Raw genomic sequence first — 56,560 nt, forward strand, 5'->3', positions numbered from 1 at the left:
GTCTACGTCACCCACGACCAGGTCGAGGCCATGACCATGGGCGACCGGGTCGCGGTCCTCAAGGACGGCGTCCTGCAGCAGGTCGACACCCCGCTGAACCTCTACGACCGGCCCCGCAACAAGTTCGTCGCCGGCTTCATCGGGTCGCCTGCGATGAACCTGATCACCGCCCAGATCGTCGACGGCGGCGCCAAGATCGGCGACTATGTCGTCCCGATCGCCCGCGACCTGCTCGCCAAGGCCGGCGACGACAAGACCCTCACCCTCGGCGTCCGTCCCGAAGCGCTGCACATCTCCGACCAGGGGCTGCCGGTCAAGGTCTCGGTGATCGAGGAACTCGGCTCCGACGCGTTCCTGTACGGGTCGGCGGACCACGCCGAGAACCAGCAGATCATCGCCCGCATCGGCACTCGTCTGCACAACGACAAGGGCACCGAGGTCTACCTCGCACCCGACCCCGACAAGCTGCACCTGTTCTCCACCTCCACCGAGGAGCGCTTGACCGCCTGAGCAGGAGTTGGGGCCTCGGCCCGTTGGACTACCACAACTACGGAGACCCGTGGAAAGAACAGCGCCACAGCGGCGATTGAGCTGGCAGACCGGAACTGTCGTCGAAGCGGTCCAGGAAACGACGGAGGCCCGGACGATCAAGATCGCCGTACCCGAGTGGACCACGCATCGTGCCGGGCAGCACGTAGATGTGCGGCTCACCGCGCCCGACGGGTACCAGGCCGAACGCAGCTACTCGATCGCGTCGGCGCCTGAGGACGAGTACGTCGCGCTGACCGTCGAGCGGATCGAGAACGGCGAGGTCTCGCCGTACCTCGTCGACGAGGTACGGGTGGGGGACGAGCTCGAACTCCGCGGCCCGGTCGGCGGGTACTTCGTCTGGGGTGACAAGCTCGGCGGCCCGTTGTTCCTGGTGGCAGGCGGATCGGGGCTCGTCCCGCTCCGGGCGATGCTGCGGCACCACCGGGCTGCCGGCAGCCGGGTGCCGGTGCGGGTGCTGTGCTCGGCTCGATCGCTGGACCTGCTGATCTATCGCGACGAGTTGATGGAGATCGCCGCGTACGACCTGTTCGACATCTCGGTCACGCTGACCCGGGAGCCGGCCGGCGGCTGGCGCGGGTACCGGCGGCGGGTCGACGGCGAGCTGCTGACGGAGACCGGCTGGCCGGCCACGGACCGGCCCTTGACCTACATCTGCGGACCGACCGGCTTCGTCGAGACGGCAGCTGACCTTTTAGTTGCCTTGGGCCATGATCCGCTCCGGATCCGGACCGAACGCTTCGGCGGAACGGGGGTGACGCGCGTCGACTCCGGGGGACTGACCTGAGACAGTCGCGGGCCGCGTGGACCAGGTCGCCCCGTGGATGACCCGGTGCTTACCAGCCAGTGGCTAGCCGTGTGGCCGGTCCGCGGCCGGGATGCGGTTCACCCAGGGAATACGGGCAGTCGGCGACGTAAACTCCGCAGCGTGTTGCACGATCGGCAGGATGAGAATCGGCTGCTCAACAGCCTTCTCGATGCTGTTCGCGCTGGTCGTAGCCGCAGCCTGGTCGTGTGCGGGGAGCCCGGCGTGGGCAAGACCGCATTGCTCGACCATTTCGTGCGGCAGCTGTCCGACTGCCGGGTGGCATCGGTGTCCGGCCTCGAGGCCGAGCAGGAGCTGGCCTTCGCGGGCCTGCACCAGATCTGCCGGCCATTCCTGGACGGACTCGAGGTTCTGCCGGAACCACAGCGCAACGCGCTGTCGACCGCCTTCGGGCTGCGGACCGGACCGCCTCCCGACCCGTTCCTGATCGGACTCGGCACCTTGAGCCTGCTGGCCGAGGCGGCGACCAGACAGCCGTTGGTCTGCATCGTCGACGACGCTCAGTGGTTCGACACCGCGTCGCTGCAGGCCCTGACGTTCGTTGCCCGGCGGATGGTGGCCGAGCGGATCGCGATGGTGTTCGCGGCGCGTGACTGCGACGGGGCCAAGGATTTCGCGGGTATCCCGCAGTTGGCGCTCGGAGGGCTGGACGACGATGACGCGCGCGAGCTGCTGCGTACGGTGTTGCCTGGTCCAGCGGACGAGCGGGTACTCGACCAGATCGTCGCCGAGTCACGGGGAATTCCGCTCGCACTGCTCGAGGCGCCGCGGACGCTGGATCCGGCCCAGCTGGCCGGCGGGTTCGGCCTGCCGGCGTCGGAGCTCGTGCCGCGGTCGGTCGAGGAGACGTACATTCGCGCCCTGGACGAACTCCCCGCGGACTCCCGGCGGCTCTTGGTGATCGCTGCGGCGGAGCCATTGGGTGACGCGCTGCTGACGTGGCGTGCCGCGGAGTCGCTCGGCATCGGTCTGCCGGCCGCCGGACCGGCGGAGGCGTCCGGCCTGGTACGGATGGGGACGCGGATCCGGTTCCGGCATCCGCTGGTCCGGTCGGCTGTCTACCGTTCGGCCGCACCGGAGGAGGTCCGCCAGGCACATGCGGCCCTTGCGGCAGTCACCGATCCGGGTGCCGACCCCGAGCGACGCGCCTGGCACCGGTCGCAGTCGGTGATCGGGCCGGACGAGGATGTCGCCGGCGAACTCGAGGAATCGGCGGCCAGGGCTCAGCGCCGCGGCGGTCTGATCGCCGCAGCCGCCTTCCTGTCGCGAGCGGTTGAGCTGACCGGCGGGTCGTCGCGCCGTACCCGACGGGCGATCGCGGCGGCCCGGGCCTTCCACCAGGCCGGTCGTTCCGAGGACGCGTTGCGGCTGCTGCTGGTCGCGGAGACAGGCCGCCTCGACGAGCGGACGCGGGCGGAGGTCGATGTGCTCCGGGCGCAGATCGCCTTCACCGCCAATCGCGGCGTCGAGGCGCCACCGCTGCTGCTGCGGGCAGCGCGCCAGCTGGAGACGATCGACCCGGCGAAGGCTCGTGAGACGTACCTCGATGCGATGTTCGCGGCGATGTTCGCCGACGGCGGGTCGGCGAAGAGCCTCGCCGAGGTTGCAGAGGCAGCCCGGAACGCGGTCCGGCCGACCGCTCCGGGTGCCACGGACCTGCTGCTCGACGGGCTGGCGGTGCGCTTCACGGACGGCTATGCGGCCGCGGTTCCGCTGCTGACGGAGGCACTGGCGGCGTTCCAGGACGTGACGCTCACGGCTGAGTCCATGCGCTGGTTCTGGCTCGCGCACATCGTGGCGGGCAATCTCTGGAACGAGCAGACGCTCGACAACCAGCGTCACCTGGACCTGGCGCGGGCGCTCGGAGCGATGGCGACTCTCCCGCTCGCGCTCAGCGTCCGGATGGGCGCGCACGTCATGACCGGCGAGCTCGACCGAGCCGCCGGACTGCAGACCGAGCTCGACGCAGTGAACGAGGTGACCAGGCTGCCCATGGCTCCGTACGGCGCTTTGCTGCTGGCAGCGTGGCAAGGACAGGAGCAGCGCGCCCGGGCGTTGATCGTCCGGGCGGTGAGCGAGGCGCATCGTCGTGGCGAGAGTTTCGGTCTGATCCTGACCGGAACGGCCGCCGCTGTGCTGAACAACAGCCTCGGGCAGTACCAGGAGGCATACGAGGAGGCGACGAAGGCCGCGCAACGGCCGCCGGTCATGGGCGTGGAGCCGTGGGCCGTCCTGGCCGAGCTGGCGGAGGCGGCGGTGCGACTCGGCCGTCATGCCGAAGCCGAAGCGGCCTGCGAACGGCTGGCCGAGACGACCCAGGCCACGCGTACCGCCTGGGGGCTTGGGATCGAAGCCCGCTGCCGCGCGTTGCTGGCTGTCGACGACGATGCGGAAGCGCAGTACCGGACGGCCATCGAGCACCTCTCGCAGACGCGGATCCACGGCGAGCTCGCCCGCAGTCACCTGCTGTTCGGCGAGTGGCTCCGCCGGGCGAACCGCGTGACGGAGGCGCGGGAGCAGCTGCGGACGGCGTACGAACAGTTCAACCGGATGGGGATGCAGGCGTTCGCGGAGCGATCCGCCGGCGAGCTGAGGGCAGCGGGTGGTCCGGTGCCGATCGCCGCGGGCACCTCGACTCCGGACCTGCTGACGGCGCAGGAGGCGCAGGTCGCCCGGCTGGTCGCGGACGGTTTGTCCAACGCTGAGATCGCCGCTCGGCTGTTCCTCAGCCCGCGGACCGTCGAGTGGCACTTGGGCAAGGTGTTCGCGAAGCTCCAGCTGACGTCACGCCGGCAACTACGGCACGAGCAGCTGCCGGGCTCCAGCTGATCCCGGGACCTACCAGTGCCCGATACCGGGGATCTGACAGAAGCGGTCACCGGGGCTTGCGGCGGACAGTCGCTGCTGTGACCAGTGCAGAGGAAACCCAGGAGTTCGACGTTGTTGTAATCGGTGCCGGTCCGATCGGCCAGACACTGGCCGACCGTGCGCGAGCCGGTGGCCTGACGGTGGCGGTGGTGGAGCGCGAGCTCGTCGGCGGCGAATGCTCGTACTGGGCCTGCATCCCGAGCAAGGCGATGTTGCGTCCGGTGGTCGCGATCGCGGAGGCGACCGAGGTCGACGGCGCGCGCGAGGCAGTGACGGGATCGATCGACGCCAAGGGTGTCTTCGGTCGCCGCGACCGGTACGTCACTGGCTGGGACGACTCCGGTCAGGCGGACTGGGTCGGCAGCATCGGCGCGACACTGATTCGCGGGCACGGCCGGCTCGACGGCCCACGCCGCGTCGCGGTGACGACGGCCGACGACCGGGTGCTCATTCTGACGGCACGGCAGGCGGTGGCCATCTGCACCGGAAGTATCGCCGCGGCACCGGACCTGCCGGGAATCGCCGAGGCGCGGCCGTGGACAAACCGGCATGCGACCGACAGCAGCGTCGTCCCGGGCCGGCTGGTGGTCGTCGGCGGTGGCCCGGTAGGCGTCGAGATGGCGACGGCATGGAACGGCCTGGGAGCCGAGGTCACCTTGATCGCGCGCGAGCACCGGCTGCTGACCCAGATGGAGCCGTTCGCAGGCGAGCTGGTGGCCGAGGGGCTGACCGTCGCCGGTGTGACGGTGCGTACGGCGTCGATCGTCGAGTCGCTGCGCCGCCCGGCCGACGCCGGACCGGTGACGGTCGCGCTCGACAACGGTGACAAGGTCGAGGCCGACGAGGTGCTCTTCGCGATCGGGCGTATCCCGCTGACCGGCGACATCGGTCTGGAAACGGTCGGGCTGCCGTCCGGCACGTGGCTCGAGGTGGACGACACCTGCCGGGTCCGCGGTGTCGACGACGGTTGGTTGTACGCGCTCGGTGACGTGAACCACCGCGCGCTGCTGACTCACCAAGGCAAGTACCAGGCCCGGATCGCAGGCCAGGCCATCGTCGACCAGGCTGTCGACCGGCCGCTCGACCTGGCGAGTTGGGGGCCGCACGTGACCAGCGCGGACGCGGCCGCCGTACCGCAGGTCGTGTTCACGACGCCCGAGGCGGCGTCGGTCGGGCGGACCGCGGCCCGTGCGGAGGTGGACGGCTTCCGGACTCGCGTGGTCGACGTCGAGATCGGTGACGTCGTGATCGGCGCCAAGCTGTACGCCGACGGGTACCGTGGCCGCGCCCGCATGGTCGTGGACGAGGACACCCGGACGCTGCTCGGCGTCACGTTCGTCGGTCCTGGCGTCACCGAGCTCCTGCACTCTGCGACGGTGGCGGTCGCGGCCCAGGTCTCGATCGACCGGTTGTGGCATGCGGTCCCGTCGTTCCCGACCATCAGCGAGGTGTGGTTGCGCCTCCTCGAAGCGTACCGAGGCTGAGGGAGCGTGCGCGCATGATCGATTGGGGACAGGTGACGCCGGCGGAGGTCGAGCGGGCGATGGACGAGTACGACCGGCTGGGTGCCGAGCCGTTCTTCGCCGCGCACGGCTTCGCGCCGACGACGACGTACGAGCTGGTCCGTGACGGGCGGACGTATCCGCCGAAAGCGATCCTGGGCACGGCATTCGAGCTTGCGACCGGACGCCGGCTCACGTCGGCCGAATTCGAAGGCGGCAAGGCAGGAGCGGTGAAGGTGCTCGGCCAGCTGGGATTTGCCGTGCAGCGCAAGGGGAAGCGATAACGGAGCCGCTGAGCAACAGCAGGCAGTCGACACTGCGGGATCGCGCGTCGACGGGTGGTACGAGCGGTAGCAGGCGAAGGCCCCGGCGTTTGGCCGGGGCCTCGGTTTCAGGCGGTCGGGTGTTCCTGCAGATAGCGGACCAGCCCGGCGACGTCTTCCGGAACGAGCCGGCCGATCGCCCCGCTGGAGTAGACGCTGACGACGACCTTGCCGTCGGGATCGAGGACGAATCCGGTGGACTGCAGATACTGCGGGTCGGGATTCACGAACGCCCCGGTGAGGTCGGCGACCGCCGCTGCGTCGGCCCCGAAGCCGACCGGGAAGGCGAGCTTGTGCCTGGCGATCAGCTCGGCAGTGGTCGCCTCGTCATCGACCGACAGCGCCGCCACGCGCACCCCGACCTCGTCCAGCGAGCTCGTCGCACGCTGGAAGGCTCGCAGTTGCGTGTTGCAGTACGGGCACCAGGACCCTCGGTAGAACAGCATCACGCCGAATCCGCCGTCGAACAGTGCCGGGACGGTGACCTTCTCACCGCCGGGCACAGCGAAGGTCAGATCCGGGAACCGATCTCCGGGATGAAGCAGAGGCATCAGCAGGACTCCTGTCGAGTGGGTGGTTGCTCGCCGTACTCCCTCAGTCTTCGAACCACGGCACCGCAGCGCTTCCGGCAGGTGCCCAGTCTCTACCCCGGCCCACCACCGGCCGTTCGAACCGGATGACCACCCTCTGGTGGCTCGCCCTTGACATCCTTACTGAGTGGACTCATTATTGAGTCTACTCAGATTAACTCGCGTCATCGGAACGAGAAGGAAAGGCGTCATGCGAGCGTTCGTCGTCAGTCGGTACAAGGGGCCGTTGCAGGAGGCGGACGTTCCCGAGCCTGTGGTCGGCGAGCATGACGTGCTTGTCCAGGTCCGGGCTGCCGGGGTCAACATGCTCGACGAGAAGATCCGGGCCGGTGAGTTCCGGCAGATCCTCCCGTACAAGCTGCCGCAGATCCTCGGCAACGACGTCGCCGGAACGGTGGTCGGTGTCGGCGCGAAGGTGCGGGGGTTCAGGCTCGGCGACGAGGTGTACGGCCGGCCCGACAAGAACCGCATCGGAACGTTCGCGGAGCGTATCGCGGTCGCCGAGGCCGACCTGGCGCCGAAGCCGGTGTCGGTCAGCTTCGAGGAAGCGGCCTCGGTGCCACTCGTGGCCCTGACCGCGTGGCAGGCGCTCGTCGAGCGCGGCAACCTTCGGCCGGGGCAACGGATCCTCATCCATGCCGGCGCGGGCGGAGTCGGCTCGGTCGCAATCCAGCTCGCGAAGTACCTCGGCGCCATGGTCGCCACCACGGTCAGTGCCGGCAACGCCGACTTTGTGCGCGAGCTCGGGGCGGACGTCGTCGTCGACTACCGCAGCCAGGACTTCGAACAGCTCCTCGCCGGATACGACCTGGTCCTGGACAGCCTCGGCGGCAAGAACCTCGAGAAGTCGCTCCGCGTCCTCCGCCCCGGCGGGAAGGTGATCGGTATCGCCGGGCCTCCCGACGCGGCGTTCGCCCGCGAGCTCGGCGCGAACCCGCTGCTACGGCTGGCGATGACCGCCCTGAGCAGCCGTATCCGCCGCCAGGCCCGGCGCCTCGGCGTGACGTACGAGTTCCTCTTCATGCATGCCAGCGGCGATCAGCTTCGCCAGATCACCGCGCTGGTCGACGACGGCGTACTGCGGCCTGTCGTCGGACGGGTCTTCGACTTCGACCAGACCGTTCAGGCGGTGCAGTCGCTGGAAGTCGGCGGCATCCGCGGCAAGGCCGTCATCACCGGGCCGTGACACACCCATCTCATCAGTCATCAACCAGAAAACAGGAGAACACCATAACACCAGCAGGCACTTACACGACAGCTCCATCACGGCGTACAAAGACGCCCCCGGCCGCACCGTCGATGCCGGCGGCGTCACCTACGCGTACCGCGAACTCGGGCCGAAGGGCGGGATCCCTGTCGTCTTCTTCGTCCACCTGGCCGCGACCCTCGACAACTGGGACCCCCGGATCATCGACGCCATCGCGAAGGGCCGCCACGTCATCGCCTTCGACAACCGTGGAGTCGGGGCGTCGACGGGCCGCGTGCCGGACAGCGTCGAGGCGATGGCTGACGACGCCTACACCTTCATCACGGCGCTGGGGTTCGACAAGGTCGACATCTTCTCCTTCTCGCTCGGCGGCATGATCGCCCAGGCCCTCGTGGTGAAGCACCCCGAGCTCGTCCGCAAGCTCGTCCTCACCGGCACCGGCCCGCGGGGCGGCAAAGACATGGACAAGGTCGACCGCATCACCTACTACGACATCCTGCGCGCCACCCTGACCCGGTCCGATCCCAAGGAGTTCCTGTTCTTCAACCGCAACGCCACCGGCAAGCCGGCCGCGCGCGCATTCGTCAACCGGCTCGAGGAGCGCACCGTCGACCGCGACGCGCCGATCAGCGTAAGGGCGTTCCAGACCCAGCTGAAGGCGATCAAGAAGTGGGGCCGTTCCGCCCCCGAGGACCTCTCGAAGATCACCCAACCCACCCTGATCGCTAACGGCGACAACGACCGCATGGTGCCGTCGATCCTGTCCGAGGACCTGCACCGACGCATCAAGAACAGCCGGCTGATCATCTACCCCGACTCCGGGCACGGCGGCATCTTCCAGTACACGAGACGTTCGCGCCTGCCGCGGCCGAGTTCCTCGCGCCCTGACCATCCGAACAGCCCAAGCACGCGAGGCGCGCGCTCCGCGGGACAAGGGTCCCGCTCGTCACCGTGGAAGAATGAGGGCCGGCACATTCGAGCCCGCACAGCCGGAGCCCGTACAGCAGACAAGGACGGCAGCCATGCCACTCGACTCCCGACCGGTCGGACGGCGCGAACGGAACAAGCAGGAGAAGCTCGAACGCATCACTGCCGCTGCCCGGGACCTGTTCGCCGAGCGCGGCGTCGACGAGGTCACCACCCAGGAGATCGCCGACAAGGCCGACATCGGAACGGGCACCCTGTTCCTCTACGCGAAGACCAAGGGCGAGCTCCTCCTGCTCGTGCAGAACTCCACGTACGCCGATGCCCTCGCGCAAGGCAGGTCGGCGGCCGAGAGCATCCCCGACGTGCTCGACGCCGTCATGGCGATCATCCGGCCGGTCGTGGAATGCAACCGCAAACAGGTCGACAACGGGCGGACCTATCTGCGCGAGATTGTCTTCGGCGACCCCGAAGAGCCCTACCACCGCGACGCGCTCGCCCTGACCGTGCAGACCGAGAAGGCGATCGCCGACGTGCTGCAGCGGGACGGGCGCACCAGCGCCGGCGACGCGGCGACGCTCGCGCACGTCGTCTCCGCGATCATGTTCGTCAGCATGGCGGCGACGATCAACATCGACAACCCGGTCGGCGACATCGTGCAGGAGATCAGAGACCAGGTCCGGGTCCTGCTGCCGAGATGATTCCGAGGGGGCCGGGTCCGACGGGCGTCTCGACGGCGGTGGTCAGGCGGGTTGGGGAAGGCGGCCGGTGCTGATGAGCCAGTCGGCGACCTGGACCAGTGGGAGATCCACGGTTGCCGCGCACGATCGGAGCAAGGCGTTCGCGACGTGGCCGGGGATCTGGTACCGGCTCATCAGGATTCCTTCGGCGATTCCGAGGAGGAGTGCCGGGTGGGTCCAGTCCCCGAATGGCTCGGAGAGTCCGTCGTCTTCAGCATCCATGCGAGACGTCCTTCAAGGCCCTTCTCGGCTGGGCGGGCTGATGCAGGTCTGCCTTCGTGGTGCGGCTGCGGGTGACTCGCCTGTTCCGGCTTCGACGGTCACCCGGCGGTTGTTCCACTGTAGGTCATGTATCAGTTCGGTTCAGGTGCGGTATCTGCCACCAGCTTCGCGGCGACCTCTCGGAGCTTGATGTTCTCGCTCTGGGAGATCCGGACCAGGAAGGCGAACGCGCGCTCCGGATCCACCTGGTAGCGCTCCATGACGATGCCGACCGCTCGGCCGATTTCTTCTCGCGGGTCCAGGACAATCGCCGGGCTGGTTGCGTGTCGGCTCCAGCCCAGCGCGACCGCGGCCAGGTTCGCGAACATCAGACCCAGGAGCCGGTCATCCTGGCCGATGCTGTGCGGCTGGTTGGCGTACAGATTCAGCGCTCCGCGCACGTGCGGGTCGGCCCGGAACTGGAAAGCCACCTGTGCTCGCAGGCCGAGATCCGCGGCCTTGGGGCCGAACACCGGCCAGCGCGGGTCGTCGCGGAGGTCGTTGACCTGCACGATCGGTTCCTCGATCGCGGCGTCCAGGCAGGGGCCCTGGTGCAGCTCGTACTGCAGCACATCGGCGCGTGCCGCGATCGCATCCGTGGGGGCCAGCGTCTGGATCTCGCCGGTTCTGGTGGTCAGCGAAACGCTCGCGTGATCGATCGAGGGAATGGTGTCGGCCGCGCTCCAGGTGATCATCCGCACCGCGTCGACCCCATCGAGCGGGAACCGCAGCGATGCAGCCACCTTCTCCATCGCTTCGAACAGCTGCGATATCTCCACAACCAGTGCCCTCTCGTCATTGGGCCTGACAAGCACCCAGGAAACCTTCAGCCCGCGCACTCGAATCTATCCCGTCCCGCGGGCCTATCGGTTAGCGTTCGTCCAGGGGAAAGTGTGGTGGGATGGAGCGGCGCTGGACGAGCTCTGCGGTTGCCCGCCGGCTGACTGGACTGCTCGCGGCCGGTCTGCTGGTCGCTGCCGTGACCGGGCTCATCAAGCTCGGCGAGCCCCACGTCCCGACACTCAGCCTGCTGGTGCTCTATCTGCTCGCGGTACTGCCCATCGCGATCGTCTGGGGTACGCCACTCGCTGTCGTCACGGCCGTGCTCAGCGTGTGGGCGTACGCGTACTTCTTCATCAGCCCGCTGCACTCCCTCGTGCTTGCCGACGCCCAGGACGCGATCGGCTTGGGTGTGTTTCTCGTGACGGCGGTGGTCGTGGGCGAGCTTGCGGCTCGGCTACGGCGGGCGGCGCTGGAGGCCCAACGGCTGTCGAACGAACAATCCGGGCTCCGGCGGGTCGCAACTCAGGTGGCTCAAGGGGTGGCGCCGAGTGTCCTGTTCACAGCCGTGACCGAGGAGGTGGGGCGACTCTGCGACGCCGATCTCGCGCGGATGGAGCGGTACGAACCGGACGGGACGGTCACCGGAGTCGCGGCCTGGAGCCGGGTGCCCGCCCATCTGGCCGTCGGCGAGCGGTTCGATCTCGACGGCCTGAGCATCGCCCGTGAGGTACGACGCCACGCCGGACCGATCCGGTTGGACAGCTTCGCCGGTGCATCGGGCGCGATCGCGCAGGAGGCGCAGGCCCTCGGAATCCGTTCCTCGATCGGCTGCCCGATCACCGTGGGCGGCCGGCTCTGGGGTGTCGTCGCCGCCTCCAAGACCAACGACATACCCTTCCCGGCCGCGACCGAGGCACAGATCGCGGGCTTCACCGAGCTCGTCGCCACCGCGATCGAGAACGCGGAGGCCCGGGCCGAACTGATGGCATCCCGCGCCCGCGTGGTGGTCACCGCCGACCGGACGCGCCGCCAGATCGAGCGCAATCTGCATGACGGCGCACAGCAGCGGCTCGTCTCACTCGCGCTCCGACTGCAGACGGCCCAGACGAAAGTGCCGCCCGAGCTGCCCGAGCTGAACGCGGAGCTGGACCAGGTACACAGCGGACTGACCGATGCCCTGGACGAGCTCCGCGAGACGGCGCGCGGAATCCATCCGGCGGTCCTCGCCGAGGGCGGCCTCAGCCCGGCACTGAAGTCGCTGGGCCGCCGGTCGACGATCCCCATCCGCCTGACACTCCGCGCGGAGCCGCGGCTGTCGGAGCGGCTCGAGGCGAGCGCCTACTACGTCGTGTCCGAGGCTCTGACCAACGCGGCGAAACACTCGCACGCCTCGCTGGTCGCGGTCACCACCGACATCACCGGCGACGCGCTCCGCGTCGAGATCCGCGACAACGGGCAAGGCGGCGCGGACTTCAGCCGGGGCACCGGGCTGCTCGGCCTCCGCGACCGGGTGGAAGCACTGGGCGGCCGGCTGAATCTTGACAGTCGCCGCGGCGCTGGTACCACCTTGACCGCTGAGTTCCCGCTGACCGGCAGCTGACGTCCGCCGGAGCCAACGCTCGATCGCACAGTTCGATTGCGCAGGTCGATTGCACAGCTCGATTGCACAGAGAGTCGCGTTAGCTGGAATGCGCCGGGGCCCCCGCCGCGTGATTCTGGAGCCATGGGGTTGCGCTGCTTCATCGTCGACGACAGCACTGACTTCCTGGACGCCGCCCGGTCCCGCCTCGAAAGTGACGGGGTCACCGTGGTCGGAGTCGCCTCGACGATCGACGAGGCGTTGGCGCGACTGGCCGACGCCGAGGCCGACGTCGTACTCGTCGATGTGAACCTCGGCAGCGAGAGCGGCCTCGACCTGGCCCGGCGGATCCAGACCGAGACGACGGTGGACCCCGCGCAGGTCGTTCTGATCTCCACCCACGCGGCGGAGGACCTGATCGATCTGGTCGAGAGCGTGCCGGCCGCGGCTCTGCTGTCCAAGACAGCGTTGTCGGGTGTGGCTCTTCGCCGGATCCTCGACGGCAGGTAGGTCTACCGTGAGGAGATGACGATCGACTCGGCCGTCGATGGCGGTGCGACACGCACCCGCGTCCTGCTGGCCGAGGACGACGTACTGCTGCGCCAGGGGCTGGCCAGCCTCCTCGAGCAGTCGGGGTTCGAGGTCGTCGGACAGACCGGCGACAGTGTGTGGATCCTCCCGCTGGTGCGGGACCTTTCGCCCGACCTGGTCGTGGTGGACATCCGGATGCCGCCGACGCACAGCACCGAAGGGCTGGACGCGGCCCGGGAGATCCGGCGCGAGTTCCCGACCACCGGGATCCTCGTCCTGTCGGCCCACGCCGAGGTCGAGCACGCCATGGAGCTGCTCGCGTCCGGCCAGCGGATCGGCTACCTCCTGAAGAGCCGGGTGACGGATGTGGGCGACTTCATCGAGACGATGGAGCGGATCCTCAGAGGTGGCTCGGTGATGGACCCTGCCCTGGTCCAGGAACTGGTCGACGCCCGCCGGGCCGACGACCCGCTCGCCGAGCTCAGTCCACGAGAGCACGAAGTACTCGCACTGATGGCCGAGGGTCGCTCCAACTCGGGCATCGCACGCCGGCTGTGGGTGACCGAAGCGACTGTGGAGAAGCATGTCCGGCATGTCTTCGCCAAGCTGCGCCTCCCCGAGACCAGCGACGACCATCGCCGGGTGCTGGCTGTGGTCCGCTATCTCGACGCCCACTGAGTACCCGTCAGCCAGCCGCCAGGATTCCGGTTAGCGGGTAGCCCGTCTGGACGCTGGCCATGCTGACGCCCGCCCTCCGATAGCGGATCGTATTGATGAGATCAGCGGCCTGGGGAACGACCAGAGGGACCGATCGCGATGTTCACGACAAGGCCCCGGCCCGGAGCCGACTGGTGGCGGACCGCCGTCATCTACCAGGTCTACCTGCGCAGCTTCCACGACTCCGACGGCGACGGTGTCGGTGATCTGGCCGGCGTCCGCGCGAAGCTCCCGTACCTGGGGGCCCTGGGAGTGGACGGCATCTGGCTCAACCCGTTCTACCCCTCACCGCAGCACGACCACGGGTACGACGTCTCCGACTACTTCTCGGTCGATCCCCGCTACGGCACCCTCGACGGTTTCGACCATCTGGTTCAGGACGCGCACCAGCATGACATCAAGGTCCTCATCGATCTTGTCCCGAACCACTGCTCGATCGAGCATCCCTGGTTCGCGGCGGCGCTGGCCGCAGGCCCGGGCAGCCCCGAGCGCGAGCGATTCCACTTCGCCGACGGCCGGGGCGAGGAACCGCCCAACAACTGGCGCTCCGTCTTCGGCGGCCCGGCCTGGCAACAGGTTCCCGACGGCCAGTGGTACCTGCACAGCTTCGCGCCGGAGCAGGCCGACTTCAACTGGCGCCACCCGGACGTGGCGGCGTACTTCGAGCAGGTACTGCGATTCTGGCTCGAGCGCGGCGTCGACGGCGTCCGCATCGACGTGGCGCACGGGTTGCACAAGGCGGCCGGACTGCCGGACCACGGGCAGGCGATCGACGACGAGCTCACCGGCGACCCGCTCAACCCGTACGCGTGGAACCAGCCCGAGGTGCACGACGTCTGGCGCCGTTGGCGGCAGATCGCCGATGGATACTCGGCCTTCACCGGCCGCGAACGTGTGCTGATCGGCGAGGTCGGCGTACTGGATACCCGGCAACTCGCGCTGTACCAGCGGCCGGACGAACTGCATCAGACCTTCTACTTCGAGTTCCTGCGCGCGCACTGGGATGCGCAGATTCTCTCCGACGTCGTCGACCGCGGGCTGGACACGATCCAGGACGCCGGCTCCTCGGTCGCCTGGGTGCTGAACAACCACGACATGCCGAGATCCGTCACCCGCTACGGCGGTGGGGCCCCGGGCGCACACGCCGGGGACCTCGATCTCGGGACCGCACGTGCGCGGGCGAGTGTGCTGCTGATGCTCGCGCTGCCGGGAGCGGCGTACCTCTATCAAGGCGAGGAGCTCGGTCTGCCGGAGGTCACGGATCTGCCGGACAGTGTGCTGACCGATCCGATGTTCCACCGCAGCAACGGGGCACGGCGGGGCCGGGACGGCTGCCGGATTCCCTTGCCCTGGTCGGCCGGCCAGGACGCGTTCGGCTTCTCCTGGTCAGATCCGTGGCTGCCGCAGCCTGACTGGTTCGCCACGCATGCTGTGGACCATCAGCTGAGCCGGGGCGAATCGATGCTGCATCTGTACCGCGAGGCACTTGGCGTACGCCGGCGGCTCCCGGCACTGGCTTCGAACGACTTCGATTGGCTGGCGACCGAACCCGGCGTACTGGCCTTCACCCGCGGCGACGGTTTCTGCTGCGTCGTCAACTGCTCGTCGAGAGTGGTCGCTCCGCCGGTCGACGGCGAACTACTGCTCGCGAGTCACCAGGAAGCGGGCGACAAACTCCCGCCCAACAGCGCGGCGTGGTACCTGCTGTCGCCGTCGACCCCCACCTAGCAGGCGGGCCTGGCGTCTTGAGAACCCCTCCAACACCTCGGCGCCAGGCCTGCCCTTCCAAGGAGTTCCGATGCGACAGATTCGGATAACCAAAGTCACTCGAAGAAAAGACAGACGGTACGACGACGACGCTGCACTCCCGCTCGACCCCAGGGACCCGGACATCGCCCGAGCCAAGCAAGCGTCGTCGAACGCAGCTACCGAGGTCGCGGATCGACGCTTGCGCTGATCGCCTCGAGGTCGAGGGCAAGCGCTGCGGTCCAGCTGAAGTTCTGGGCTCCGTGGGGCGTGCCCGTGAAGGGGTCGATGTATTCGGCGTAGTCGGTGGACTCCGCGAGGGCGAGGAAGTCGGCTCGAAGAGTCTGGGCGAGGTTCGTCTGGTTCAGACCGACGAGGCCACGGTGGATGAGCCAGGCTGTGTTGAACCAGCTCGGACCGCGCCAATAACGGCCGGGGTCGAAGTCGGTGGCGGTGAGGCTGTAGCTGGGTATGAGCCGGGTCTCGCCGAGCCGGAACCGCGGCCCGAGCGCCGTGGCGAGGAGCTCGTCGGCGACCGGCAGCTCCGGCACGATGAGCGGGATCAGGCCGGCAACGGTGTCCGACGGAACGAGATCTCCCGTCTGTACGTCGCGCGAGCGGAATATGCCGTCCCCGAACAACCGCCCGACCAGCGTCTCGGTGAGGGCGGCGGCGTACCGGCGATGCGGGGCGGGGTCGTGACCGAGGACCCCGGCGATCTCGGCCAGCGCGTGCTCGGAGGAGATCAGCAACGCGTTGAAACAAGGATCCTCGACGACGAAGGCTTGCGGTGTCTCGCGGTCGTCGTACCCATGGTCGCGGTACGTCGCCGCGAGCTGGACGTAGCGCCCGTAGTCGAGGTCGGTCGGCCGGTCGGCGCCCGCGGCGTGGTCGGTGTCGCGCCTGGTGAAGGATCCGGCCGGCGCGGGTGTGACCCGCTGGAGTGGCAGGTCCCATGCGGGACTGTTGTCCATGCCGGATTCCCACGGGTGCACGATCGCGACCAGTCCGCCGTCTTCGTGCGTACGGCGATCGCGCAGGTACCCGTGCCACGCCACCAGCCGCGGGTAGATCCGCTCCAAGAACCCCGTCGAGGCGGGATCGGCCTGGTACGTGAGCCACGCCGCGAGGGCGTGGATCGGAGGCTGGACGATCCCCGAGGTCTCGGTCCCGTCAGCCAACCGGGCCTGCCAGAAGTCGGGACCGGGGAAATAGGCGTCCCGCGGCACGCTCGGCGAGAACGCAATGTGCGGAACACGCCCGTCCGGCCACTGCGCCCGCATCAGCGATTCCAGCTCGGTCCGCGCGCGGCCGACCGACACATGGCGTAGCCCGATGGCTATGAACGCCGAGTCCCAACTCCACTGATGCGGATACAACGACCGCGAAGGAACCGTCGAGTGTCCGGTCCAGTTCTCTTCCAGCACACGCGCTGCGCCGTCGCTCATCAGCTTCCTCGGGGTCAGTACCGGCCCAGCGCCAGGCCCTTGGCGAAGGAGCGCTGAGCCACCAGGAACAACAATGCTGTCGGCAACGATACGAGGACCGCGGCCGCCAGTACGACGGTGTAGCTGGCGCCACCGCCCTCGATGGACTGCAGTCCGGTGAGGACGGCATGAAGCAATGGCTGCGTTCGGCACTCGAGTTCAAGGCGTCCGTGGGACGTGGCTTGGTGGTGGCGATCTCTCTAGCAATTTGGACACCTTCCAGGCTGGCTTGAAGGCGGGACTGGATCCGGTACGAGCGGTGTTCGAGGCGTTGGGCCCCGGACTGCCAGAGAAGGCGCCATGGCCGGATGAGTGCCATTGGAAGGTGTCACCGGTTCGCTACATGAGGTGAGTCAGCGCGAAGCGCATGTGGCGTTGCGGCGATGGATGGATGCGAAGGTGGATCGGATCTCTGAGCTCCGTCGACTACTGGAACGCAACGGCGTCGCGCTGAAGCCCGACGAGACGGGGCTGCGGTTCGGTCAATGACTGCTACCACATCAGCGTTTTCCCTTGCAAGTAAGGGCTTCCTTTGATTGCAGGAACATGCAGCGGGGTTGCGCCGGCGGCATTTCGAACGATACAACTCTTTCTGTCTTCGCCGGTGTCGCTCGGGGTGCGCCGGATCCGCCCGACTTTGGAGCGTCGATGTGCCGCGCCCGTAGATCGCTGATGCACGCATGTACCCCCGCGGCAGCTAATCCCGCCCGCTAGGAGTTGAACGCAGTGGAGTCGGGTGGTTGCAGACGGTTCAGGTATGGGCCGGTTTGGTTGCTGATCGGCAACATTTTCACTGAATGGGGCAAGAGATCCGTATTCTCGCTCCGGGGAAATCTCGTTCGACCTGGGGGGATCATGCTTCGCAAGGTGCTTGCTGCCGTGGCCGCGTTGGTGGTTGCGGCGGCAGCGGTGGTGTTCTTCAATCGTGCGGCTGACGCGGCTGCTGCGAGTATCACCATTACCGCCACACAGGCGTCGAACGGGACGACGACCCTGACGTACCGCGCGACGGTGCTGAAGGCCGGGACGATTCGTGAGATCACGATGGCGATTCCGGCTGGGACGACCGGACGCGTGACATCGATCAACGGCACGGTCAGCTCGGCGTCGTCGACGGTCTTGCGGTGGCGGCCGAGCCGGACCACGAACGTGGCCGTCGGCGCCAAGCTTGCGATTCCGATGTACGGGTTGCGGCTGCCGGCCGGGGGTCCGTGGACGCTGGGCTTCAAGACGGTCGGTACGACTGGGGCGACACTGACGTCCGGTGCCGGGGTCTTGCAGCCGCTACGGACGTACACCGCATCGGTGGCGGTCAAGGCGACCAACCCGATTCCCGCTCAGACGACGAACCTGACGTACCAGAGCACTGTCACCAAAGCCGGCGCTCTGGGCGCGGTCCGGATGCAGTTGCCGACCAACTCAACGGGCACCCTGAGCACGATCAACGGGACGCTCAGCCTCGGCGGCGGTTACGCGACTTGGAAGCCGAAGGCCGCCATCAACGTCGCAGCGGGCGCGCGGCTGGCGATCCCGGTGAACGGAGTCCTGCTGTCCAAGTACGGCGGCACGATGACGCTGAGCGTGTCCGCGACAACATCGACCGGAACCGTCCTGAGTTCCGGCAGCGCAAGCATCTCGTTCATTGCGCCACCCGCCCCGATGCCCGTCCTCGAGGCGGCCGGCTTCGCCGCGGCTCCGGCCGGATGCCCGGACAGTTGGCCGACGACGAGCGCCGAGAACGCGAAGGCCGGCACGGGTGAGTGGGTGATCCCCACCAGCATGGACGGCCCGCTGGCGGCGTACCTGACCGAGGTGTCGGCCACCTGCGGCGACACGGTGGACCTCAAGGTCAGCTCCGGCAATCCAGTGAGCGTCGTCGCCTATCGGATGGGCTACTACGGCGGACTCGGGGCACGTGAGATCTGGCGTCAGGACGACGTACCGACTGTGGTCCAGGAGGCTCCGACGACCGGAGGTACGTCGGTCGACGGCAAGCCGTTGCGGATGACGACGGCTGCGAATTGGACGAAGACACTGAGCATCCCCGTGGACAACACCTGGGTGCCGGGCACGTATCTGATCAAGGTCAGCGACGGGACGTATGCCTCGTATGCGCCACTGACGGTCCGCGACGACACCGGTACGAAGCACGACCTGCTGATCCAGCAAGCCAACGCCACGTGGCAGGCGTACAACAGTTACGGCGGCGTGAGCTTCTACACCGGGGTGGACACGGGTTCGGGCCGGCTGACGTTCGACCGCCCGTACAACGAGGGCCAGGGCTCCGGACAGTACCTGTCGCTCGAGCAGGGACTGGTGTTCTGGGCAGAGTCGAAGGGACTGGACGTCACCTATTGGACCGACAACGACCTGGACCAGTACGGCGGCCAACTGTCATCGCGTGCCGGAACGATCTTCCTGCCCGGCCACGACGAGTACTACTCGTTGCGGATGCGTGCCGCACTGAGTCAGGCCATCAGCAAGGGCGTGAATGTCGCCAACCTCGGCGCCAACACGGCGTACCGGCTGATTACCTACACGGACGGCTCCAGGCGTGCGTGGGATATCGATCGCTACACCGATGGCTACAACTCCACGACCTGGCGGTACCAGGGCGATGCCTATGCGTCGCAAGCACTGTTGGGCGCGGACTACATCTGTCCGGTGCTCGGAAACACCATGACCACCGGGAGTAGCTGGATGTTCAGCGGCGTACCGACTGGCACTACGCTGCCCGGCTTCATTGCCGGCGAGGTCGACTACGTCTGGCCGGATCTGTACAAGCAGCCCGGGCTGGCGACAATCGCCAGCGGAACCGGGACGTGTCACTCGAACGGCCGAGGTGTGCCGATGAATGCCACGGCCTACACAGCACCATCAGGCGCTCGGGTCGTGAACGGCTCCACCTTCGCCTACGGCTGCTTCCTGGTACGACGCTGCCCGTCCAACTGGGCCGTTCCGGCTCCGGACGTGAACTCTCAGAAAGCAGTCGCGACGATCGTCGGCAACGTTACGGAATGGGTCTCGCGAGGAGCGATCGACGTACCTGCCGACACCACAGCCGCGGCGATACGGGTCGTCGTACCGAAGCAGACGCTGCACACCAACACCCAACCCTGATAGACGGATCTCAGGTCCCATGCACACGCCCCGGCCGACCTTGCGGCCGGGGCAAGCCCAAGCCTGATCGGCTGTGCCAGCTGCCGCGTCCCGCCCTCTCAGGCGTGAGCGCGCACCGCGATGGCGACGCCGGCCTCGGGCGAGCGCTAGAGGTGCCGGTAGCCTCGGTCCACGCGTTGTCCGGGCCGAGCGCCCGGATCCTGCGAATCCGTCCTCCGCGGCGGTACACCGTGAAGCCGCCGTCACGGTCAATTGCTTGTCCTCGGTGAGGACGAGGAAGTCGACCACGAGAGCGACCAAGGTGCCGTCGGAGGCGACACCCCAGTAGCACGGGTAGGCGCCATCGCCGTAGCCGCTGCTGGCCATGACCGAATCGGTCACATCGCCGAGGAGACTGAAGGCTGTACCCGGAGCTGCTTCCAGCTGTTCGGCCTGCTGGACGAACAACTCGTCGGCCCGCTGTGCCTCGCAGCGACAAGGTCCGCCAGGTCGAGGATTGCCACGTTGGCGTAGTCCACGCCGATGATGTGTGTTCCATTTGTCCGTTGGGCGGCGTGCCAGGTGGCAACGGGAAGGTCTGAGAGCCGCAGGCGCAGCGCCACGTTCGCCTTGTCCACCGTGGCGACCTCAACCGGGTACGTTCCGGCCGGCACTCGCCGGGCGAGCGGTTCGAGGTCGAATCCGTTGTAGCTGAAGTCGCGGGCGGTCAGGACACCTGACTGGCAGGAGATGTCCCCGAGTCGATGCGCGCTGAGGTTCGCCGAGGTGCCGAACGGGGCGACCTCACGACCGGCTGCGAACAGGCTCGGGATGTTCAGCTCGAGGTCGGGGTCGATCGGGTCAAGGGGTCCTTCGGTCCGCGCTGCGGTCAGCAACCGTTGTGCTTCGCTCTCGTCGATCAGTGGTGCTCCCGGCGGATCAACGAACGACATAACCCGATCGATGCGCCACTGCCCGTCGAGAATCACGAGTCGGTATTCGGAGTACCTGCGTTGCGTCCCCTGCTCTGCCACCGAGCGCACGATTGCGTGGTCATCGTGACCGATGACCTGCGTGACGGCCTCGCTCGTAGGACTGTGGGCCGGCCGGCTGGACAGGACTCCCTCTTCGCCTGTCTGCGTGCCGGGCAGACAGTGGGAGTCGACCAGGTGAGCCAGTTCAGCTAGCCACGCCTCCGAGAGGCTCGAGTCGAAGGACAGCTCCGTCGGGGCCCGTACCGCGCGCTCCCACCCGTGATGGAAGTCGGCGATGAAAGCCTCTACACGAGCCTGCGCATCAGGGTTGCTGGATGCTTTCGAGGATCCTGCCTTGGGCTCGTTTGACGGGCTGACGCGGACCGAGCTGGGCCGCGGGGCCTGGATCGATGTGCTGACAGCGGTGACGTTGCGGACGTGCCGTCATGGTCGCGGAACTTCGCCTGCGGTCGCTGCTTGGTGGGCCTGCCATTCTTATCCGTTTCGATGACCTTGGTGGAGATGCTCCCCCAGGCTCCGATGGGCAGCGGTGGTCTCGACATCTCATGCCTCCAACCGGTCTGATGGTTGGCTGCTCAACGCGTCTGGGTCCGGTGAAGCCGAGAAGTTGGCAACGATGCGAAGCGATGTGATGTGACGCACAGTCGCGGTCAGATGAAGGCTCAAATGGCGGACGCGCAGGCGCGAGATCGAAGGCGTGGCAATCGCTGTCGGGGCAAAGAGGTGAGTAAGAGGTGACCTGTAGACAGCAAGAAGCCCAAGCCACTCGCGTGGCCTGGGCTGTTGTGCGCCGCCAGGGACTCGAACCCCGAACCCGCTGATTAAGAGTCAGCTGCTCTGCCAATTGAGCTAGCGGCGCATTTCTTGCTTTCGAACGAAGAGGATCGTAGCAGGGCTGTGGGGGAGAAGCGAAATCGGTTAGCGGGTGAGGATGGTCATGGCGGCGTTGTGGCCGCCGAGGCCGGAGACGGCGCCGCCGCGGCGGGCGCCGGAGCCGCAGATCAGGAGGTTGGCGGCGTCGGTTTCGGTGCCCCAGCGGCCGGCTTCGGAGGCGTCGGTGACCCAGGGCCATTGGAGGTCGCCGTGGAAGATGTGGCCGCCGGGCATGCCGACGGATGCTTCGATGTCGTACGGCGATTTGGCCTCGATGCAGAGGTTGCCGTCGGCGTCGCGGGCGATGCAGTCCTCGAGCGGCTCGGCGAGGTACGACTCGAGGCCGGCCAGGACCCGGCGGGTGGCTTCGGTGCGGACGGCATCGTTGTCTGAGGCAAACAATCGGGCCGGGAAGTGGACGCCGAAGACCGTCAGGGTCTGGTGGCCGGAGGCAATCAGTTCGGGGGACAGGATGGTCGGATCGGTGAGCGAGTGGCAGTAGACCTCGGACGGCGGCACGGCCGGCAGCTCACCCTGCAGTGCGGACTGGTACGCCGACTCGAGCTGGCTGTAGTCCTCATCGATGTGGAACGTGCCGGCGAACGCCCGCGCCGGGTCGTCGCCGGTCTTCAGGGCCGGCAGACGACGCAGCAGGAGGTTGATCTTCAGCTGCGACCCCTCCGGCTTCTCCACGCCGGTATGGCCACGCAGCGCAGCCAGCGTCGACGGTGCGACGTTCGACAGCACCCAGGAGCAGTCCACGGACCGCTCACCGTCGCCGCCGAGCCACGTGACCGAGCCGCGTACGCCGTCCACCTCGATAGCGGTCACTGACGAGTTGGTGACGAGTGCGGCACCTGCGCGCCGGGCCGCGGCGGCCAGTGCGTCGGTGACCGCGCCCATGCCGCCGACAGGCACCCGCCACTCACCAGTGCCGTTGCCGATGAGGTGGTAAAGGAAGCAGCGGTTCTGGATCAGCGACTTGTCGTGCAGTCCGGCGAAGGTGCCGATGACGCCGTCCGTCGCGACGACTCCACGGACGGTGTCGTCGGCGAAACGCCGTTCGATGGCCTCGCCCAGCGGGCGCTCTACCAGCTCGTCCCAGAGCGCACCGTCGACACGGGCACGCATGTCATCCGCGGTCTGGAGCGGTTCGAGCAGTGTGGGTGCGACAGCCTCGGCCAGCGAGCTGACCGATCCGTAGAAGTCCGCCCAGGCCTCGTACTCCGTGTCGCCGCCGGTCAGCGCCCGGAACGACTCACGGGTGACCGCACCCTCCGGTCGTTCCACCATCAGGCCGACGTCGCGGCCAGACCGGCGTACCGGCGTGTACGACGCGACCGAGCGCGAGCGGAGATCCAGACCGAGGCCGAGGTCGGCAACGACCTTGTCGGGCAGCAGGCTGACCAGATACGAGTACCGGGACAGGCGGGCGTCCACACCCGGGAACACGCGCTCGCTGACGGCTGCGCCGCCGGTGTGCGCCTGCTGCTCCAGGACGAGGGTGGACAGCCCGGACTGGGCCAGATACGTGGCGGCGACGAGGCCGTTGTGCCCCCCGCCGACTATGACGACGTCGTAGAAGTCCTTCATCCCACCGGCCAATCGAGCTCGTGATAAGCGGCGTCCCAGAACATCCATTCGTAGCGGCACGTCATCGCGAAGTGCTGATGACAACGGTCCCGCTCCGCGGCTCCCACGTCCAGTCCGTCTGTCACGGCGAGCACCTGCTCGACGACCGCGTCGAACTCCTCCGAGCCGTACGTCTCGATCCACCGGCGGTACAGCGGGTCCGGTGAAGACCGCTTGAGCAGCTCCCGCCCGACGTCGCGGTAGATCCAGTAGCAGGGCAGTACGGCGGCCACGGCCTCGGCGTACGTGCCGGTGGCGCACACAGCCGTCAGATACGACATGTACGCCGTTGTGGTCGGACCGGAGCCGGCTGCGTCGACGTCCTCGGCGGTGATTCCCAGTGACTCCAGCAGCGACGTATGCAGCTCGCGCTCGACCGCGATGGCATTGGCGGCGTGCAGCGCGAACATGCTGACAGCGTCCTCATCCGGGGCGCGCCCCGCGACCAGGCTGAGCGCCCGTGAGTACGCCCGCAGGTAGTGGCTGTCCTGAATGATGAAGTACCGGAACGCGTCGTGGTCGAGGGTCCCGTCGGTCAGGCCGGTGATGAACGGGTGCCGGACTATCTGGTCGTACACGGAGACGGCACCGCGGTCCCACAGCTCGCCGGAAAACGTCATCCCAACTCCTCGCCGTTGACTGCGACCGACCTTATCCACAGACGCGGCGACGGTACGAGACGAACGTCACGTGTGCGCCGTACTCTGAGGCATGAACAGCCAGGGGGAGATGCCGCCGGACACGCCACTGCTGCGGCGGATCCGTGCGTCGGTGATCGGTGACGACCAGGTGATGCCCGGGCCGTACGGTCCGCGACGGGTGACGTACGCCGATTACACCGCCTCCGGCCGCGCGCTGACGTTCCTCGAGGACTTCATCCGCGACGAGGTCCTGCCGCGGTACGCGAACACGCATACCGAGTCGAGCGGGACCGGTCTGCAGACCACCCGCCTGCGCGAGGACGCCCGCCGGATCATCCACACCAGCGTCGGCGGCGACGACGAGACCGCGCTGATCTTCTGCGGCTCGGGCGCGACCGGGGCGATCGACAAGCTGATCGGGATCATGGGGCTGCGGATCCCGGCCGAGCTCGACGACAGGTACCACCTGACCGATCAGATACCGCCGGACCAGCGGCCCGTCGTCTTCATCGGGCCGTACGAACACCATTCGAACGAGCTGCCCTGGCGCGAGTCGATCGCCGATGTGGTGGTGATCAGCCAGGACACCGACGGCCATATCGACATCGACCAGCTGGAGTCGAGGCTGCAGGAGTACGCCGATCGGCCGGTCAAGATCGGATCGTTCTCCGCGGCCAGCAACGTCACTGGCATCGTCAGCAACACGCAGCGCGTCTCGGCGCTCCTCCACCGGTACGGCGCGTTGTCGTTCTGGGATTGCGCCGCCGCCGCGCCGTACGTCGAGATCGACATGTACGGCGGCCGCGACCAGGACCCGCTGTCGTACAAGGACGCGATCTTCCTCAGTCCGCACAAGCTGATCGGCGGGCCGGGCACTCCAGGCGTGCTGGTCGCTCGGCGGGAGCTGCTCCGCAACCGGGTGCCGGATGTGCCGGGTGGCGGGACTGTCGCCTACGTGAACCCGCTCGAGCATCGGTACCTCGACGACCCGATCCACCGCGAGGAGGGCGGCACGCCGGCGATCATCGGGTCGATCCGCGCCGGGCTGGCGTTCCAGCTGAAACAGGCGGTCGGGATCGACGTGATCCGCGCGCACGAGGACGCGTACCTGCGGCGAGCGGTCGAGGCGTGGAAGGCGGAGCCGAACCTGCAGATCCTCGGCAATCTCGACTCCGAGCGGCTGTCGATCGTCTCGTTCGTGGTCAAGGCTCCGTCCGGGCGGTACCTGCATCACAACTTCGTGGTCGCGCTGCTCAACGACCTGTTCGGCATCCAGTCGCGCGGCGGGTGCTCGTGCGCCGGCCCGTACGGTCACACCCTGCTCGGGATCGACATCGACCGCTCGCACCTGTTCGAGGAGGAGATCCTGCACGGCTGCGAGGGGATCAAGCCGGGTTGGGTGCGGGTCAACTTCAATTACTTCATCTCGGAGGCCGTGTTCACGTACGTCGTCGAGGCGGTCAAGCTGGTCGCCCGCGACGGCTGGCGGCTGCTGGGTGACTACCGCTTCGACCCGTCCAATGGCCTGTGGCGGCATCACCGGGGCCCGGTCGAGCCGCCGATGCGGCTGTCGCAGGTCGGGTACGACGCCGACGGCAAGCTCAGGTACCCGCGCCACGATCACACCGCTGCCGAGTCTGCTCTCGACGACTACCTCGCTGAGGCCCGTGACCTGCTCTCCACGTGTCAGCAGGTCAGCGATCCGGAGGGCCAGGTGAACACCGACTTCGATCATCTCCGTTGGTTCGACCTGCCGTCGCGTTGCCTGAGTCGTGACTAGCCGGGTGCTGGGGGTCGATGCCTGCAAGAAGGGCTGGATCGGCATCGCGGGAGATCTGCGGGCGTACTTCGCGGTGACGATCGGCGAACTGGTCGAGCGTCCTGAGGTCGACGGGTCGCTGGCGGTGGTCGGGATCGACATTCCGATCGGGCTGCCCGAGCGCGGGGCACGCGAGGCGGACGTGCTGGCGCGGCGGGTGGTGGGCAGGCGGGCGTCGTCAGTGTTCGCGACGCCTGTGCGGGCGGCGTTGGAAGCCGCGACGCATGCGGAGGCGACGGCGTTGAACGTCGTGGCGACGGGGAAGGGCGTGAGTCAGCAGGCGTTCGCGTTGGCCAAACGGATCCTCGAGGTCGATGCGTGGGCGCCGGGTGCGCACTGTGCGGTGATCGAGGTCCATCCGGAGGTCTGCTTCGCAACGATGGCCGGTCGACCCCTGTTGCACTCGAAGTCCACCTGGGCGGGTGGCGAAGAGCGGCGGCAATTGCTTGCGGGCGTCGGGATGAGTGTGGTCGGGGATATCGGTTTGGCTGGTGAGATGGCGGGCGTCGACGACGTACTCGACGCGGCCGCGGCCGCGTGGTCGGCCGGACGGTACGCCGGCGGGCGAGCCCGCGCCTACCCGAACCCGCCGGAGAGGTTCCCGAACGGCTCGTCAGCTGCCATCTGGGCCTGATCCGAGGTGAAAGTCAGCGACGCTGCTCGTCCAGGCACCCGGGTAGATCGCGGGTGGGGCATTAGTGTCGTTGTGTGAGCACCGAGGACGAGGCGGGCGGCGGGGGCGAGAGCCTGCTGACAGTGCTGGTCGCGCTGTCCGCGAACCTGTTGATCGCGGTCGCGAAGACGGTGGTCGCCGTGATCACCGGGTCGGCCTCGATGACGGCCGAGGCGGCGCACTCGTGGGCCGACACCGGTAACGAGATCTTCCTCCTGGTCGGGGAGCGGCGGGGGCAGAAGCCGGCCGATCAGACCCACCCGCTCGGGTACGGGCGGGCCGGCTACATCTGGTCGATGTTCGCCGCCTTCGGCCTGTTCACGGTCGGAGCCGCGGTCTCGGTCTGGCACGGCATCCAGTCCCTGCAGCACGGCGAGGCGGACGGTACGTCGTACGGCTGGGCGTACGCCGTACTCGGGGTCTCGTTCGTGCTCGAGGGGATCTCGTTCACCCAGGCGATGCGGCAGACGAAGGCCGGTGCGCTGGCGCGGATGCTCCGACCCTGGAGGTACGTGCGGATCACGTCGAACCCGGTACTGCGGGCAGTGTTCGTCGAGGACCTGTCGGCGCTGATCGGCATCCTGATCGCCGCGCTGGCGATCCTTCTGCACCAGCTCACCGGCAACGCGGCGTGGGACGCCGTGGGCTCGATCGTGGTCGGCATCCTGCTCGGCGTGGTCGCGCTGTTCCTGATCAGCCGGAACATGGACTTCCTGACCGGCGAGGCGGTGACGCCGCTCGCGCGGAACAGGGTGCTCCGCGCGCTGCTCGAACACAAGGACATCGAGCGGATCACGTTCCTGCACATGGAGTGGGTCGGGGCCGACCGGATCTTCCTGGTCGCCGCGGTCGACGTCACCGGGAACGAGTCCGAGTCCGAGGTCGCCGTCCGGCTGTACGCGATCGAGGACGCGCTCAACGCCCGCAAGGAGATCCAGCAGGCGATCCTCACGCTCTCACGCCCCGGCGACACCACCAGCCTCCAGCCGAGCGAGCTACCGGACTGGTACGTCGATCCGTCCTAGGGCACGTTCGCGAGGAACCGCGAGCGGTCGACGACGACGCGCTCCAGCTCGCCGTCCGCGATGAGCTGACCGGCCGAGTTCGTGGCGCGGACGCGGAAGAGCAACTGGCGACCATCCACCGACGGGTCGTCCGCGGCGATGTCCACGGTGTCGCCGACGCGGGTGGGCAGCCGGTGGCGGATGCGAACCGCCGTACCGACCGACGTCTGACCGGGTTCCAGCACGCGCAGGGCGAGCTGGGCTGTCGCGTGCTCGAGCCAGGTCAGCAGGCGCGGCGTGGCGAGGACCTCGACGTCCCCACTGCCGACGGCGAGCGCGGTGTCCGCGGGTGTCACTTCATGGCGCACGGCAAGCTGCCCCTTCTCGGCCCGTCGGCGGGTGTACGCTCCCGCCCGTGGAGCCCGTACACGTTGCAGTTTCTGCGTTGGCTGCATTGTTGCCGATCACGAATCCGATCGGGGCGCTGGCCACCTTCGCGGGCCTCACGGAGGGCGTCGACCGCGCCGCGATGAGGCGCCAGGCGGTGATGACCGGCGTCTACGTGCTCGGGATCCTGGCCGTGTTCGCGCTGCTCGGCACGCTGGTCCTCGAAGGGCTCGGCATCGGCCTGCCCGCTCTGCAGATCGCCGGCGGCCTCGTGGTCGCCCACTCCGGCTTCGGGATGATCGTCTCCCGCGAGACGCTGACCGATGACGAGAAGACGCACGGCGTGGCGAAACCCGACGTGTCGTTCTCACCGATGGCGCTGCCGTTGATCGCCGGGCCGGGCGCGATCGGCGTGGTGATCGCGCTGACCGCGCGGCACCCCGGGATCGCCAACCGGGTGAGTGTGATCATCGCCGGCGTCGTCGTGGCCGGTCTCGTCGCCGTGCTGCTGCGGTTCGGTACGCCGTTGGTCGACAAGCTCGGCCCGACGGGACTGGGCGCGCTCACCCGGATCATCGGCTTCCTGACCCTGGCGATCGGCGTCGAGCTCGTGACCCACGGCGTACTGGCCGTGAAGTAATTCGCATTAGCATCGATTCCGGTGCGAGGCTGGTGGCATGACGATCGAGTACGACCGGCTTCAGGACGATGTGGCGCGTGGCTGGAACACCTGGGACACCCGCAGTGTGCTCACCCAGGTCCTGCTCCCGGAAGCGCTCGGTCTCTCCTTCGGATTGAAGGAGTACTACCGCGGTACGTCGCTGCGTACGACGCAGATCGGCCGCCGGACCGAGGGCGCCGAGACCGTGACCCTCGGCCCGCACGCGTACGACGGCAGCTACACCGAGACCACTCTCACCTGGGCCGGCATCACGATCCGCGTCCAGACCGCGCACGCCGGCGACGACCTGGTGGCGCTGGTGACGCCAACGGCCAACCAGCCGAAGAGCGCACTGCTCACGGTCGGTGTCAGTTACCTGTGGAACCGCCCGGGCACGGTCGTCCGCGAGGAAGGCCGGATCCGTGCCACCGCAGCTCGTACGGTCGAGGTCTTCGCGACCACGCCGCACGTCGACGACCCGTACTGCGACATCGACGGCCCGTACTTCGCCTTGGACCTGGCACGAGCCGTCGGCGTCAGCACGGGCCGCCCGCGGACCCTGACCGAGATCGCCGACCTGATCGCGGCCGCAGCCCCAGGCACAGCGAGCGCGGAGCATCAGGAGATCGTCCGCGACTCGATCTCCTGGAACACCATCTACGAGCCGTCCAAGTCGCGGGTGATCACCGGCGTCAGCCGGCTGTGGAACGTCGGCAAGCGCGGCGGCTACGCGCTGTTCTGCTGGGATGCGTTCTTCAACGCCCTGCTCGCGGCGCCGAACAGCAAGGCTGTTGCCTACCTCAACGTCGTGGAGATGCTCCGCGCCGTCACCCCGGAAGGCTTCGTCCCGAACGTCGAACAGGGCACCGGCCGCAAGACGTACGACGGCTCGCAGCCACCGGTCGGGTCGATGACGGTGCTCGAGCTGTACCGACGGTTCGAGGACCGCTGGTTCCTGGAGGAGTGCTTCGACACGCTGCTGTCCTGGAACCGTTGGTGGTGGCGCGTCCGCCGTGACGGCGAGCTGCTCTGCGCGGGCTCGACGTACTTCGACCCGGAGTACCCGTCGCCGCAGGACATCCCGCGGATCCACCAGCACTTCGGTGCGACCTGCGAGAGCGGCTGGGACGGGCATCCGGTCTTCGACGACGTGCCGTTCGACCAGAACAAGAGCCTGCTCGCCGCACATGACGTCGGCCTCAACAGCCTGTACGCCGTCGACTGCGAGTCGCTCGCCGAGATCGCAGACATCCTCGGGGACCCGGATACCGCGGCCGAACTGCGCACGCGGCACGACACGGTCGTCGAAGCCATGGAGACCTTGTGGGACGAGAGCGCCGGCATCTATCGCAGCCGGCGCACCGACACCGGTCAGCTCACGGAGCGGTTGTCGACGATGAGCTTCTACCCGCTGCTGGCCGGTGTCGGAGCTGAGCGACAAGGCCGAATGCTGACGGAACACCTGCTCGCCGATGACGGCTTCGGCGGCGAGTGGATCCTGCCGACCTCGCCGCGGAACGAGAAGATCGAGCTCAAGGACACGTCCTACTGGGAGCTGCGGGCCTGGCCGCCGGTGAACTTCCTCGTGTATCTGGGCTTGCGGCGCGCGGGGGAGAAGACCGCCGCGACCTGGCTGGCGGAGGGCAGCGAACGGCTCGTGCTGAAGGAGTGGCGGGACCACCGGCACATCCACGAGAACTACTCGAGCGTGCACGGCGCCGCCTGCGACAAGCCGAATAGCGAGCCGTTCCAGACCTGGGGCGCGCTGCTCAGCCTGATCGTGTTGATGGAGCGGGGCGAGGTCACGCTGTTCAACGACGAGAGGTGGCTGGGATGAGTCTGCTGAGCGGCGTGGTCGTGCCGTTGGTGACGCCGATGTCGGAGCCCGGTGTGCCGTCCGCCGAGGCTGCGGAAAAGTTCCTCGCGGCAATGGCTTCGGTCGGCGTACGCCGGTTGATGCTGCTCGGGAGCAATGGGGAAGGACCGTTGATCCCGGCCGAGGCGTCCGGTGATTTCACGGCCGGCGTGGTGAAACGCTGGCGGGATCTGGTGCCCGACGGGACGATCCTGGTCAACGTCACAGCACCCGGTACGGCGGAAGCCGAGCGGCGGACTGATGACGCTGCCGCAGCGGGTGCGGATGCGATCGTGTCCAGCCCGCCGACCTTCTTCAAGCACCGCGCCGACGAGGTAGTCGCCCACTTCGCGGCCTTGAGCCGGCACGGTCTGCCGGTCATTGCCTACAACACGCCCCGCTCGACGCTGCTGACCCAGGAGAGTGCGGGCGGCGCGAAGCCTTACCTGACCGGCGTCAAGGACTCGTCCGGCGACCCGGACATGTTGCGGTACCTGCTGTCGCTCGGGATCGAGGTCAGCCAGGGCGACGAGCAGGGCCTGGCCGACGCCGTACGGGCTGGTGCTCACGGCATCACACCAGGTATCGCCAACCTCGCGCCTGGGCTTGCACTGCAGATGGTTGCCCCCGGCGCCGATCTCGATCACCTGCAGGAGCTGTCCACTGCACTGACCAAGATCCACACGGTGCGTCCCGGGGTGCCGACGGTCAAGGCGCTGCTGAATACGCGCGGTCTGTGCCCGCCGCACTGCGCGCCGCCGCTCGCCCCCTGCACAGCCGATGAGGTCCGCCACCTGACGGACCTCATCGCCCCACTGGAACAGCACCTCATCCCGCGAGCTACTTCGTCTTGACCTTCAGCGACGACTTGGCAGATGACTTCGCCGACGGCTTGATCGTGTTGACCGGCGGGAGCTTCCACGACTTGCTCTTGGCCAGATCGGAGAGCGCGGCCGCAGACAAGATCGGGTTCTTCCTGGTGTGGGGCTGGCCCTTCTCCGCCGGCGCGTTGTAGCTGGTGAGGTTGATGTTGCGGCCGTCCGTGCGGAACAGCGTCACGTAGCGGCTGACGATGCCGTACTGCGCCTGGCGGCCGTCGGTGTACTCGGGCGAGACCGGCGGGGTGTAGAGCACCGACCCGTCGGACAGCGTGGTGCAGCCCGAACGGACGGGCACGCACGGGTTGCCCTCACCCCCGCCGGACACCATCACGTCGACGCGGGCAGCCCCCTTGCCGTCGTCAACGACGTACGCCGCACCGGCGAAGTCTCCGCCGCCCCAGGTCTCAGGCTTGCTGAGCTTCAGCCCACGCGCGGCCAGCAGCGACCGCAGCGTGGCGAGCGTCTCCTTCGGAATCACCGACCCAGGCGCAGTCTTGGTGGACGACTTCACCGACGGCTTGGTCAGCGGAGCAGCTGTGCCGGCCACCCCAGCGTCCGCGGGGGAGCCGAGCAGCTGGATCCCGCCACCGATCAGCCCAGCAGTGGCCAGTACGGCACCAGCACCACTCGCAGTGAGCAACGCCGTACGCCGCCGCCGTTGCCGCAGCCCTTGCGCGACAGACCGCTCCAGCAGGTCGGCGGTAACCGGCTCGAGGTTCTCGGTGGCCCGGTTCATCAGGTCAGTGAGTTGGGTGTTCATGTGTTCTCCTCGGTTCAGAGCGCGATCAGCTGGACGGCATCGTCACCGAGAACCGCCCGAAGACGATTCAGGGCGCGAGCGGTGCGAGTGCTGATCGCACTGGCGTTCTTGCCAAGATCGAGCGCCACCTGCTCGACGCTGCGATCTTCGAAGAACCGCAGCACCAGCACAGCCCGATCCAACGGCGCCAGCTCGCCCAGTGCACTCTGCAACGCCAGCCGCAGCTCAGGATCCCCAGCCCGCTCAGCCACCTCAGGCACCACTTCAGTCGGCCGCTCGGACCAGCTCTTACGCCGACGCTGAGACACATAAGTCCGCACCAACGCAGTCCGCGCATAAGCCCCCGGACTGTCAACCCGATGCCAGGCCTTCAGCACGTTCGCCAGCGTGTCCTGCACCAGATCCTCGGCATGATGCCGATCCCCACACAGCAACCAGGCAGTCCGATACAACTGCGGTATCCGAGCCCGAGCAAACTCCTCAAACTCCTCGGTCGATCTCATCCACACCCTCTCGTCGACGCCTCAAACCAGAAGACGCACCGACGGGCCTGGTAGATCACACCCAACTCAGAACACTTTGGCGAGCACCCAAACAGCAAACGCCAAGAACCCCACCACGAAGGTCACCAGAACCACGACCCCATACCCGAACCACATACTCCCGGAACCCTTCACCCCCGCATCCTCCCATCCCCAGCGGTGCCCCAACCGACAAACCCAACCCACGCGGCGAGCCACCAGCAAACCCAACCCACGCGGCGAGCCGACAGCAAACCCAACCCACGCGGCGAGCCACCAGCAAACCCAACCCACGCGGCGAGCCGACAGCAAACCCAACCCACGCCGGTGAGCGACCAGCAAACCCAACCCACGCAGCCGAGCGAAGCGAAGGCGCAACGGGGGTGCGGGTGGCGGAGCCCCCGCTTGCGGCAAGCGAAGCGCAGCCGCACAAAATGACGAAGCCGACCAAACCTGCGCTTTCCGCAGGCATGGCCGGCCATCGGGTGAGTGACGGGACTCGAACCCGCGACCACCTGGACCACAACCAGGTGCTCTACCAGCTGAGCTACACCCACCATTGCCGTCCGAACCGCGACGGCTGAGCAATCATAGCGACGAACTGTCCGGAGCTGAAATCGAGGTGTCAGGAGCCGGTTGGGGTGTCCTGGATGGGTGCGGCGATGAGGCTGGCGGCGGCCCGGGCGGCGTTGGAGTCGGGTCCGGGCTGGGGCACGAACACGGTCTGCCGGTAGTACCGCAGTTCGTCGATGCTTTCGCTGATGTCGGCGAGGGCACGGTGGTTGCCGTTCTTGGCCGGGGTCGCGTAGTACACGCGCGGGTACCACCGGCGTACGAGTTCTTTGATCGAGCTGACGTCGACGTTGCGGTAGTGCAGGTGCGACTCGACCCGGGGCATGTCGCGGACGAGGAAGGTCCGGTCGGTGCCGACGGAGTTGCCGGCGAGGGCGGCCTTGCGCGGCTCTTTCACGTACGACGTGATGTAGTCGAGCACCTGCTGTTCGGCGTCGGCGAGCGGGATGCCGTTGGCGAGCTCGTCGAGCAGCCCGGACGCGGTGTGCATGTCGCGGACGAAGTCGCCCATCTGCTCGAGCGCGGCCGGTGGTGGTGCGATCACCACATCGATCCCGTCACCGAGCACGTTCAGTTCGTAATCGGTGACGACTACGGCGACCTCGATCAGGGCGTCTTCCGCCAGGTCGAGGCCGGTCATCTCGCAGTCGATCCACACCAGCCGGTCGTTCATGGGCACCCACCTTACGGTGAGCCGCCGACACTCACGCGACGGCGTGCCCTGTCAGTGCCCTGTCAGTACCCTGTCAGCGCGGCGCGTACCCCACGTGGATGCTCCGGACGGACAGTACGGCGAGGTCGCGGCGGCGTCCGAGGAAATACGGCCCGTCGGGGTCCAGCAACTGCTTCCAGACCGCCAGATCCTCCGGATCGAGCCACTCCTCTTCTGCAACCACGTGCCCGTGTCCATGCCCATGTCCGTGCCCGTGCCCCTCGCCGGTCAACCGTCCGACCCGCATCTGGAAGCTCTGCACGACGCCGTCGAGCCGCTCCTGCGGCAGTGGTGCCGGCGTCTCGGTCAGCACGCTCCGCGTGGTCGCGTCGGTCAGCCCGGCTCGGGTCAGGGCCTCGGTCCACCCGTATGGCATCGGTACCGACCCCGGCAGCGACTCCCGCATCACCTTGAACCACCTGTCCTGCGCCAGGTCCAGCCGCAGCTCGATGCCGGGCTCACCGACCCCGAGGTCCCACGGAAGGTACCGGGCAGGCAGTCCGCCCTCGGCGAGAGCCAGCCGGCCGCCCGGCGCAAGCAGCGAGGCCAACGCGTTGATAGCTGCCTGCTGGTCGGCAGCGTGGTGCACCGAGGCCGACGCCCAGATCAGGCCGGCCGGCGCGTCGATTGCCCGGCGCAACGGCTCTGCCCCCTCGTCCATCGACGCCAGCTCGCAGCGAACCAGCCCGGCGGTGTGCTCCCGCGCCTGCTCCAGTACGTCGGGATCCGAGTCGACAGCAACCACCGTCGCACTGGGTAGCGCCTCCGCCAGCGCCTTGGCCATCCCTCCGCCACCGCAGCCGATGTCGGCCATGACCTTGTCGCCGTCCCGCACCAGACTGCGGGCCACTGCCGCGTTCCAGTCGCCTTCGCCTTCGGCGGACGCACGCAGCCGCCCGGCCTCCTCCGCCCAATCGATCTCGATCATGGCGACAGTCTGGCCCTATGACGGGCTCAGTGCGCCGGCATGTTGCCGGACCGGCAAGTGGCGCTACCGTGGCGCGATGATCGCGACGGACCGCCTGACGATGCTGCCGCTCAAGGTCGAGTACGCCGGAGCGATGGCGAAGGTCCTTGCCGACCCGAGCCTGTACACGTTCACCGGCGGCGAGCCACCGACGGTCGAGGCCCTGGAAGCTCGATACGCCCGGCAGCTCGAGGGGCCGGGCCGTGAGGACGAGCAATGGCTCAACTGGGTGATCCGGCACGACGACGCCCTGATCGGCTACGTGCAGGCGACGATCACGAGCGGTACGGCGGAGATCGCCTGGGTCATCGGCACCGCGTGGCAGGGCCGGGGTTATGCGAAGGAGGCAGCCCAGGGACTCGTCACCTGGCTGCGAGCGCAGAAGATCGACCGGATCATCGCGCACGTCCATCCGGATCACACTGCGTCGGCCGCTGTGGCAGCGGCTGTAGGTCTCGCGCGCACCGACGTGGTCGAGGACGGCGAGTACCTGTGGAGCACTTCACGGCAGGCCCGGTGACCCGGGCCTGCCGTCAAGCATTTCAGATCGGGCGAACGTTCTCCGCCTGCAGGCCCTTCGGGCCCTGAGCGATCTCGAACTCGACCTTCTGGTTCTCGTCCAGCGAGCGGAAGCCCTGCGTCTGGATCGCCGAGTAGTGGACGAACACGTCAGCGCCGCCGTCCTCCTGGGAGATGAAGCCGAAGCCCTTCTCGCCGTTGAACCACTTCACTGTTCCCAAAGCCATGATTTTCTCCTGATACGACAAAACGCCCGGCGGATCACAAATCCGCGGGCGCTTCGAAACGAACGTGGAACTGCAAAACATCAACCGGAGAAACCCTAGCACGCTGAATGAGTTCTCAGCCATCCCTGACCGCGGCGCGCGTCGTACTCGTCCGGCGTACCGGACCAGACCTCCGTGCAACCGGAGGTGCCGCACTCGCACGCGAACGGGTACGGCGGCAGCTCGGCCAGCCCGATATCCGCCTGCCACAGCCGCCCTTGCCGGCACGCCGCCAGGTTCTCGTACCGTCGCTGACGCGACAGCTCCTCACCAGCCTCCAGCCGTGGCAGCGGACCCAGCGCCGCCTCCACAGCCACCGAGATAGCTGACCAGTCCGGCGTGGCCGGAACCTCGATGACAGTGCGTCCGCGCTCCGCAGCCTCGCGCCGTACCCGAGCTGCCAGTACGCCGTCCCGCGCGAGCAAGCTCTCCAACCGGGCCCGACCAGCCGGATCGTCCACCCGGGCCAGCCGCTCCTCACGCGCACGCCTGGTCTGCTCTGCGTCCGGCACCAACCACACTGCCGCCGCGACGTCGTCAGCCATCGATGGGAAGAGCTGCGGCCCCTCGACCAGCGCTGGTACGTCGCCCAGCCCGCGCTCCCGCACATCCTCGGCCACCAGCTCCAGCCGCAACCGCGCGATCCTCACGAAGGCGTCAGCGGCGTACTCCGGGCCCTCGGCCAGGTCCTCCGCGAGGGGCCGGACCGGCGGCATCCGGTCCAGATGCGCGTAGGTCCACAGATCGATCGGGTGCAGCGGCAGGTCACCCCGCCGAGCCAGGTCCCGAGCAATCGTCGACTTCCCCGCGCCCGGGGCGCCACCGATCCAGACCATCATCCGGCCATCCTGCCAAGAGCAGGGTCAACGCACGTACGTCGCCAGCGAGGCGGCGCCGGCCGGTACGACCGACTCGAGCCGCAGGTGCACGGGGTGGTCGGACGGGCCGAACATCCTCTCGCCGCTGCCGACCACCGACGGCAGAGTCATCAGCCGGTACTCGTCGACCAGGTCCGCTGCCTGCAGCGCCCGGATCACGCTCACGCTGCCGGTGACCGCGATCGTGCGCGGCTCGGTCCGCACGTAGTCGGCCAGTGAACCCCTCATCAGCGTCGAGTTGGGGAAGGCCGACACGTCGGTCAGCGTGTGCGACGCGACCACCTTTGCCATCTTGTTCATCCGGGTGGAGAACTCGTCGGTGCGGTTCGGCCAGAGTTTGCTGAACAGTTGCCAGGTGTTCTTGCCGAGCAGCAGCACACCGGTGTCCATCAGCTCACCGAGCCGGAACTTGTCTCCGCCGTGCGTCTCCGGACCGTGCCGGAACGCCCAGCCGCCGGCCGGTGTGCCACCGGAGCCGTCGGGGTCGGTGACGATGCCGTCGAGGCTGACGAATCCGGTGACGATGACGTGGCCCATGGTCCCTGCTCCTTCGGTCGAGTGATTCCCACCCGTACTTACCGCCGGGCCGGCCCCGATTCATCGCTCGCCACAGAACCTTTTTGGCGAGCGCTTGCCGCGAAGTGTGATCTTGACCGCATTCGAGGCTCGGCCTACTGTATGCCGTATACAAACCCGGAAGGCAGGGACCCCTATGAGAGTTGCGGTTCTCGGCGCCGGCGCGATCGGTGCGTACGTCGGTGCGGCGCTGCACCGTGGCGGGACCGAGGTCCACCTGGTGGCCCGCGGCGCGCATCTGGAAGCGATCCGCTCGCACGGCGTACAGGTGCTCAGTCCACGCGGTGACTTCGAGGCCAGGACACCGGCCACCGACGATCCGGCCGAGATCGGTCCGGTCGACTATGTCTTTCTCGGGCTCAAGGCGAACTCGTACGCGAGCGCCGGCCCGCTGCTCCAGCCGCTCCTGCACGACCGCACGGTCGTCGTGGCCGCGCAGAACGGCATCCCCTGGTGGTACTTCCACGGCCTGAAAGGACCGTACGAAGGCCGACGGATCGAGTCGGTCGACCCGGGCGGCTCGGTCACCCGCGTCCTCGACCTCGACCGGGCGATCGGCTGCGTCGTCTACTGCTCCACCGAGCTGGCCGGTCCGGGCGTCGTACAGCACCTGGAAGGCACTCGCTTCTCGATCGGTGAACCCTCGGGCGGACCGTCGCGGCGGTGTGAAGAGTTCAGTGCGGCGATGATCGCGGGCGGACTGAAGTGCCCGGTCGAGGCGGACATCCGCAACGACATCTGGATCAAGCTGCTCGGCAACGCGGCGTTCAACCCGATCAGCGCGCTCGCCCGGGCGACGATGGTGGAGATCGCGACGCATCAGGGCACCCGGCAGATGGTGCGGATGATGATGGAGGAGTCGCTGGAGATCGCCGGCGCGCTGGGCTGTCACCCGGACATCTCCGTCGACAAACGCCTCGACGGAGCCGAACGCGTCGGTGAGCACAAGACGTCGATGCTCCAGGACCTGGAGAAGGACAAGCCGCTCGAACTGGACGTCATCCTCGCCGCGGTCGTCGAACTCGCCGACCTCACCGGCGTCAAGGCGCCCACGCTCCGCGCCGTACACGCCGTCGCCGACCTGTTGGCCAGCAAGGTCGGCGTTCCCCTATGAGGGTGCCGAAGGCCCGGCCAAAAGTAGAGCCAGGTGGGTCCGGCTACAGCGACGTCGGACCCACCTGTTCCAGTCAGAGCTCGAGCGGCCCGAGTGACGGTCCGGCGACGAAGTGGGCCACTGGATCGAGCATGACGTCGAGCTCGAGTACGACGAGCTCGTTGCGGCCGGGGCGAAGCAGGGGACCGGGTACGTACAGGGTCTGCTGTGGGCCGCGGCGCCAGTAGCGGCCGAGGTTGAAGCCGTTGACCCAGGCGAATCCCTTGCCCCAGGCAACGGTCGACAGGAAGTGATCAACCGGCGTCTCGACCTCGAACGAGGCTCGCCAGGCGGTCGGACCGACACCGGGAGCATCCGCCGACGGACCAACGGAGTCCCACAGGGCAGGGACGGCGTCGAGATCGATCACGCACGCGGACCACTCGGTCAGCTCTACTCCGTCGAGCCGAACCGGACCGATCAAACCCTTGGGCTCACCGATCCGCTGTCCGTAGTTCACCCGGCCCTGGTCCTCGACCAGGATCTCCAGGCGCCCGCCGCGCGGCAGCATCAGTGCGCGGTCATGCCGCTCCCGGTCGAGCACTCCGACGGGAGCACCGTCCAGGAACACATACGCGCGGTCCCGCACCTCACCAACCGTCAGCAGCACCGGGTCCGGGGCCGGCACCTCGGTCCTGAACAGCACCAGCCGCCCGTCCAGCGCATCCAGCGTCGGCAGCTCGGAGTGCTCGCTCCACGCACCCCACGGATCGGCCAGCAACCGGAGCGGTGAGCCGAGTGCCGCAGACGTCTCCGGTGCGGCCGTTCCCGACGCCGGGACATCGTCGGGAACGGTCGCGTACCGGGAGATCACCTCTCGAAACGCGTGGTACTTCAGCGTCGGATGCCCAGCCTCGTCCAGCGGAGCGTCATAGTCGTACGACGTGATCGTCGGACGGTAGACACCCTTGTCGTTGGCCCCACTGGTCAGTCCGAAATTCGTACCGCCGTGCAGCATGTAGATGTTCACCGAGGCACCGGCCGCGAGCAGTGCGTCCAGTTCGGCCGCTGCCTCGGCCACGCTGGTCGTGTGGTGTGGTCCGCCCCAGTGGTCGAACCACCCGTCCCAGAACTCCATACACATCAGCGGTCCGGTCGGCTGGTGCCTCCGCAGCGTCTCCAGCCGTTCGGCAACCCGCGATCCGAACGACCCTGTCCGCAGTACGCCGTCCAGCCCGCCGGCCGCGAGCATCGCGTCGACGGGCTGGTCCACGGTCACCAGCGGCACGGTGATCCCCGCGCTGCGGATGATCTCGGCCACGGCCTTCAGGTACGTCTGGTCATCGCCGAACGCGCCATACTCGTTCTCCACCTGCACCAGCAGCACCGGCCCGCCGGCGGAGACCTGCAACGGCTCCACGATGCGCAGTACGTCGAGCAAGTACTCCTGCACCGCGGCCATGAACCGCGGTTCGTACCGCCGGACCCCCAGGCCCGGCTCCCGGAAGAGCCAGGCCGGGAGCCCGCCGTTGTCCCACTCCGCACAGATGTACGGGCCGGGGCGCACGATCGCGTACAGGCCGGCCGCGGCGACCTCCCGCAGGAAACGCTCGAGGTCGAGCATCCCGGCGGTGTCGAAGGTGCCCGGCCGCGGGCTGTGCGCGTTCCACGGCACGTAGGTCTCGATGGTGTTGAGCCCCATCAGGCGGGCCTTCTCGATCCGGTCGGCCCAGCTGTCCGGGTGCACGCGGAAGTAGTGCAGCGCCCCGGACAGGATCCGAAAGGGCCGGCCGTCGAGGAGGAAGTCGGACTCACCAATCTCAAACACGGTCACAGGGCCTCCCGACCTGGACTGAGGAGCGCAGGGAGCGGAGCGACCGGAGCGACGAGGGAAGGTCGGGAGTCACAGCCCTGTGACCCGCCGAGCGGTAGCGAGGCATTCAACACTGGATCAGCCGTTGACCTGGAAGCCCTGCTGGTTGCCATACGTCACAAGGGCATCCTGCCAGGATTTCAGTCCGGCGTTCAGGTCGGACTTCGACTGGTACGCCTTGCCCACGGTGTCGCCGTAGATGCTGTTCGCGTACAGCTCGTAGGGCAGGTAGCTCCAGCCCTTCACGACGTTGTCCGCCGCACCGGTCAGCACCTGGTTGATCTTCTGGCCACCGAAGTACGCACTGGCCTTGTCGACGAACGCGGGGTCCTTCAGGTCCTTCGTGGTTGCCGGGAAGCCACCGCTGGCGAGGAACGGCTTCACGCCCTCGTCGTGGTTCAGCCACCGGACGAACGCCGCGGCCAGCGCCGGGTTCTTGCTCTGCTTGAGCACGGACTCGGTGCTGCCGCCGTTCTCCGCGGTCGCCGGCTGGCCGTCGTACGTCGGCATCGGGGCGACCCGCCACTTGCCGGCGCCGGCCTTCACCGAGGACTCCATCACGCCGGGCATCCACGCCCCGGTCGGCAGCGTCGCGATCGTGCCGTCACCGAGCGCCTTGAACCACTCGTCGGTCCAGCCCGGGATCTGCGACACCAGACCGCCCTCGACGAGGTTGTTCCAGGTGCCGGTCCACTTCTTCGAGCCGTCGTCGGCCAGGTTGATGCTGATGTTCTTGCCGTCGGTCTTGAACGGCTGGCCGCCCGCCTGCCAGATCATGCTGGTGGTGAAGCCCGCGTCACCGGAGTCGTTGGTGATGTAGGCCTTGGGGTTCGCCGCGTGCAGCTTCTTCCCGGCGGCGACGTACTCGTCCCAGGTCTTCGGTACGGCGATGCCGTACTTGTCGAAGACCTCCTTGTTGTAGAACAGCGCCATCGGGCCGGAGTCCTGCGGCAGGCCGTACAGTCCGCTGCCGGCGTGCACGGCCGCCCAGGTGGAGGCGGTGTACGCCGACTCGTACTGGCTGAAGCCGTACTGGTTCAGGTCGGCCAGCGAACCGGGCAGTGCGAACTGGGGGAGCGCCTGGTACTCGATCTGGGCCACGTCCGGTGCGCCGGAGCCGGCCTTGATCGCGTTCTGCAGCTTGGTGTAGTGGTCGTTGCCGGTACCGGCGTTGACGTAGTTCACCTTGACGTTCGGGTACTGCGCCATGAATGCCTTGACCTGAGCCTCCGCCGACGGCGTCCAGCTCCAGTACGTGATCTCGCCGCCGGCCTTGAGCGCCGCGTCGACGGCGTCGGCCGAGCCCGTGGTCGCACTGCCGCTCGCGCTGTCGTTGGATGACCCGCCGCCGCAAGCCGCCACGGCCGCGAGGGCGATGACTGCGGCTCCGGCGACCACCAGCCGCCGGATTCGAGGTGGACGGGGCCGAGGTACCTTCATCTTGTTGCCTTTCACTTGACGGAGCCCGCGGACAGGCCGGACTGCCAGAACCGCTGGAGCAGAAGGAAGGCGATCACCAGAGGCACGATGGTCAGCAACGACCCCGTGATCACCAGGTTGTAGATGGGGCGGGCCCCGACGCCGGTCGCTTGGTTGCTCCACTGGGCGAGCCCGACCGTGAGCGGGTACAGGTTGGGTTTGCTGAGCATGATCAGCGGCAGGAAGTAGTTGTTCCAGGTCGATACCACCGCGAACAGCAGCGTCGTCACGATGCCCGGGGCAAGCAATCGCAAGGCCACGGTGAAGAACGTCCGGACCTCACCGGCCCCGTCGATCCGCGCCGCCTCGAGCAGCTCATGAGGTACGGCGTCGGTCGCGTAGACCCACATCAGGTACAACCCGAACGGGCTCACCAGCGACGGGATGATGATCGCCCACACGGTGTTCGTCAGGCCGAGGTTCGAGAACATCAGGAACGTCGGTACGGCGAGCGCCGTACCGGGGACTGCGACCGCTCCGAGCAGTACGGCGAAAACCGCGCGACGGCCGGCGAACTTGTACTTCGCGAGTCCGTAGCCGGCCGCCGTTGCGAGCAGCGTCGCACCGCCCGCGCCCACGACCACGTAAAGAACAGTGTTGCCGAGCCAGCGCAGGAAGATGCCGTCGTTGTACGTCAGCGTCTCCTTGATGTTGCTGAAGAACGCGAAACTCTTGCCGAACCACAGGCCCGGCGTCGACAGCAGGTCGTCCTGCGTCTTCGTTGCGCTCAGCAACAACCAGAGCAGTGGGACGAGCGTGTAGATCAGGTACAGCACCATCGCACCGGTCAGCAGCTTCGAGCGCTTCGGGCGCAGCGGAGAAGACAGAACACTCACAAGGACTCCCGGGATCCGCGGAGCTGGACGACGTACGCGATGATCGCGGTGATGACGCCCATCACGATCGCGATCGTGGCCGAGTAGTTGAACTGCTGGCCGGCGAAGGACAGGTTGTAGGCGTACATGTTCGGCGTGTAGTACGTCGTGATCACGTTCGGCGCGAGCGTGCGCAGGATGTTCGGCTCGTTGAACAGCTGGAAGCTGCCGATGATCGAGAAGATCGTCGCGATCACGATCGCCCCGCGCAGCGCCGGCAGCTTGACCGCGCGGATCGTCCGGAACGTACCGGCCCCGTCGATCGCCGCCGCCTCGTACAGCTCGCCGGGAACGGTGCGCAGCGCCGAGTAGAAGATCAGCATGTTGTAGCCGACGAACTCCCAGGTGACGATGTTGGCGATCGACGGCAGCATCCAGCTCGCGCTGAGCGGCTGGATCGCGGTCGTGCCGAACAGGTCGTTGAGGTTCGCGGCCAGCCCGAAGTTGTCGCCGTAGATGTAGCCCCACATCAGGACCGCAACGACGCCCGGTACGGCGTACGGCAGGAAGATCACGATCCGGAAGAAGCCGGACGCGTGCAACCGCGCGCTGTCGATCGCGAGCGCGGCGAGCAGGGCGAGGATCAGCATGATCGGCACCTGCACCACCAGGAACGCGGCGACCCGGCCGAATGCCTCCCAGAACTTCGGGTCCTGCAGCGCCTCGGTGTAGTTGTCGATCCCGACGAACACCTTGCCGCCGAAGAACGCCTGGTTGCGGTACAGGCTGAGATAGATCGCGTACCCGATCGGGGCCAGGAACGTCAGCGCGAAGACCGCCAGGAACGGGCCGACGAAGATCCATCCCTTGCCGTCCTGGGACGCTCGCCGCCGGTTCCGGCCGGCCGCGGAGACAGGCCGTACTTGCCGGGCCGACTCGTGGGCCATGGACTCTGCCATGTCCGTCGACCTCCTTTCGCCCTCACGACGCCCCCGGTCGCGCTGCGACGCGCGAATGTTGACGTAAACATCGACGCGGCGACGGTAACGTGTTTACGTCAACATGTCTACACTGCGGACACGACCGAGGAGGTGGGGATGTCAGCCGAGGAATCACCGGGGAAGCGGCGGCGGGGTCCGTCGATGGCTGACGTCGCCCGGCTGGCCGGCGTCTCGGGGCAGACCGTCTCGAGGGTCGCGAACGATCGGCACAACGTCGACGCGGAAACCCGCGAGCGGGTCCGGGCCGCGATGAACCAGCTCGGGTACCGGCCGAACAGTGCGGCCCGGGCGCTGCGCAACGGCGAGTACCGCAGCATCGGGGTGATCGTCTTCGAACTCCACAGCTTCGGTACGACGCGCACCCTCGACGCGATCGCTACCGCCGCCACGATGCGCGGGTACTCGATCAACCTCGTCCCCGTGCTCGACGTGACCCAGAGTGCGGTGACGAACGCGTTCGGGCGACTGGGGGAGCAGGCGGTCGACGGCGTGATCATCCTGATCGAGGCACACACGCTGGACGCGGCCGGCGTACGGCTGCCGGAAGGACTCTCGGTCGTGGTGGTCGACTCGAGCGCCCACTACGACTATCCGATCGTCGACACCGATCAGCGACAGGGCGCGCGGCTCGCCACGGAGCATCTGCTCGACCTGGGACACAAGACGGTGTGGCATCTCGGTGGTCCGCCGACTTCGTTCGCGGCGGATCGACGCCGGCGCTCGTGGGAGCAGACGCTGATCGACCACGGGCGCGAGGTGCCGCCGGTGTACGACGGGGACTGGTCGGCGACCTCCGGGTACGAAGCCGGCTGCCGGCTCGCGGAGGACGATCAGGTGACGGCGGTCTTCGTCGCCAACGACCAGATGGCGCTCGGTCTACTGCGCGCGCTGTACGAGCGGGGTCTTGCGGTGCCGGACGACGTCAGCGTGGTCGGCTTCGACGATATGGAAGAGGCGGCCCATTTCTGGCCGCCTCTCACCACCGTCCGTCAGACCTTCACCGAGGTCGGCCGGCAGAGCGTCGACGCGCTGATCGCCGAGATCCACTCCGGCGAACACCACAAGGCGCCCGTCGCCGTCCCGACCGAGCTCATCATCCGCAAGAGCACCGCCCCGCCCTCAGACCGCAACTAACACCGAACGCATCAGGTCCGCGGTCTCGGTGGGGGTCTTGCCGACGCGCACGCCGGCGGCTTCGAGCGCTTCTTGTTTTGCTGCTGCGGTGCCCGAGGAACCGGAGACGATCGCGCCGGCGTGGCCCATGGTCTTGCCCTCCGGAGCGGTGAAGCCCGCGACGTACCCGACGACCGGCTTGGTCACGTTGTCCTTGATGAACGCGGCCGCCCGCTCCTCGGCGTCGCCGCCGATCTCACCGATCATCACGATCGCGTCGGTGTCCGGGTCGTCCTGGAACGCCTGCAGCGCGTCGATGTGCGTGGTCCCGATGATCGGGTCACCGCCGATCCCGATCGCGGTCGAGAACCCGAAGTCCCGCAGCTCGTACATCATCTGGTAGGTCAGCGTGCCCGACTTGCTGACCAGACCGATCCGTCCGGGTCCCGCGATGTCCGCGGGAATGATCCCCGCGTTCGCGCGCCCCGGGCTGATGATCCCCGGGCAGTTCGGGCCGATCACCCGCGTCCCGTTGGCTCGCGCGTGCGCGAAGAACGCGGCGGTGTCCTGCACCGGCACGCCCTCCGTGATCACCACGACCAGCGGTACGCCGGCATCGACCGCCTCGATCACAGCGCCCTTGGTGAAGCGTGGCGGCACGAACACCACCGACACGTCCGCGTCCGTCGCCTTCACCGCGTCGGCGCACGATCCGTAGACGGGGATCGACCGCTTCGCGAAGTCGATCGACAGGCCACCCTTGCCGGGGGTCACGCCGCCGACGATGTCGGTGCCGGCGGCAAGCATCCGGCTGGTGTGCTTCTGTCCCTCGGACCCGGTCATGCCCTGCACCAGGACCCGGCTCTTCTCGGTCAGGAAGATCGCCATCTCTACTGTCCCTTCTCTGCGACCGACTTGGCGAGTTCGGCTGCTCGCGCCGCCGCGCCGTCCATCGTGTCCACCAGGGTCACCAGCGGATGGTTGGCCTTGGCAAGGATCTTGCGGCCCTCCTCGACGTTGTTGCCGTCCAGGCGCACGACCAGCGGTTTGTCGGCCTGGTCGCCGAGTAGCTCGAGCGCCTGCACGATGCCGTTCGAGACCGCGTCACAGGCGGTGATCCCGCCGAACACGTTCACGAACACGCTGCGGACCTGCTGGTCGGACAGGATGATCCCCAGTCCGTTGGCCATGACTTCGGCTGATGCGCCACCGCCGATGTCGAGGAAGTTCGCCGGCTTCACGCCGTACTGCGAACCGGCGTAGGCGACCACGTCGAGCGTGGACATGACCAGGCCGGCGCCGTTCCCGATGATGCCGACCGAGCCGTCGAGCTTGACGTAGTTCAGGCCCTTCTCGAGCGCCGCGGCCTCCAGCGGATCGGCTGAGGCGTGATCCTCGAAGGCGGCATGGTCGGCATGCCGGTACGCCGCGTTGTCGTCGAGCGTCACCTTGCCGTCGAGCGCCTCCAGCGAACCGTCGCCCAACTTCACCAGCGGATTCACCTCGACCAGCGACGCGTCCTCCTCGACGAACACGTCCCACAGCTTCCGTACGACGTCCTGCGCGCCGACCGGGAATCCCGCGGCAGCGACGATCTCTGCCGCCTTTGCGTCGTCGACGCCGACTGCCGGATCGATCGACACCTTCGCGATCGCGTCCGGATTGGTGTGCGCGACCTCCTCGATCTCCACGCCGCCTTCGGTGCTCGCGATGCACAGGTACTCGCGGTTGGCGCGGTCGACCAGGAACGAGAAGTAGTACTCGTCGGCGATGTCTGCGGCTGGGGCGAGCAGCACGCGGTGCACGGCGTGCCCCTTGATGTCCATCCCGAGGATCTCGCCCGCCTTCGCCACCGCCTCCTCGGGTGTCGCGGCAAGCTTCACGCCGCCGGCCTTGCCGCGGCCGCCGGTCTTCACCTGGGCCTTCACCACCACCCGGCCGCCGAGCTCCGCGGCCGCGTCCGCGGCCTCGGCCGGATCCTCGATCACCCGGCCGAGCGTCACCGGGACGCCGTGCCGGGCGAAGAGTTCCTTGGCTTGGTACTCCATCAGGTCCACGTCAGCCTCCTTGAAGGTCTCCGGACGACTGTATGCGGTATGCAATCTGGTCACAAGAGCTGGTTGGGACGCGTCAGGTCTGGACAGCTCCGGTATGGAGGAGTACCACAGACTTCATACGGTATGCAGTAGTCAGTCAGGAGGCGATATGAATCACGTGATACCCACGCCCCGGGATGTGCGTGACGTCTACGGCCGGCGGTACCGGATCGGCGAGGATACCCGTGAGTTGACCGGGCACTCGCGACGCTGGCAGCTCTGGGCGGCCTGGGCCTGCATGGTCGCGATCAGCCCCTTGCAATACTCCTTCGGCACGGCCGCGCTCGGCCTCGACCGCGGCTGGGGTGCGACGCAAACCCTGTGGCTACTGGCGATCTTCGTCGCGTGCCAGGCCTTGGTCGCGATCCCTGCCGCCTGGATCCAGCGCGTACGCCGGGCCACACCGACGCAGCTCGTCGTCCTCGGCGGTGTGCTGGCCGCGATCGGTCTCACGACGCTGGCCCACGCGCACAGCTACGTCGCCGCTGTCTTCGGCTACGCGCTCCTCGGCGGCATCGGTGCGGGTCTCGTGTACTCCGCCTGCATCACGACGTCGGCGCGCTGGTTCCCGGACCGGCGTACGGCGACGATCGGTTTCGTGACCGGTGGCTTCGCCGTCGGCGCCGTACCGAGCATCGCGCTGCTGGCGATCTTCGAGCGGAATCAACGGATCGTCTTCGATGTGACCGCGCTGGTCGCGCTGCTGATCGTGCTCGTCGCGGGCGGTCTGCTAAAGGATCCGCCGAGGTACTGGTGGCCCGCAGACCTCGACGCCCAGGCATGGGCGGTCGACCGGAAACTGAACCGCAGCATCCCGAACAATGCGCCGGCCGTCCGGCACTACCGCCCGGCGGAGGCGATGAGGACCGGTGCGCTGCCGTTGATGTGGTTGCTGCTGGCAATCAGTACTGCGCTGTCGCTGCTCGGCATCGCGTTCGTCGCCAGCTACGCGATGACATCTGGCTTCGGTCTCGCGGTCGCGGGCGCGGCCGCCGGAATGCTTGCCGCCGTCAACGGTCTCGGACGGTCGTCGGCGGGCCATCTCTCTGATCGGTTCGGCCGTCGGCGAGTGCTGGCCGCCGTACTGATGATCGAAGGCTTCGCACACGTCGGTCTCGTGATCGCCGGCAGTGGCTGGGCGTTCGTGGTCTGCGCGATGTTCGCCGGCCTGGGCGGCGGCGCCTTCTACGCGATCATGGCCAACCTCGTCCTCGAGTTCTTCGGCGAGAACAGCCTCCTGCAGAACCAGGCGATCCTGTACTCCGCGAAGGCTGCCGGCGGCCTGATCGGCATAGGTGTCGCCGCCTCGCTGATCGCGACCGTCGGCTACCGCCCGCTGTTCCTCGGCGCCGGCCTGCTCGGCCTGCTGACCGCATTGAGCGTGCGTCTACTCAAACAGCCGGGCAGGCCTGCGCTCTCGGTCCGGCAGCAGCTCGGCACGCCAGTGGCGGGCGAGTGAGCGGATACGGAGTGGCCCACCGGCCGGATCCCTGCGTGATGGAGCTGGTCTCCCGCCTGGCGCGAGAGCCCTGGACCGATCGTCCTGCGTGCGTACATCCTGTGCTGAGTGCGGTGGCGCGGGCGGTCCATGACCACAGCAGCTCCGCGGGTCGGCGCGGGCTGCTGCCGCTCGCGCCGCTGTTTCTCCACACCGCGCGGCCTGGCTTTGAGTCGTCTGGCCGCCTGGTGGCGCTGTGCGTGTCCACAGCGCTCGCCGGCGGAGAACTCGCCGGCGATGAGCGGAGGCGTCTAGGTGCTGCGCATCAGACCGCGCTGCACCTGCTCGCCGGGACGGACGGGACGTCGCCGGTCACGGAGGGAGGCCCCGGTGGGGCGGCTCGGTTCTGGTTGCCGGTCCTGGGCCGTTGGAGTGAGCCGTTCTACCGAACCTTCATAGCCCCGGAACAAGCTGCCGAAGCGGTAGCGGTCACCGCCAGGACTGCGAACGACGTACGGCTGAAGAGTCTGCTCAAGCTGTGCCTCGCTGCTCAAGGCGCCGTGCGGCCCAGTCCCTCCTGCTCGGCGTCGGCCCAGAAGTCAGGGTCGTAGTCGCCGTCAGGGATCGCCACCAGCTCGCCCCGGTGCGGCGTGCGGACCTGCTGCTCGAGCCGGCGCAGGTCCGCCGTGCACCGCTCCAGATCGTCCAGCAACCGCAGGACGTCGAGGTGTGGCCCGATCCGATTCCTCAACGCCATAAGGGATTTCTCCAGCGCGAGGAGTGCGGCGCGGGTCCGTTCGAGTTCCTCGGAAATGGTCATCTCGGCCTCCTCGACGCGAACTCTGGACAACCACCATCGCGTGGGATAAGACTACGACTACACCATACGGTATGCAATCTACATTCGAGCTACGTTCAAGCCGGACACCGGCCCCTTCCGAGGAGAGGACTGCAGATGGCGCAGACAGTGTCGGAGACCCAGCCCGCCGCCGAAGTGAAGGAGCCGGAGACCATCTCAGGTGGTCACCTGGTCGCCAAGGCGTTGAAGGCCGAGGGGATCGACGTGATCTTCACGCTCTGCGGCGGTCACATCATCGATATCTACGACGGCTGTGTGGACGAGGGCATCGCCGTGGTCGACGTACGGCACGAGCAGGTCGCCGCGCACGCCGCGGACGGCTACGCACGAGTGACGGGCAAGCCGGGGTGCGCGGTCGTCACCGCCGGCCCGGGCACGACCGACGCGGTCACCGGTGTCGCGAACGCGTTCCGCGCCGAGAGCCCGATGTTGCTGATCGGCGGCCAGGGCGCGCTCAACCAGCACAAGATGGGGTCCCTGCAGGACCTGCCGCACGTCGACATGATGACGCCGATCACCAAGTTCGCCGCGACCGTGCCGCACACCGCGCGTGCCGCCGACATGGTGTCGATGGCGTTCCGGGAGTGCTACAACGGCGCGCCCGGCCCGTCGTTCCTGGAGATCCCGCGCGACATCCTGGACAACTCGGTCCCGGTCGAGTCCGCGACGGTTCCCGAGGCCGGCCACTACCGCGCGTCCACGAAGAGCATCGGTGACCCGGCAAGCATCGAGGCGCTGGCCGATCTGCTGGTGCGGGCCGAGAAGCCCGTCGTACTGCTCGGCACCCAGGTGTGGACCGCCCGCGGCAGCGACGCGGCGACCGAGTTCGTGCGGACCCTCGACGTACCGGCCTTCATGAACGGCGCCGCCCGCGGCACCCTGCCGCCCGGCGACCCGCACCACTTCCACCTGTCCCGTCGGTACGGATTCAACAACGCCGACCTGATCCTGATCGTCGGTACGCCGTTCGACTTCCGGATGGGGTACGGGCGTCGCCTGCCGAAGAGCGCGACCGTCGTACAGATCGACATGGACTACCGCACCGTCGGCAAGAACCGCGACATCGATCTCGGCCTCGTCGGCGACCCGGGCGCGATTCTGTCCGCAGTCACCCAGGCGGCATCGGGGCGGCTGCACAAGACGGATCGCAAGGCCTGGTTCGCGGAGCTGCGCGCCGAGGAGGACGCGGCGTACCAGAAGCGGCTGCCGCGCCAGCTGTCCGACGCGAACCCGATCCACCCGCTCCGGCTGGCGCACGAGATCAACGAGTTCCTCACCGAGGACTCGATCTACATCGGCGACGGCGGCGACATCGTGACGTTCTCCGGTGGCGTCGTCCAGCCCAAGTCACCCGGCCACTGGATGGACCCGGGACCGCTGGGCACGCTCGGCGTCGGCATCCCGTTCGTGCTCGCGGCGAAGTACGCGCGACCGGACAAGGAAGTCGTCGCGCTGTTCGGCGACGGCGCTTTCTCCTTGACCGGTTGGGATTTCGAGACGCTGGTGCGCTTCAACCTCCCGTTCGTCGGTGTCGTCGGCAACAACTCCTCGATGAACCAGATCCGCTACGGCCAGGAAGCGAAGTACGGCCATGACCGCGGCCGGATCGGCAACACCCTCGGCGACGTCAAGTACGACGAATTCGCCCGGATGCTCGGCGGGTACGGCGAAGAGGTCCGCGACCCGAAGGACATCGGGCCGGCCATGCAGCGGGCCCGCGAATCCGGACTGCCGTCGCTGATCAACGTCTGGGTCGACCCAGACGCGTACGCCCCCGGAACCATGAACCAGACCATGTACAAGTAACGGAGGACCGCTATGACCAAGGCCCTCGAAGGTGTCCGTGTTCTCGACATGACCCACGTGCAGTCCGGACCGTCCTGCACCCAGATCCTTGCCTGGCTCGGCGCCGACGTGATCAAGCTCGAGGCACCGACCGGCGACATCACCCGCCAGCAGCTGCGCGACCTCCCGGACGTCGACAGCCTCTACTTCACGATGCTCAACTGCAACAAGCGCAGCATCACGCTGAACATGAAGTCCGACCGGGGCAAGGAGATCTTCACCGACCTGGTCAAGAACTCCGACATCCTGGTGGAGAACTTCGCGCCGGGCGCGATCGACCGGATGGGCTTCACCTGGGAGCGGCTGCAACTGCTGAACCCGGGCCTGATCTTCGCGTCGATCAAGGGCTTCGGCCCGGGCCGCTACGAGAACTTCAAGGCCTACGAGGTGGTCGCCCAGGCGATGGGCGGCGCGATGAGTACGACGGGGTTCGAGGACGGACCGCCCACCGCGACCGGTGCGCAGATCGGCGACTCCGGCACCGGCATCCACCTGGTCGCCGGCATCCTCGCCGCGCTGTTCCAGCGGACCCACACCGGCAAGGGGCAGCGGGTGACCGTGGCCATGCAGGAGGCCGTGCTCAACCTGACCCGGGTGAAACTCCGTGACCAGCAGCGACTCGCGCACGGACCGCTGAAGGAGTACCCGAACGACAACTTCGGCGACGAGGTGCCGCGGTCGGGGAACGCGTCGGGCGGCGGCCAGCCCGGCTGGGCGCTGAGGTGCGCGCCGGGCGGGCCGAACGACTACATCTACGTGATCGTCCAGCCGCCGGGCTGGGCGCCGATCGCCAACCTGATCGGCAAGCCCGAGCTGGCCGAGGATCCCGACTGGGCGACGCCGGCCGCGCGGCTGGACAAGCTCGACAAGATGTTCGCGCTGATCGAGCAGTGGACCGAGCAGCACACGAAGTTCGAGGTGATGGACAAGCTCAACGCGCTGAACGTGCCGTGCGGTCCGATCATGTCCACCGCCGAGCTGATCGCGGACGAGACCCTCGCCGACCTGGGCGCGGTGGTCGAGGTGGAGCACCCGCAGCGCGGCACGTTCAAGACCGTCGGCTGCCCGATCAAGCTGTCCGACTCCCCGGTCGAAGTGCAGACCTCACCCGGTCTCGGCGAGCACAACTCCGCCATCTACGGCTCGCTCGGGATCGACACGGCCGAACTCTCCGAGCTCAAAGCCGCCGGCGTCATCTGAAATGGAGACCCCGCAATGACTCCCGCAATGACTCCCGCAATGACTCCCGCAACGACCTATGACAAGGCAGCAGTCCGGACCATCCTCGACCAGGCTCTGGCGGACGGCCGGACCTCGCTGAGCGCGCCCGAGGCCAAGCAGGTCGCCGACGCGTACGGTATCCCGACGCCGGGCGAGGGACTGGCCACGACTGCCGAGGGAGCCGCCGCCCTCGCCGCCGAGATCGGGTTCCCCGTCGTACTGAAGATCGTCTCGCCGGACATCCTGCACAAGACCGAGGCCGGCGGCGTGGTGGTCGGCGTGGACACCGCGGACGCGGCACGCGATGCGTTCGACAAGATCCTCGCCAATGCGCGCGCCTACCAGGCGGACGCGGCGATCACCGGCGTACAGGTCCAGAAGATGCTGGTCACCGGCGGTGACGTGCAGGAGGTCATCGTCGGCGCGGTCACCGATCCGACGTTCGGCAAGGTAGTCGCGTTCGGGCTGGGCGGCGTACTCGTCGAGGTGCTGAAGGACGTGACCTTCCGGCTGGCTCCGCTGACGGCCGGCGAAGCGCGGGCGATGGTCGACGGGATCGGCGCGCACGAGATGCTCGAGGGCGTTCGCGGTGCGAGGCCGGTGGACAAGGAGGCGGTCGGAGACCTGATCAAGCGGCTGTCGGACCTGGTCACGGACTTCCCGCAGTTCGCCGAGGTGGATCTGAACCCGGTGCTGGCCGGCCCGGACGGCGCCACCGCGGTGGACTTCCGGATCATCGTGGACGCCGAGGCCGGCAAACCGGTCGAGCGGTTCAGCCAGGAGGAGATCCTGACCGCGATGACCCGGATCATGCGGCCGCGCGCCGTCGCCGTGATCGGGGCGTCGAACGAGGACGGCAAGATCGGCAACTCGGTGATGAAGAATCTGGTCAACGGCGGGTACGCCGGGGACATCTACCCGATCAACCCGAAGGGCGGCGAGGTTCTCGGGCTGAAGGCGTTCCCCTCGATTCTCGACGTACCGGGTGACGTGGATGTCGCGGTGTTCGCCGTACCGGCCAAGTTCGTCGCCGGGGCGCTCGAGCAGTGCGGGCAGAAGGGGGTCGCGGGCGCGATCCTTATCCCGTCCGGATTCGCCGAGACCGGCGAGCAGGAGCTCCAGGACGAGGTCGTCGCGATCGCCCGTGAACACAATGTCCGCATTCTCGGACCGAATATCTACGGCTACTACTATCTGCCCGAGAGTCTGTGTGCGACGTTCTGTACGCCGTACGACGTCCGCGGATCCGTCGCCCTGTCGTCGCAGTCGGGCGGGATCGGGATGGCGATCCTCGGCTTCAGCCGGTCCAGCCGGATGGGGGTTTCCGCGATCGTTGGGGTAGGCAACAAGGCCGACATCGACGAGGATGACCTCCTGACCTTCTTCGAGAGCGATGACAACACCAACCTGATCGCCATGCATCTTGAGGACCTGAAGGACGGCCGGGCCTTCGCCGAGACGGCGGCCCGGGTGTCCAAGAAGAAGCCGGTCGTCGTGCTGAAGGCCGGCCGGACGTCCATGGGCGCGCGGGCGGCCAGCTCGCACACCGGCGCCCTGGCCGGCGACGACAAGGTGTACGACGACATCCTGCGCCAGAGCGGGGTGGTGCGGGCGCCGGGGCTGAACGAGATGCTCCAGTACGCCCGCGGGATCCCGCTGCTGCCGACGCCCAAGGGCGAGAACGTCGTCATCATCACCGGCGCGGGCGGTTCCGGCGTACTGCTGTCGGACGCCTGTGTCGACAACGGGCTCACGCTGATGGACATCCCGGCCGATCTGGACGCGGCGTTCCGGAAGTTCATCCCGCCGTTCGGTGCCGCCGGCAACCCCGTGGACATCACCGGTGGCGAGCCGCCGTCGACGTACCGCAACACCGTCGCGCTCGGGCTGTCCGACGAGCGCATCCACGCCCTGATCCTGGGCTACTGGCACACGATCGTGACGCCGCCGATGGTGTTCGCGAAGCTGGTCGCCGAGGTGGTCGAGGAATTCCGGGCCAAAGGCATCGACAAGCCGGTGGTGGCCTCGCTGTCCGGCGACGTCGAGGTCGAGGAAGCGTCGCAGTACCTGTTCGACCACGGTGTGGTCGCCTACCCGTACACCACCGAGACCCCCGTGCAGGTCCTCGGTGCGAAATACCGCTGGGCCCGTAACGCAGGGCCGCTCGGCTGATTGGAGGAAGGAGTCGCGGGGGAGCGTTCATTCCGCTAGCTGGCGTCAAGCTAAGGAGACCGCCTTGGACGTCACGAGCAAGACCTCAGAAGTACCCGAAGAGCCGGCGGCCGCTGTCACCGAGAAGGTCTGGAAGGCCGGCCGGCTCGAACCGATGCCGATCCGGAAACTTCCGGACGCACCACCCTCCATGCACATCCTCGGTCCGACCGTCTTCCTGGTCGCGCTGGGTGTGGGGATGGGGGAGTCGTACATGTGGCCCCGGCTCGTCCTGGTGTTCGGGCCGGACATCCGCTGGTTGTTCATGGTCGGTGTCACGCTGCAGGCGTTCGTGCTGCTGGAGATGGCGCGGTACGCGATGGCCACCGGGGAGAGCATCTTCTTCGGCGCGGCCCGGATCTTCAAACCGCTGATGTGGTTCTTCTACGCGGCGGCGATCCTGATCTACATGTGGCCGGGCCATCTGTCCGCGGGCGCGGCCGCCTTCGAGGAGATCACCGGCATACCCTGGCAGGTCACCGCGTGCGTGGCTCTGGTGTTCGTCGGTGTGCTGTTCAGTCTGTTGTCGGTGATCTACAACTTCCTCGAGAAACTGCTCGGTCTGCTGATCGGCCTGCTGGTCGTGGGTACGTCGGTGATCGCGGCGATCGTCGGTAGCTGGGACGACCTCGGCCGGACGCTGTCCGGGATGTTCGCGTTCGGGTACTTCCCGCACGAGGCGATGACGTCGGCCTGGTTCCCGGTCGTGGTCGGTTCGATCGCGTTCGCGGGCCCGTCCGGCATGCAGCAGATGTGGTACACGCTGCAACTGCGCGACAGCGGCGCCGGCATGGGTGCGCACATCCCGAAGATCCGCGGCCTGCGGGCCGCGGGCGAGGCGGAGTCGATGCCGTCGCGCGGGTTCATGTTCGACACCGAGGACCCGGCCGAGATGGAGAAATGGAAGGGCTGGCGCAAGTGGGTCACGTTCGACGCGATCCTGCTCTTCTGGGGTATCACAATGCTGGTCACGATCTCGTTCACCGTGCTGGCCATGTCGGCGGCCCGGGAGAACCCGAACGTGGCGGAGCTGATCGAGGGCGGTGACCGGGAGGCCGCGCTGAAGGCGATGTCCGACGCGTTCGCCTCCGCCGGCTCACCGATCCTCGGGACGTTGTTCTTCGCCTTCATCGCGCTGATCGGTCTGAACGCGACCCTCGGTCTGTTCGACTCGTTCTCCCGCGGTCAGGCGGACATGACGTACTACTTCGTGCCGGGTGCCAAGCGGTTCTCGATGTCTCGTCTGTACGCCGGGTTCCTGTGGGGCGTGATCCTGTTCGGCATCCTGATCCTGCTGTTCGGTCCGGCCGACGGCCCGGCCGGGATCCTGGACACACTCGCGTTCCTGTCCACGTTCGCGATGGGCGCGTACTGCATCGTGTTGCTGCTGACCAACAACATGCTGCTGCCCAAGAAGATCCGGCCCGGGCCTGTGCGGAACGTGATCATCGGGTTCGGAGCCGTCTTCTATCTCGGCATGCTGTTCTACTGCCTGTTCCGCTTCGGCGTGGCAGTGGGTTGACCATGACTCACAGAGCCGAACTGAAGCAGTTGGCGGAGTTCGCCGTCCCGGCGGCGGCGGTCGGTGCCGCCGCCGGGCTGATGGCCGGAGGGCTGGCCGCGTTCGTCGGCCAGCCCGTCGGCTGGGCGGTGGTGACCGGGCTCGGTCTCGGCGTACCGCTCATCCTCTTCGGCGGCGGGTACGCCGCACTCGTTGCGTTGGGCAAAGTCCCCGCCGGGGTGTTCGCGCCGGCGGCGGTCTATTGGGCGGTCGCGTTCCCGCTGTCGCTGTTGGTGCACGCGATAGTGACTGCGTGGGTGGTCACCGGGACACCGGGACTGCCTCCGGAGGTGGGGAAGTTCCTCGCGTTCCGGGCGCTGGTGAGCATGGGGTTCGCGATCGGCTTCCTCTGGATGCACGAACAGCTCGGCCGGCTGTGGTGGCCGCGCATCCTCGAGCACAACCTGTACGCACGTCGAACCGTCGAGGCCTACGCCCACCTGGCCGCCACCCTGCAGGCCCGCAAAGCTGCCACCGGCCGCGGCCGGGTCCGCAACAAACGCACCGCCTGATTCCCCCGCCAGTCGCCCGCAACCCTCTCGGGGGTTGCGGGCGACTGTTTGGTCCGACCGGGAAGTCAGTTGGTGCGGCGACGGCGGCGGGGGGCTGCTTCCGGCTCGGGGGTTTCGACGGCGTCGGCCCCGGCCTGGAGGTCGTGGTAGGCCTTGCGGGTGTGTTCGGTGTGCTCTCGCATGATTTGGGCGGCCTTGTCCTCGTCGCCCTCGCTGATGGCCTTCACCAGGCGGTTGTGCTCGCGCCAGGAGGCTGCGCCGCGGACCGGGGCGACCGGCGTGTAGTACCACCGGACTCGGCGGTCCACCTGAGCGGCGAAGTCGACCAAGAAGCGGTTGCCGGACATCTCGGTGATGAGGCTGTGGAGTTCGCCGTTCGTGCGGACCGTGCCGTCGATGTCGCCGGACTCCTGGTACGCCGTGCCGACCTTGCAGAGCTCGCGCAGCCGGGCGACGTCGTCCTTCGTGGCGTGCCGGGCGGCCAGGCGGGCGGACTCGGACTCGAGCGCCGCTCGGGC

Annotated in this window: 52 protein-coding genes, 2 tRNA genes and 1 pseudogene (1 of these 55 cut by a window edge); 29 read left to right on the forward strand and 26 right to left on the reverse strand. The window is 67.8% G+C overall.

What is annotated here, in order from left to right; all coding sequences use genetic code 11:
- The 5 genes from AB0J62_RS06710 to AB0J62_RS06730 form a co-directional block, all read left to right on the forward strand.
- On the forward strand, positions 1–510 hold a 510-nt coding region (locus AB0J62_RS06710; RefSeq protein WP_363865192.1), incomplete at its 5' end, for a TOBE domain-containing protein.
- A 49-nt stretch (positions 511–559) separates the two neighbouring features.
- Positions 560–1,336 (forward strand): ferredoxin reductase, encoded by a 777-nt coding sequence (locus AB0J62_RS06715; RefSeq protein WP_363865194.1) that lies wholly within the window; start codon positions 560–562, stop codon positions 1,334–1,336.
- A 141-nt stretch (positions 1,337–1,477) separates the two neighbouring features.
- Entirely contained in the window at positions 1,478–4,204 is a 2,727-nt protein-coding gene (locus tag AB0J62_RS06720; RefSeq protein WP_363865196.1) for an AAA family ATPase, read from the forward strand.
- Positions 4,205–4,281: 77 nt separating this feature from the next.
- Positions 4,282–5,727: an NAD(P)/FAD-dependent oxidoreductase gene (locus AB0J62_RS06725; RefSeq protein WP_363865198.1), complete on the forward strand. Its 1,446-nt coding sequence runs from the start codon at positions 4,282–4,284 to the stop codon at positions 5,725–5,727.
- A 14-nt stretch (positions 5,728–5,741) separates the two neighbouring features.
- Positions 5,742–6,029, forward strand: a complete 288-nt coding sequence (locus AB0J62_RS06730; protein WP_363865200.1) for a hypothetical protein — start codon at positions 5,742–5,744, stop codon at positions 6,027–6,029.
- 107 nt (positions 6,030–6,136) lie between these two features.
- On the opposite strand, the gene AB0J62_RS06735 is transcribed toward AB0J62_RS06730, so the two are convergent.
- Positions 6,137–6,619, reverse strand: coding sequence for a peroxiredoxin family protein (locus tag AB0J62_RS06735; RefSeq protein ID WP_363865202.1), 483 nt, complete (start codon positions 6,617–6,619; stop codon positions 6,137–6,139).
- 229 nt (positions 6,620–6,848) lie between these two features.
- On the opposite strand from AB0J62_RS06735, the gene AB0J62_RS06740 reads away from it, so the two are divergent.
- From AB0J62_RS06740 to AB0J62_RS06750, 3 genes and pseudogenes are all read left to right on the forward strand, one after another.
- Entirely contained in the window at positions 6,849–7,844 is a 996-nt protein-coding gene (locus AB0J62_RS06740; protein ID WP_363865204.1) for an NADP-dependent oxidoreductase, read from the forward strand.
- Positions 7,845–8,067: 223 nt separating this feature from the next.
- Positions 8,068–8,643: pseudogene (locus tag AB0J62_RS06745) on the forward strand (alpha/beta hydrolase); the annotation flags it as partial.
- Positions 8,644–8,887: 244 nt separating this feature from the next.
- Complete coding sequence (locus tag AB0J62_RS06750) at positions 8,888–9,490, forward strand: TetR/AcrR family transcriptional regulator (RefSeq protein WP_363865206.1); 603 nt, start codon at positions 8,888–8,890, stop codon at positions 9,488–9,490.
- Between the two features lie 42 nt (positions 9,491–9,532).
- Here AB0J62_RS06750 and AB0J62_RS06755 read toward each other — a convergent pair whose 3' ends face one another.
- A complete protein-coding gene (locus AB0J62_RS06755; protein ID WP_363865208.1) occupies positions 9,533–9,751 on the reverse strand; it encodes a hypothetical protein in 219 nt (72 codons plus the stop codon).
- A gap of 131 nt (positions 9,752–9,882) precedes the next feature.
- Positions 9,883–10,569 carry a GAF and ANTAR domain-containing protein gene (locus AB0J62_RS06760; protein ID WP_363865210.1) on the reverse strand — a complete coding sequence of 229 codons (687 nt, stop codon included), beginning with the start codon at positions 10,567–10,569 and terminating at the stop codon, positions 9,883–9,885.
- Positions 10,570–10,691: 122 nt separating this feature from the next.
- Here AB0J62_RS06760 and AB0J62_RS06765 point away from each other — a divergent pair, with 122 nt between their 5' ends.
- The 4 genes from AB0J62_RS06765 (at position 10,692) to AB0J62_RS06780 (ending at position 15,128) form a co-directional block, all read left to right on the forward strand.
- The gene (locus AB0J62_RS06765) at positions 10,692–12,173 is read left to right on the forward strand and encodes a DUF4118 domain-containing protein (protein ID WP_363865212.1); all 1,482 of its coding nucleotides are present in this window, start codon (positions 10,692–10,694) and stop codon (positions 12,171–12,173) included.
- A 123-nt stretch (positions 12,174–12,296) separates the two neighbouring features.
- A complete protein-coding gene (locus tag AB0J62_RS06770; RefSeq protein ID WP_363865214.1) occupies positions 12,297–12,662 on the forward strand; it encodes a response regulator in 366 nt (121 codons plus the stop codon).
- 15 nt (positions 12,663–12,677) lie between these two features.
- Positions 12,678–13,361 (forward strand): response regulator transcription factor, encoded by a 684-nt coding sequence (locus tag AB0J62_RS06775; protein ID WP_363865216.1) that lies wholly within the window; start codon positions 12,678–12,680, stop codon positions 13,359–13,361.
- Positions 13,362–13,499: 138 nt separating this feature from the next.
- Positions 13,500–15,128, forward strand: a complete 1,629-nt coding sequence (locus AB0J62_RS06780; RefSeq protein WP_363865218.1) for a glycoside hydrolase family 13 protein — start codon at positions 13,500–13,502, stop codon at positions 15,126–15,128.
- A 197-nt stretch (positions 15,129–15,325) separates the two neighbouring features.
- On the opposite strand, the gene AB0J62_RS06785 is transcribed toward AB0J62_RS06780, so the two are convergent.
- Complete coding sequence (locus tag AB0J62_RS06785) at positions 15,326–16,594, reverse strand: hypothetical protein (protein WP_363865220.1); 1,269 nt, start codon at positions 16,592–16,594, stop codon at positions 15,326–15,328.
- A gap of 14 nt (positions 16,595–16,608) precedes the next feature.
- On the reverse strand, positions 16,609–16,770 hold the full coding sequence (locus AB0J62_RS06790; RefSeq protein WP_363865222.1) for a hypothetical protein: 162 nt from the start codon (positions 16,768–16,770) through the stop codon (positions 16,609–16,611).
- 211 nt (positions 16,771–16,981) lie between these two features.
- Here AB0J62_RS06790 and AB0J62_RS06795 point away from each other — a divergent pair, with 211 nt between their 5' ends.
- Together AB0J62_RS06795 and AB0J62_RS06800 are read left to right on the forward strand one after the other, a co-directional pair.
- On the forward strand, positions 16,982–17,122 hold the full coding sequence (locus AB0J62_RS06795; protein ID WP_363865224.1) for a hypothetical protein: 141 nt from the start codon (positions 16,982–16,984) through the stop codon (positions 17,120–17,122).
- Positions 17,123–17,500: 378 nt separating this feature from the next.
- Positions 17,501–19,753 (forward strand): N,N-dimethylformamidase beta subunit family domain-containing protein, encoded by a 2,253-nt coding sequence (locus AB0J62_RS06800; RefSeq protein WP_363865226.1) that lies wholly within the window; start codon positions 17,501–17,503, stop codon positions 19,751–19,753.
- 377 nt (positions 19,754–20,130) lie between these two features.
- On the opposite strand, the gene AB0J62_RS06805 is transcribed toward AB0J62_RS06800, so the two are convergent.
- The 4 genes from AB0J62_RS06805 to tenA form a co-directional block, all read right to left on the reverse strand.
- Positions 20,131–20,766 (reverse strand): DUF4241 domain-containing protein, encoded by a 636-nt coding sequence (locus tag AB0J62_RS06805; protein ID WP_363865228.1) that lies wholly within the window; start codon positions 20,764–20,766, stop codon positions 20,131–20,133.
- Between the two features lie 747 nt (positions 20,767–21,513).
- Positions 21,514–21,586: transfer RNA gene (locus AB0J62_RS06810), tRNA-Lys, on the reverse strand.
- A 59-nt stretch (positions 21,587–21,645) separates the two neighbouring features.
- Positions 21,646–23,193, reverse strand: a complete 1,548-nt coding sequence (locus tag AB0J62_RS06815) for an NAD(P)/FAD-dependent oxidoreductase (RefSeq protein WP_363865230.1) — start codon at positions 23,191–23,193, stop codon at positions 21,646–21,648.
- Positions 23,190–23,852 (reverse strand): thiaminase II, encoded by a 663-nt coding sequence (tenA, locus tag AB0J62_RS06820; RefSeq protein ID WP_363865232.1) that lies wholly within the window; start codon positions 23,850–23,852, stop codon positions 23,190–23,192. The genes AB0J62_RS06815 and tenA overlap by 4 nt, the downstream gene beginning before the upstream one ends.
- A 91-nt stretch (positions 23,853–23,943) precedes the next feature.
- On the opposite strand from tenA, the gene AB0J62_RS06825 reads away from it, so the two are divergent.
- The 3 genes from AB0J62_RS06825 (at position 23,944) to AB0J62_RS06835 (ending at position 27,390) form a co-directional block, all read left to right on the forward strand.
- The gene (locus AB0J62_RS06825; protein WP_363865234.1) at positions 23,944–25,653 is read left to right on the forward strand and encodes an aminotransferase class V-fold PLP-dependent enzyme; all 1,710 of its coding nucleotides are present in this window, start codon (positions 23,944–23,946) and stop codon (positions 25,651–25,653) included.
- A 4-nt stretch (positions 25,654–25,657) separates the two neighbouring features.
- Positions 25,658–26,326: a DUF429 domain-containing protein gene (locus AB0J62_RS06830; protein WP_363865236.1), complete on the forward strand. Its 669-nt coding sequence runs from the start codon at positions 25,658–25,660 to the stop codon at positions 26,324–26,326.
- Between the two features lie 74 nt (positions 26,327–26,400).
- On the forward strand, positions 26,401–27,390 hold the full coding sequence (locus AB0J62_RS06835) for a cation diffusion facilitator family transporter (RefSeq protein WP_363865238.1): 990 nt from the start codon (positions 26,401–26,403) through the stop codon (positions 27,388–27,390).
- Here the strand turns inward: AB0J62_RS06835 and AB0J62_RS06840 are convergent.
- Complete coding sequence (locus tag AB0J62_RS06840; protein ID WP_363865240.1) at positions 27,387–27,737, reverse strand: hotdog domain-containing protein; 351 nt, start codon at positions 27,735–27,737, stop codon at positions 27,387–27,389. The genes AB0J62_RS06835 and AB0J62_RS06840 overlap by 4 nt on opposite strands.
- Positions 27,738–27,784: 47 nt before the next feature.
- Between AB0J62_RS06840 and AB0J62_RS06845 the strand changes: the two genes are divergently transcribed.
- Genes AB0J62_RS06845 through AB0J62_RS06855 form a run of 3 tightly spaced genes read left to right on the forward strand, consistent with a single transcriptional unit; the run spans position 27,785 to position 31,126 of the window.
- Positions 27,785–28,396, forward strand: coding sequence for a MarC family protein (locus tag AB0J62_RS06845; protein WP_363865242.1), 612 nt, complete (start codon positions 27,785–27,787; stop codon positions 28,394–28,396).
- Positions 28,397–28,433: 37 nt separating this feature from the next.
- Positions 28,434–30,254, forward strand: a complete 1,821-nt coding sequence (locus AB0J62_RS06850) for a trehalase family glycosidase (protein WP_363865244.1) — start codon at positions 28,434–28,436, stop codon at positions 30,252–30,254.
- Complete coding sequence (locus AB0J62_RS06855) at positions 30,251–31,126, forward strand: dihydrodipicolinate synthase family protein (RefSeq protein WP_363865246.1); 876 nt, start codon at positions 30,251–30,253, stop codon at positions 31,124–31,126. The genes AB0J62_RS06850 and AB0J62_RS06855 overlap by 4 nt, the downstream gene beginning before the upstream one ends.
- On the opposite strand, the gene AB0J62_RS06860 is transcribed toward AB0J62_RS06855, so the two are convergent.
- From AB0J62_RS06860 to AB0J62_RS06880, 5 genes are all read right to left on the reverse strand, one after another.
- Entirely contained in the window at positions 31,113–31,913 is an 801-nt protein-coding gene (locus AB0J62_RS06860; protein ID WP_363865248.1) for a hypothetical protein, read from the reverse strand. The two genes, AB0J62_RS06855 and AB0J62_RS06860, sit on opposite strands and share 14 nt — an antisense overlap.
- A gap of 14 nt (positions 31,914–31,927) precedes the next feature.
- On the reverse strand, positions 31,928–32,416 hold the full coding sequence (locus AB0J62_RS06865; RefSeq protein ID WP_363865250.1) for a SigE family RNA polymerase sigma factor: 489 nt from the start codon (positions 32,414–32,416) through the stop codon (positions 31,928–31,930).
- Between the two features lie 502 nt (positions 32,417–32,918).
- Positions 32,919–32,991, reverse strand: a tRNA-His gene (locus AB0J62_RS06870).
- Positions 32,992–33,059: 68 nt separating this feature from the next.
- A complete protein-coding gene (gene orn, locus AB0J62_RS06875) occupies positions 33,060–33,680 on the reverse strand; it encodes an oligoribonuclease (RefSeq protein WP_134096833.1) in 621 nt (206 codons plus the stop codon).
- Between the two features lie 73 nt (positions 33,681–33,753).
- Positions 33,754–34,647: a class I SAM-dependent methyltransferase gene (locus AB0J62_RS06880; RefSeq protein ID WP_363865253.1), complete on the reverse strand. Its 894-nt coding sequence runs from the start codon at positions 34,645–34,647 to the stop codon at positions 33,754–33,756.
- A gap of 76 nt (positions 34,648–34,723) precedes the next feature.
- On the opposite strand from AB0J62_RS06880, the gene AB0J62_RS06885 reads away from it, so the two are divergent.
- Positions 34,724–35,206, forward strand: a complete 483-nt coding sequence (locus AB0J62_RS06885) for a GNAT family N-acetyltransferase (RefSeq protein WP_363865255.1) — start codon at positions 34,724–34,726, stop codon at positions 35,204–35,206.
- Positions 35,207–35,228: 22 nt separating this feature from the next.
- Here AB0J62_RS06885 and AB0J62_RS06890 read toward each other — a convergent pair whose 3' ends face one another.
- The 3 genes from AB0J62_RS06890 to AB0J62_RS06900 form a co-directional block, all read right to left on the reverse strand.
- Positions 35,229–35,432 carry a cold-shock protein gene (locus AB0J62_RS06890; protein ID WP_134096839.1) on the reverse strand — a complete coding sequence of 68 codons (204 nt, stop codon included), beginning with the start codon at positions 35,430–35,432 and terminating at the stop codon, positions 35,229–35,231.
- A gap of 95 nt (positions 35,433–35,527) precedes the next feature.
- Positions 35,528–36,310, reverse strand: a complete 783-nt coding sequence (locus AB0J62_RS06895) for a hypothetical protein (protein ID WP_363865258.1) — start codon at positions 36,308–36,310, stop codon at positions 35,528–35,530.
- A gap of 24 nt (positions 36,311–36,334) precedes the next feature.
- Complete coding sequence (locus AB0J62_RS06900; RefSeq protein ID WP_363865260.1) at positions 36,335–36,886, reverse strand: dihydrofolate reductase family protein; 552 nt, start codon at positions 36,884–36,886, stop codon at positions 36,335–36,337.
- Between the two features lie 175 nt (positions 36,887–37,061).
- Here AB0J62_RS06900 and AB0J62_RS06905 point away from each other — a divergent pair, with 175 nt between their 5' ends.
- On the forward strand, positions 37,062–38,039 hold the full coding sequence (locus AB0J62_RS06905) for a 2-dehydropantoate 2-reductase (protein ID WP_363865262.1): 978 nt from the start codon (positions 37,062–37,064) through the stop codon (positions 38,037–38,039).
- 73 nt (positions 38,040–38,112) lie between these two features.
- Here AB0J62_RS06905 and AB0J62_RS06910 read toward each other — a convergent pair whose 3' ends face one another.
- The 4 genes from AB0J62_RS06910 to AB0J62_RS06925 form a co-directional block, all read right to left on the reverse strand.
- Positions 38,113–39,852, reverse strand: a complete 1,740-nt coding sequence (locus AB0J62_RS06910) for a glycoside hydrolase family 35 protein (protein WP_363865265.1) — start codon at positions 39,850–39,852, stop codon at positions 38,113–38,115.
- 117 nt (positions 39,853–39,969) lie between these two features.
- Complete coding sequence (locus AB0J62_RS06915; protein ID WP_363865267.1) at positions 39,970–41,331, reverse strand: sugar ABC transporter substrate-binding protein; 1,362 nt, start codon at positions 41,329–41,331, stop codon at positions 39,970–39,972.
- An 11-nt stretch (positions 41,332–41,342) separates the two neighbouring features.
- Complete coding sequence (locus AB0J62_RS06920) at positions 41,343–42,206, reverse strand: carbohydrate ABC transporter permease (RefSeq protein ID WP_363865269.1); 864 nt, start codon at positions 42,204–42,206, stop codon at positions 41,343–41,345.
- Positions 42,203–43,144, reverse strand: a complete 942-nt coding sequence (locus AB0J62_RS06925) for a sugar ABC transporter permease (protein ID WP_363865271.1) — start codon at positions 43,142–43,144, stop codon at positions 42,203–42,205. The genes AB0J62_RS06920 and AB0J62_RS06925 overlap by 4 nt, the downstream gene beginning before the upstream one ends.
- A 138-nt stretch (positions 43,145–43,282) precedes the next feature.
- On the opposite strand from AB0J62_RS06925, the gene AB0J62_RS06930 reads away from it, so the two are divergent.
- A complete protein-coding gene (locus AB0J62_RS06930; RefSeq protein WP_363865273.1) occupies positions 43,283–44,320 on the forward strand; it encodes a LacI family DNA-binding transcriptional regulator in 1,038 nt (345 codons plus the stop codon).
- On the opposite strand, the gene sucD is transcribed toward AB0J62_RS06930, so the two are convergent.
- A complete protein-coding gene (sucD, locus tag AB0J62_RS06935) occupies positions 44,306–45,187 on the reverse strand; it encodes a succinate--CoA ligase subunit alpha (RefSeq protein ID WP_363865275.1) in 882 nt (293 codons plus the stop codon). The two genes, AB0J62_RS06930 and sucD, sit on opposite strands and share 15 nt — an antisense overlap.
- A gap of 2 nt (positions 45,188–45,189) precedes the next feature.
- Complete coding sequence (gene sucC / locus AB0J62_RS06940; RefSeq protein WP_363865276.1) at positions 45,190–46,356, reverse strand: ADP-forming succinate--CoA ligase subunit beta; 1,167 nt, start codon at positions 46,354–46,356, stop codon at positions 45,190–45,192.
- Between the two features lie 148 nt (positions 46,357–46,504).
- Between sucC and AB0J62_RS06945 the strand changes: the two genes are divergently transcribed.
- Positions 46,505–47,854, forward strand: coding sequence for an OFA family MFS transporter (locus AB0J62_RS06945; RefSeq protein WP_363865278.1), 1,350 nt, complete (start codon positions 46,505–46,507; stop codon positions 47,852–47,854).
- Between the two features lie 529 nt (positions 47,855–48,383).
- Here AB0J62_RS06945 and AB0J62_RS06950 read toward each other — a convergent pair.
- Positions 48,384–48,653 carry a hypothetical protein gene (locus AB0J62_RS06950; protein ID WP_363865280.1) on the reverse strand — a complete coding sequence of 90 codons (270 nt, stop codon included), beginning with the start codon at positions 48,651–48,653 and terminating at the stop codon, positions 48,384–48,386.
- Between the two features lie 135 nt (positions 48,654–48,788).
- Between AB0J62_RS06950 and AB0J62_RS06955 the strand changes: the two genes are divergently transcribed.
- From AB0J62_RS06955 to AB0J62_RS06975, 5 genes are all read left to right on the forward strand, one after another.
- On the forward strand, positions 48,789–50,498 hold the full coding sequence (locus AB0J62_RS06955; protein WP_363865282.1) for a thiamine pyrophosphate-binding protein: 1,710 nt from the start codon (positions 48,789–48,791) through the stop codon (positions 50,496–50,498).
- Between the two features lie 12 nt (positions 50,499–50,510).
- Positions 50,511–51,737, forward strand: a complete 1,227-nt coding sequence (frc, locus tag AB0J62_RS06960) for a formyl-CoA transferase (protein ID WP_363865284.1) — start codon at positions 50,511–50,513, stop codon at positions 51,735–51,737.
- A gap of 39 nt (positions 51,738–51,776) precedes the next feature.
- Positions 51,777–53,930: an acetate--CoA ligase family protein gene (locus tag AB0J62_RS06965; protein ID WP_363865286.1), complete on the forward strand. Its 2,154-nt coding sequence runs from the start codon at positions 51,777–51,779 to the stop codon at positions 53,928–53,930.
- Between the two features lie 64 nt (positions 53,931–53,994).
- Complete coding sequence (locus tag AB0J62_RS06970) at positions 53,995–55,491, forward strand: Nramp family divalent metal transporter (protein WP_363865288.1); 1,497 nt, start codon at positions 53,995–53,997, stop codon at positions 55,489–55,491.
- Positions 55,492–55,493: 2 nt separating this feature from the next.
- Entirely contained in the window at positions 55,494–56,042 is a 549-nt protein-coding gene (locus AB0J62_RS06975) for a hypothetical protein (RefSeq protein ID WP_363865291.1), read from the forward strand.
- 65 nt (positions 56,043–56,107) lie between these two features.
- On the opposite strand, the gene AB0J62_RS06980 is transcribed toward AB0J62_RS06975, so the two are convergent.
- Positions 56,108–56,560: the 3' portion of a GntR family transcriptional regulator gene (locus tag AB0J62_RS06980; RefSeq protein ID WP_363865293.1), read on the reverse strand. It continues 303 nt past the right edge of the window; 453 of the gene's 756 nt are visible here — the last part of the coding sequence; its start codon lies beyond the right edge, outside the window; it ends in the stop codon at positions 56,108–56,110.

This window comes from Kribbella sp. NPDC049584 (genome assembly GCF_040675555.1).
GTDB lineage: Bacteria > Actinomycetota > Actinomycetes > Propionibacteriales > Kribbellaceae > Kribbella.

What these genes read in the sequence shown, in the direction of transcription:
- AB0J62_RS06860 (WP_363865248.1), bottom strand. Translation starts at nt 31,913, where the DNA reads ATGAACACCCAACTCACTGACCTGATGAACCGGGCCACCGAGAACCTC.
- sucD (WP_363865275.1), bottom strand. Translation starts at nt 45,187, where the DNA reads ATGGCGATCTTCCTGACCGAGAAGAGCCGGGTCCTGGTGCAGGGCATG.
- AB0J62_RS06965 (WP_363865286.1), top strand. Translation starts at nt 51,777, where the DNA reads ATGACTCCCGCAACGACCTATGACAAGGCAGCAGTCCGGACCATCCTC.
- AB0J62_RS06930 (WP_363865273.1), top strand. Translation starts at nt 43,283, where the DNA reads ATGTCAGCCGAGGAATCACCGGGGAAGCGGCGGCGGGGTCCGTCGATG.
- AB0J62_RS06850 (WP_363865244.1), top strand. Translation starts at nt 28,434, where the DNA reads ATGACGATCGAGTACGACCGGCTTCAGGACGATGTGGCGCGTGGCTGG.
- AB0J62_RS06895 (WP_363865258.1), bottom strand. Translation starts at nt 36,310, where the DNA reads ATGATGGTCTGGATCGGTGGCGCCCCGGGCGCGGGGAAGTCGACGATT.
- AB0J62_RS06950 (WP_363865280.1), bottom strand. Translation starts at nt 48,653, where the DNA reads ATGACCATTTCCGAGGAACTCGAACGGACCCGCGCCGCACTCCTCGCG.
- AB0J62_RS06785 (WP_363865220.1), bottom strand. Translation starts at nt 16,594, where the DNA reads ATGAGCGACGGCGCAGCGCGTGTGCTGGAAGAGAACTGGACCGGACAC.
- AB0J62_RS06815 (WP_363865230.1), bottom strand. Translation starts at nt 23,193, where the DNA reads ATGAAGGACTTCTACGACGTCGTCATAGTCGGCGGGGGGCACAACGGC.
- AB0J62_RS06735 (WP_363865202.1), bottom strand. Translation starts at nt 6,619, where the DNA reads ATGCCTCTGCTTCATCCCGGAGATCGGTTCCCGGATCTGACCTTCGCT.
- orn (WP_134096833.1), bottom strand. Translation starts at nt 33,680, where the DNA reads ATGAACGACCGGCTGGTGTGGATCGACTGCGAGATGACCGGCCTCGAC.
- AB0J62_RS06900 (WP_363865260.1), bottom strand. Translation starts at nt 36,886, where the DNA reads ATGGGCCACGTCATCGTCACCGGATTCGTCAGCCTCGACGGCATCGTC.
- AB0J62_RS06770 (WP_363865214.1), top strand. Translation starts at nt 12,297, where the DNA reads ATGGGGTTGCGCTGCTTCATCGTCGACGACAGCACTGACTTCCTGGAC.
- AB0J62_RS06825 (WP_363865234.1), top strand. Translation starts at nt 23,944, where the DNA reads ATGAACAGCCAGGGGGAGATGCCGCCGGACACGCCACTGCTGCGGCGG.
- AB0J62_RS06955 (WP_363865282.1), top strand. Translation starts at nt 48,789, where the DNA reads ATGGCGCAGACAGTGTCGGAGACCCAGCCCGCCGCCGAAGTGAAGGAG.
- frc (WP_363865284.1), top strand. Translation starts at nt 50,511, where the DNA reads ATGACCAAGGCCCTCGAAGGTGTCCGTGTTCTCGACATGACCCACGTG.
- AB0J62_RS06730 (WP_363865200.1), top strand. Translation starts at nt 5,742, where the DNA reads ATGATCGATTGGGGACAGGTGACGCCGGCGGAGGTCGAGCGGGCGATG.
- AB0J62_RS06780 (WP_363865218.1), top strand. Translation starts at nt 13,500, where the DNA reads ATGTTCACGACAAGGCCCCGGCCCGGAGCCGACTGGTGGCGGACCGCC.
- AB0J62_RS06890 (WP_134096839.1), bottom strand. Translation starts at nt 35,432, where the DNA reads ATGGCTTTGGGAACAGTGAAGTGGTTCAACGGCGAGAAGGGCTTCGGC.
- AB0J62_RS06775 (WP_363865216.1), top strand. Translation starts at nt 12,678, where the DNA reads ATGACGATCGACTCGGCCGTCGATGGCGGTGCGACACGCACCCGCGTC.
- AB0J62_RS06740 (WP_363865204.1), top strand. Translation starts at nt 6,849, where the DNA reads ATGCGAGCGTTCGTCGTCAGTCGGTACAAGGGGCCGTTGCAGGAGGCG.
- AB0J62_RS06915 (WP_363865267.1), bottom strand. Translation starts at nt 41,331, where the DNA reads ATGAAGGTACCTCGGCCCCGTCCACCTCGAATCCGGCGGCTGGTGGTC.
- AB0J62_RS06765 (WP_363865212.1), top strand. Translation starts at nt 10,692, where the DNA reads ATGGAGCGGCGCTGGACGAGCTCTGCGGTTGCCCGCCGGCTGACTGGA.
- AB0J62_RS06855 (WP_363865246.1), top strand. Translation starts at nt 30,251, where the DNA reads ATGAGTCTGCTGAGCGGCGTGGTCGTGCCGTTGGTGACGCCGATGTCG.
- AB0J62_RS06945 (WP_363865278.1), top strand. Translation starts at nt 46,505, where the DNA reads ATGAATCACGTGATACCCACGCCCCGGGATGTGCGTGACGTCTACGGC.
- AB0J62_RS06885 (WP_363865255.1), top strand. Translation starts at nt 34,724, where the DNA reads ATGATCGCGACGGACCGCCTGACGATGCTGCCGCTCAAGGTCGAGTAC.
- tenA (WP_363865232.1), bottom strand. Translation starts at nt 23,852, where the DNA reads ATGACGTTTTCCGGCGAGCTGTGGGACCGCGGTGCCGTCTCCGTGTAC.
- AB0J62_RS06880 (WP_363865253.1), bottom strand. Translation starts at nt 34,647, where the DNA reads ATGATCGAGATCGATTGGGCGGAGGAGGCCGGGCGGCTGCGTGCGTCC.
- AB0J62_RS06905 (WP_363865262.1), top strand. Translation starts at nt 37,062, where the DNA reads ATGAGAGTTGCGGTTCTCGGCGCCGGCGCGATCGGTGCGTACGTCGGT.
- AB0J62_RS06755 (WP_363865208.1), bottom strand. Translation starts at nt 9,751, where the DNA reads ATGGATGCTGAAGACGACGGACTCTCCGAGCCATTCGGGGACTGGACC.
- AB0J62_RS06750 (WP_363865206.1), top strand. Translation starts at nt 8,888, where the DNA reads ATGCCACTCGACTCCCGACCGGTCGGACGGCGCGAACGGAACAAGCAG.
- AB0J62_RS06865 (WP_363865250.1), bottom strand. Translation starts at nt 32,416, where the DNA reads ATGAGATCGACCGAGGAGTTTGAGGAGTTTGCTCGGGCTCGGATACCG.
- AB0J62_RS06925 (WP_363865271.1), bottom strand. Translation starts at nt 43,144, where the DNA reads ATGGCAGAGTCCATGGCCCACGAGTCGGCCCGGCAAGTACGGCCTGTC.
- AB0J62_RS06975 (WP_363865291.1), top strand. Translation starts at nt 55,494, where the DNA reads ATGACTCACAGAGCCGAACTGAAGCAGTTGGCGGAGTTCGCCGTCCCG.